This is a genomic window from Kutzneria sp. NPDC051319, assembly GCF_040682195.1.
Classification (GTDB): domain Bacteria; phylum Actinomycetota; class Actinomycetes; order Mycobacteriales; family Pseudonocardiaceae; genus Kutzneria.
Genome location: NZ_JBFBAM010000025.1, coordinates 57672 through 115342, shown reverse-complemented (window position 1 = coordinate 115342; position 57671 = coordinate 57672). Strand labels below are relative to the sequence as shown.

Here is a 57671-nt window from a genome sequence, read left to right as displayed (position 1 = left end):
GGGAACTCGGTGACCAGGCGGGGGTTCCTGGGTGGAACCGGCGCGTCGACGCTGGCCGCCGGCCTGGGCGGAACGCCCGCCGCTAACGCCGCCACCGTTACGGCTCCGGTCGACCTGCTGGGCCCATTCATCGGAGCAATCACCACGCGAGCCCCGGCTACTACGCCGTCGAGCTCGACCGCTACGCGGTGCGGGCCGAGCTGACAGCCGGTGCACCAGATGGCGTTCCTGTTCGCCCTGGCCGGCCGCCCCGACCTGACGCAGAAGTGGTCCCGGTACGTCTGCGAGCACGCCGACGCCACAGGATTGGCCGGTAACGACGGGGGTCTGCCCCAAACCGACATTCGGTGTGCCTGAGAGCGTGACTCGCGGGGGTTATCCGGGGGTGTTCAGGAGCTGGGTGATCTTGGTGTCGGCGGCGGTGGTGGCTTCGGGGATGGTGGCGCGGCCGTTGTAGACGGATTCGAGCATGTCCTGGATCACGTTGGCGTTGTCGACGGCCGACCAGCGGGTGGACAGCGGCGTGAACCAGCTTCTGCCGGCGGCGGTCAGCTCGACGGCGGTGACGCCGCTGACAAAAGTGGACAGGCCGGTGCTGTTCGGCACGAGGCCGCTCTGGCCGAGCAGGCCCTCGTACTGGGTGCCGGTCAGCAGCCGGATCCACTCGGCGGCCAGATCGGCCTGGCGACTGGCGGCGGGCACGACGAGGTTGGAGCCGCCGAGGAACACCGGCATCGGGCCGGTGGCCCCGGGTATGGGGAACACGCCGAGCTGCTCACCGAGCGTGGGGTACTTCTTGGCCACGGCGCTGGCCGTCACGCCCTGGTCGATGATCATCGCGGCGCGGCCGCTGCCGAGGGCGTCCACGTCGCTGGTCTCGTCCTTGTCGGCGGGCGCGCGGGAGACCTTCGCCACGAAGTCGGCCCAGGTGTGCAACCCGGCCTGAGACTTGGGCGACGACAGTGTGCCGGTCCATTTCCCGTTCTGCTGCGTGGCGATGGCGCCGCCGGCGTCGAGCACGAAGGGCAGGGCCGCGTACTGATAGCGACCGGGGAAGTACAGCGCGGAGAAATCCACGGCCTTGTTGGCGTTCATCAACTTCGCGGCGTCGGCCTCGAGCTGCGCCAGCGTGGTCGGCGGATCGCCGAGCCCGGCCTGCTGCCAGAGGTCCTTGCGGTAGATGACGACGCGGTCGCCGCCGTAGTAGGGCACGCCGTAGAGCCGGTCCTGGTAGCTGCCGGCGTCGCGCAGACCGGTCAGCCACGTGTCGGAGTTCTCGAAATCCTGCTTGGTGAGATCGGTGAGCTTGCCGGTGCTGGCGTAGGCCAGCACGTCGCTGTTGCCCATCTCCATCACGTCCGGCGGCGTCGCGGAGGCCATCCCGGCCTGCCAGCGCGCGTCCCGCCCGGGCCATTCCAGCGTGGTCAGCTTCACCTCGACGCCGGGGTGCAGCGTGTGGAACTGCTGGTCGAGCTCGGAGATGACGTTGTCGGGCGCGCTCTCCTTCATCAGCCAGACGTTCAGGGTGACGCCGGGCCCCGGCTGCGCGTTCGGCGGCGCCGCCCCGCACGCGGCGAGCAGCATCAGCGCCGTGCCGGTCAGGCCGAACGCGCGCACGTGTCTCATATGATCATCCCCCCGCCGGGACCGCGGTTGCGTGTGACGACAGTGAAGACGGTTTCGCACCGTGTCAATGCCTCCATTCGCGCAAGGCTGGGTATTGTCTACGGCGGTCTGCCGTTGTGGCCCCAGCAGCGTGGCGCGCGTGGCTGGTGACATGGTTCGGCAGGCGCAAGCGCATACGCGCGAACCCATGAACGAGGAGATGGCGTGACCGTCGATGGCCGGGTAGTCGCGGGCCGTTACCGCTTGGGCCGACGGATCGGCAGCGGCGCCATGGGCGTCGTGTGGCAGGCGCACGACGAGCTGCTGTACCGCACCGTTGCGGTCAAACAGCTGTTGCTGCAGCCGGGACAGAGCGAGGCGGACGCCGAGGAGGCGCGCCGCCGGGCCATGCGGGAGGGCCGGATCGCCGCGCGCCTTCAGCATCCCAACGCGGTCGCCGTGTTCGACGTCGTGGACGAGGGCGACGGCATGCCGTGGCTGGTGATGGAATACGTGCCGTCGCGCAGCCTGTCGCAGCTGCTGGAGGAACAGGGCACGCTGGCTCCGCAGGAGGCGGCCCGTATCGGCATGCACGTGGCCTCCGCGCTGGCCGCCGCGCACGCCGCCGGCATCGTGCACCGGGATGTCAAGCCGGGCAACGTGTTGCTGGGCGACGACGGCACGGTCAAGATCACCGACTTCGGCATCTCGCGGGCCCAGGGCGACTCCACGGTGACCGCCACCGGCATGCTCGCCGGCACCCCGGCCTATCTCGCGCCGGAGATCGCCAAGGGCCACGACCCGACACCGGCTTCGGACGTTTTCTCCCTCGGGGCAACGCTTTACGCCTCGGTGGAGGGCATTCCGCCGTTCGGCCTCAGCGACAACCCGTTGGCGCTGCTGCACAAGGTGGCGTCCGGGCAGATCGACCCGCCGCGGCAGGCGGGACCGCTCACGCAGCCGCTGCTGTCGCTGCTGTCCTCGGAGCCGACCGAGCGCGTGACGATGGTCCGCTGCCGGGATGCGCTGGGTGCGGTGGCCGCGGGCCAGCCCGCGCCGCCCATGCCGATGCCGCAGCAGATGCACATGCCGACGGTGGCCACCGCGCAGCGTCCGGCGCCGCCGATGGCGACGCGGATGGACCAGCGTCCGGTCGGCGGTCCCTCGCGGTCCACCTCGACCACCGCCATGCCGCCCGTTCGGCCGAAGGGGCCGCAGCAGTCGGGCGGCATGGGCCGCGGGCCGCTGATCGGCATCGCCGCGGCGATTGTCATCGCGGTGATAGTCGGCGTGATCGTGGTGACCAATCAGATGAAGGACAACACCGGGGGCGGGTCCGGCGGTGGCGGCGGCTCCCAGGCCGGCGGCAGCTCGCAGACCACGACCAACTCGCCCGCGGCGACGGCCATCTCGCGGCAGCCGGTCACCGCGTCGCCGGACGAGGGCGTGCAGCAGCAGGCGATCACCGAGTTCTACGCGCAGCTGCCCGGCAACGCCCAGAACGCGGCGGCGGCCTACCTCAGCCCGGACTTCATCGGCGGCGCCGACGCGTTCGTCAGCCAGATGAGCGGGCTGAAGTCGGTGACGCTGGACAACATCCGGCCCGGCGACTTCTTCTTCCAGGCCGACGAGCACCTCGTGGCCAAGGACGGCACGAAGACGGTGCAACCGGTGGGCATCGGGCTGAAGTGGGCCGGGAGCCAGCTCTACATCAACAAGGTGCAGAACCTGGGCGCCGCCAAGTCGGAGAGCTGATCCCGGCCCCCACAGCTCAGGCCGGCAGCACCGCTTCGACGGCCGCGACCAGCTCGGTGTCCTCGGGCTCGGTCCGCGGGCGGAACCGGCCGACCACCTTGCCGCCCGGCGCGACCAGGAACTTCTCGAAGTTCCACTGCACGTCGCCGGCCGCGCCCTCGGCGTCGGAGGTCTGGGTGAGCTCGGCGTAGAGCGGGTGCCGCTCGTCGCCGTTCACCTCGATCTTGGACATCATCGGGAACGTCACGCCGTACGTGGTGGAGCAGAAGCTCTGGATCTCCTCGGCGCTGCCCGGCTCCTGGCCCATGAACTGGTTGCAGGGCACGCCCACGACGCTGAAGCCGCGGTCGGCGTAGCGCTCGTGCAGCCGCTCCAGGCCGGCGTACTGCGGGGTCAGGCCGCAGCGGGAGGCCACGTTCACGACGAGTAGCGCCTTGTCACCGAGCGCTCCCAGGGTGGTCGCCTCGCCGTCGAGTGTGGTCAGCTGAAGATCCAGGATGCTCATGGTTCAAGCCTAGACGGGGGACGCGCGTGGCCGAGTTGCACGAGCTGTCGGCGCTGGAGCAGGCGGCCGCGGTCCGCTCACGGACGGTGAGCCCGGTCGAGCTGGTCGACCACCACCTGGACCGCATCTCACGCCTGGACGGCCTCCTGCACGCGTTCGTGACGCTCACCCCCGAACTGGCCCGTGAGCAGGCCGAGGAGGCCGAACAGGCGGTCATGGGCACGCCGGCCGAGGAGTTGCCGCCGCTGCACGGCGTGCCGACGGCGATCAAGGACCTGTCGATCACCCGGGACGCCCCGACCGCGTTCGGCTCGGGCGCGCTGGTGGGCTTCCGGTCGCCGCTGGACGCCGACGTCGTCACGGCGCTACGGCGGGCCGGCCTGATCAGCCTGGGCAAGACCGCGACCCCGGAGTTCGGGCTGACCGCCCACTCGGCGACCGATTTCGGCGCCGAGCCGCGGACGCCGTGGAACCTCGGGTACTCGGCCGGCGGCTCCAGCGGCGGGGCCGGCGCGGCCGTGGCCGGCGGGCTGGTGCCGATCGCGCAGGGCAGCGACGCCGGCGGTTCGATCCGCATCCCGGCCAGCGTGTGCGGGCTGGTCGGGTTGAAGTCGTCGTGGGGCCGGGAGTCGTCCGGGCCGACGCCGCCGGACCCCGCGCAGCTGGCCGTACGGGGCGTGCTGACCCGGACCGTGCGGGACACCGCCGCCGGCCTGGACGCCCTCGTTGCGTACAAATCGGGCGGGCTGGCGCCGCTGCCCCGGCCCGCCGGGTCGTACTTGGCCGAGGCCGACCGCGACCCCGGGCGGCTGCGGATCGGCCGGTTCACCGCCGCGCCCAACGGCGCCGCCGTGGATCCGGAGTGCGTGCGGGCCGTCGACGTGGCCACGGAGCTGCTGGTCGCCGCCGGGCATGTGGTCGAGGAGATCGAGACGCCCTCCGGGCCCGCGCTCACGGAGCTGTTCGTGAAGGTGTGGGCCCTCAAGGCCGCCGGGGCTCCCGTGCCGGCGGGCAAGGAGTCCCTGCTCCGGCCCGTGACGCGGATGTTGCGGGAACGCGGGGCCGGGATTTCCGGCGTGGAGGCGTTCGCGCTGCTCGCGGCGATGCAGGGGCAGGCGCGGGCGGTCATCGACCGGACCGCCGGGTACGACCTGGTGCTGTGTCCGACGCTGGCCCTGCCGCCACGGCCGGAGGGGTGGTTCACGGAGTCGGGGGACCCGGCCGAGGAGTTCGAGCGGACCATGCAGTTCGTGGCCTTCACGCCGTTGCAGAACGTGACGGGCCAGCCGGCGATGTCGCTGCCGGTGCACTGGACGCCGGAGGGCCTGCCGGTGGGGGTTCAGCTGGTGGGCCGGGTGGGGGACGAGGCGACGCTGATCTCGGTGGCGGCCCAGGTCGAGGCCGGCAGCGGCTGGCTGTCCCGGACGGCCGACCTGCCAGAGCACTGAACCCCCGCGAGTCCCGCTCTCCGGCACACCGAAATGCGGTTTCCGGCACACCGGCGAGTCCCGCTGTCGGACAGGAATGGTGCAGGTTCTGGCGTGCGCGAGTCCAGCGTTGGTGCCGGTTGCTGTGGGGCGCGAGTCCCCCGCCCGCCTAACGGGTGGTGACGGTGCGGGCTTCGGGGCGGCGGGGCCAGGGGCGGCCGGCCGGTGGGCGCTGGGAGGTGGGGCGGTTGGGGGTGCGCATGAGGGGGCTCAACTTCGGGCGTAGGAGGACGTGTCCCAGGCCTCGGTGAGGGCCTGGCTGAACAGCTCGGTGGGCTGGGCGCCGGAGACGCCGTAGCGCATGTCGAGCACGAAGAACGGCACGCCGTTGGCGCCGAGACGCGAAGCGGTGGCGGCGTCCTCCTCGACCTCGGCGGCGTAGCGGTCGGAGGACAGGACGGCCTCGACCTCGGCGGGGTCCAAGCCGACCTCGACGGCCAGTGCGGCCAGCGAAGAGGGGGAGAAGACGGAGCGGCGGTCGGTGAAGTGGGCCCGGAACAGGCGTTCGACCATGGCGTCCTGGAGACCCGCGGAAGCGGCCAGGTGCACGAGGCGATGGGCGTCGGCGGTGTTGCCGATGTGCAGACCGTCCATGTGGTACTCGAGCCCCTCGCCGGCGGCGGTGGCCTCCATCTTGGACTCCATGGCGGCGGCCTCGGCGACGTCCATGCCGTACTTGCGGGAGAGCATCTCGGTGGACAGCTCGGTCCGGCCGGCGGGGTAGGTCGGGTCGAGCTGGAAGGAGTGGTGCACGACCTCGATCTGGTCCCGGTGCTCGAAGCCGGCCAGGGCCTGCTCGAACCGACGCCGCCCGATGTAGCACCACGGGCAGATGATGTCGGACCAGACGTCGACGCGCACCACAACTCCTCCAGCTCACGAAACAGCGGGAAACTCCTACCCAGTGCGACGCAATCCGAGGGCGTTTTGTTCCAGGGCGGCCAGTTCGCCGATCACCCGGCGGCGGCCCTTGCGCCAGTCCCCGGCCGGATCGTCGCTGACGCGGGCCAGCGAGCGCAGTGGCAGCCGGGTCAGGGCTCGCAGGGCCAAGAGGTCCTCGCCACCGGCGAGGCGTTCGAGACTGCGGGCGGCGCCGGCGGAGCGGGCGTACCGGATGCGCAGCGGGAGCCAGATCAGCAGGGCGAACAGCACGGGGGCCAGCACGAGCGCGACGGGAACCCAGAAGGCCAGGCTCTCGGCGGTGTCGATCTCCCCGTTGCCGGCGTTGACCAGGGTCGAGCCGGCATTGGTGCCGGCGCCCAGCGCGTCGGCCAGCTGACCGCCGACCAGGGGAACCTTGCCGGCGCTGGCCGCGGCGTCGCGGAACGTGTCCCGCAGCCCGCTGCCGGCGTTGACGAGCCCGTCACCCGGGCCCCGTAATCGCCGGACGGTGTCGTGAACCTGGAACCCGAGCCAGATCCAGCCGCCGATCCACGCGAGCGCGACGACATCGGCGAGCACCTGACGCAGGAACCGGCCCGGCCGATCCGCGTACCACTTCACCTTTCCCTCCCGACAACATCGAGCAACATCAACTTGTGGGTGCGACGGAAGTCTGTTCCTCGGCCGTGGTGCTGGTGTTCTCGGGTGTGGTCGTGGTGGTCACGGGAGCGGGCGTGGTGGTCGCGGTCGTGGTCGTCGGCGCGGTGGAGGTGGTCTCGCCGGTGGCGGCAGGAGTCGTGGAGGTGGTGGTCGACCGCGTCGACCGAGTCGTGGCGCGCACGGGCGCGATCTGTTCCGGCGCATGGGAAGTCGTCGTCGCCGACGGGGGAGCGGCCGGCGACTGGCTGTGCTGGGCCGGCGGCGGCCCGGTGTGCAGCAGGAAGAACATCACGCCGGCCACGGCCGCCAGGCCGAAAGCGCCGACGGCCATCGGGGCCCGCCGCCGGTGTTGCGCGGCGGACGGCGCAGCGGACGGGATCGGCACGGAAGAAGGCTGCATCGGCACGGTCGTCTGCACGAGCGGTGATCCACTCAGCGCCATGAAGATCTCGTCGGAAGAGGGCCGTCCGGCGGGGTCCTTGTCCAGCAGCCGGGTCAGCAGCGGCGCCAGCCACCCGGCCTGCGTCGGCGCCGGCACCGGATCGGTGAGCACGGACGTCATGGTGGGCAGGGGATCGCCCCGGTCGAACGGCACGATTCCTTCTACAGCAGCGTAGAGCGTGACGCCGAGCGACCAGAAGTCCGACTCCGGCCCGCATTCCAGCCCCCGCAGCCGCTCGGGCGCCATGTAGGCGGGCGCGCCGACCAGGGTGCCGACGCCGGTCAGGGTGCTGTCGCCCTCGGCGCTGGCGATGCCGAAGTCGGCCAGGAAGGCGTGCCCGGCGGCGTCGAGCAACACGTTGCCGGGCTTGACGTCCCGGTGCAGCACCCCGCTGTCGTGGGCGGCCCGCAACGCCGACAACAGCTCAAGGCCGATCTCGGCGGCACGATCCGGCGAGAGCGGCCCGTCCAGCGTGATCACGTCGGCCAGGGTCCGGGAGTCCACGTGCTGCATGACGATCCACTGCCGGTCGTCGTGCTCGACGACGTCGTAGACCATCACCACGTTCGGGTGGACGATGCGGGCGGCGGCGCGGGCCTCCCGCAGCACCCGCTCGCCCTGGCCGGTGACCTCCTTGACCGCCACGTCCCGCCCGAGCAGCAGGTCCCGCGCCAGCCAGACGGTGCCCATTCCGCCCGCACCCAGCGTCCTGACCAGGTCGTATCTACCGGCCACTGGCGGCGAGGGCGTAGCTTCGCTAGGACTCACCCTGACCAGGTACCCGCGTTCACCGAGGGGCAATCGGGCCGTCATTGACTGCCTGTGCGGCCGATGCTTAAGTTCGGCTAACTAACTAAGCCAGATGGAGGTCGACGTGGCCGCGGACCCGACACCGGCGGACAGATTCAGCTTCGGTCTGTGGACGGTCGGCTGGCGCGCGAACGACCCGTTCGGCGAGCCGACGCGGCCGGCGCTGGATCCCGTCGAGTCGGTGCGCCGGCTGGCCAAGCTGGGCGCGTGGGGTGTCTCCTTCCACGACGACGACCTGATTCCGTTCGGCGCCGACGACGCCGTGCGCGAGGAGCGGGTGAGGCGTTTCCGCAAGGCGGTCGACGAGGCCGGCATGACCGTGCCGATGGCGACCACGAACCTGTTCACCCATCCGGTGTTCAAGGACGGCGGCTTCACGAGCAACGACCGCTCGGTGCGGCGTTTCGCGCTGCGCAAGGTGTTGCGCAACGTGGATCTGGCGGCGGAGCTCGGCGCGAGCACCTATGTGTTGTGGGGCGGGCGTGAAGGCTCGGAGACCGACGCCGCCAAGGACGTCCGTGCCGCGCTGGACCGCTACCGCGAGGCGATGAACGTGCTCACGCAGTACGTCGTCGACCAGGGCTACAACCTCAGGTTCGCCATCGAGCCCAAGCCGAACGAGCCGCGCGGGGACATCCTGCTGCCGACCATCGGCCACGCCCTGGGTTTCATCTCGACCCTCGATCGCGAGGAACTGGTCGGCGTGAATCCCGAGGTCGGCCACGAGCAGATGGCCGGGCTCAACTTCGTGCACGGCATCTCGCAGGCCCTGTGGCAGGACAAGCTGTTCCACATCGATCTCAACGGCCAGAAGGGCCCGCGGTTCGACCAGGACCTGATCTTCGGCCACGGTGATCTGCTGTCGGCGTTCTTCCTGGTGGACCTGTTGGAGCAGGCCGGATACGCCGGCCCGCGGCACTTCGACTACAAGCCGCTGCGCACCGAGGACATCGACGGCGTGTGGGCCAGCGCGGCCGCCAACATGCGGACCTATCTGCTGCTCAAGGAGCGTGCGGCGGCCTTCCGGGCCGATCCCGAGGTGGGGGAGGCGCTGCGCGCGGCCAAGGTCGACGAGATCCTGCTGCCGACGCTGTCCCGCCGCGAGTCGGTGGCCGACTTCCGGGCCGCCGAGGCGAACTTCGATCCGGACGCGGTAGGGGCCAGGGGGTACGGATTCGTGCGGCTCTCACAGCTCGCGCTGGAGCATCTGGTCGGCGCGCGGAGCACATGATCGGGTGTGCCGCCGACAACTGCCGACTTTTCCCATGGAATCCCCAGCTTCCGCTCCGTCAAGATCAATCTTGCGATTTTTTCACCAAGCAGGCATTCGGAACGGCGGGTATTGGCAAAAGGTGACACCCGTTTACTTCGAACAATTGGCCGGTGGAGCGCGACAACGCGGGCGGGCGATGCCCAGGGCCCGGGCACTGGGCCGTCCGCCGGTCCGGCCGATCGCCCGACCACACCGAACCGTGCTCCGAAGGGGGGCGGTTGCTCAACAAAACTTCATCGGCCGGCAATCATCGTGTTTACATCATCGACGGTGGTGTAGGAACCCCTGGGCCACTCACCCTAGGTGTCATCGGGGGGTGTCGCGTGGTCACGTCTGATCAAGGTCAGATCGTCGGCATTTTCGGGACCGTTAGGGCAGGGCTTCGGTATCCTTCACCGCCGGATGGCGGCTGTCCTGATAAGCAGTGGGTCGTCGCAGCCAGACGCGAGAGGGAAGGCGGTCTGCCCTGAACCCGGATCGGAGGCTCGTCTCCGCCGGCGCGGCACCGGATTCGTCCATACAGGACAAAAACGGCGCACCCGCGGTCGGTCGGGTCCTGCTGGGCAGGGCCGACGAGCTGGCACAGCTGGAAGCCAAGGCCGAGCTCGCCGTCGCCGGGCGCGGCCAGGCCGTGATCATGCGCGGGCCGTCGGGGATCGGCAAGACGCAGCTGCTGCGCACGGCCGAGCAGCGCTTCGCGGCCCGCGGCATGCGGGTGTTGCGCGCGGAATGCGCCGAGGTGAGCAGCGGCTCCGGTTATGCGGGCGTGCGTGCGCTGTTCGAGGGCATCGATCAGGACATGGTGACGGGCGCGGCCCGCTGGGCCCGCTCGGCGCTGACCCCGGCCGGCGACGGCGATGTGCCCAGCGGCGGATATGCCGTGCTGCACGGGCTTTACTGGCTCGTGGTCGGCCTGTCGAGCGAGCAGCCGCTGGCGCTGATCGTCGACGACGGCCACTGGTGCGACAACTCCACCCTGCGCTGGCTGGACTTCCTGCTGCGCCGCGCCGACAACCTGCGGCTGCTGGTGGTCGTCGCGCAGCGCACCGGCGTCGACGACGGCGAGCTGCTCAACCAGCTGGCCACGCACGAGTGCTGCACCGCCGTCGAGGTTCGCCCGCTGGGCACCGAGGATGTCGTCGACCTCATCGCCGCCGGCCTGGACGAGGTGCCGGCGCCCGCGTTCGCCGCGCGCTGCAACGACGTCAGCGGTGGAAACCCTTTGCTGCTGTACCGGCTGCTGGGTGAGCTTCGGCGCAACGGCGTGCAGCCGGACGCGCAGAGCGCCGGGCTGGTGCAGGAGATGGGCCAGGACGTGCTGACCGCCTCCGTGGTGTCCGCGCTGGGCAACCAGCCCGACTACGTCACCGAGGTCGCCCGCGCCGCCGCGCTCGTCGGCACCGCGCAGCCGCACCTGATCGCGGCGCTGTGCCGGGTGCCGGTCCGCTCCGTGATCACCGCTCTGCACCTGCTGGTCCGCTGCGACGTGCTCGACGAGGAGCGCAAGGCCTTCGTCCATGATCAGGTCCGAACCACCATCCTGGGCGGCATCTCCGAGGAGGAGCTGCACGCCACCCGGGCCCGGGCGGCGCGGCTGCTGAGCGACGAGGGCGAGCCGGCCGAGGTCGTCGCCGGCCACCTGCTGCTCACGCCGGTGGACGAGCCGTGGATGCCGTCGGTCCTGCGCGACGCCGCCACGAGCGCCAACCGGCGCGGCTCCGCCGAAGCGGCCATCGGCTACTTGCAGCGAGCGTTAGGATCCAAATGGTTGGACGTCGACACCAGGACCAGGCTCCAGATCGACCTGGCCGGCCTGCTCGCGCAGGTCGACCCGGCGAGCGCGCTGCCCGCGCTGCGCGAGGTGCTGGGCCGGCTGTCGGATCCCCGTGAACGCACGCCCGTCGCCGCACTGTTCGCCCGCGCCGCACAGCCGGTGTATTCCTCGCAGGAGGCGGTGGAACTGCTCGTCGAGGTGATCGACCAGCTGGACGCCGTGATCGGGCCCGATCCCGGTCCGGCGGACCAGGAGCTGCGCATGCTCGCCGAGGGCGCGCTGCTCATGTCGGCCACCGACGAGTGCTCCACGCTGCCGCTGGCCACCGCGCGGGCCCGCGCGCTGCCCGACCCGCCCGGCCACACCGGTGCGGAGATGCTGACCCTGTCGTTGATGGCGATGCTGTCGGCCTTCGAGGGCGGTTCCGTGGAAACGGTGCTGCGCCGCGCTCGTACGGTGATGGAGACACCGGACGTCTCGGTCGACGGCCTGACCCTGCTCGGCGCCTCGCTGGCCTTCGAGATGGCCGGCGACATCGACTCCGCGCTGGCCGGCCTGGAACGCACGTTGGCCGAGACCCGGCGGCGGGCCGAGCCGGTGATGCACGTGATGGCGCTGGGTTTCCGGGCCGTGATGCAGCGCAGGCGCGGGGAACTGGCCGAGGCCGTGGCCGACGCGCAGACCGCCGCCGACGTCGCCGGGCAGGAGCTGCCGGGCCTGCTGCTGACGCTGCCTCAGATCGCGCAGGCCGGCGTGTTCGCCGACCTCGGGCAGCCCGACCGGGCACTGGAGCTGCTGGGCGAGGTCGTCCGGCCGCGGTACGAGGAATTCGGCTGGGAGTGGTACAACTACGCGCTCGTCCGGGCCAAGGTCTCGCGCCAGCTCGGCGATCTCGAAGGGGCGCTGGAGATGTTGCGGCGCTGTGAACGCAGCATCGACGAGGCCGGCATCACCAACCCGATGTACGTGCTGTGGTGGCCCGAGGCCGTGGACATCCTGGTCGAGCTGGGTCGTCGCGACGAGGCCGCCGAGCTGGTCGAGCGGATGAGCGCCGGCGTGCAGCAGCGCTGGCCGATCCCCAAGGCCGCCGGTCTGGTCGCGCTCGTCACCGGTGTCGTGGCCGAGGACCCGCGCGACGCGGTGGCCCCGCTGACCGCGGCCGTGGAGCGGCTGGAGGCCTGCGGCGCGGTGCCGGACCGTATCCGCGCCGGGCACCGATTGGGGCAGGCACTCCTGCGGACGGGTGATGTGCGGCAGGCAAGGCAGGTGCTGCGCGCGACGATGGACGTCGCCACCCGAAGTGGGGAACGCGCCGAGCTGGCCGAGATCGGCAAACTGGTGGTGGAAGCGGGCGGCCGGGTGCGCAAGCACACCGACTCCCCGATGGACGCGTTGACCGGCAGCGAGCGGAGGGTGATCGCGATGGCGGCCGACGGGCTGAGCAACCGTGCCATCGCCGAGTCGCTGTTCGTGGCGCTGCGCACGGTGGAGGTCCACCTCACCAGCTCGTACCGCAAGCTCGGCGTCTCCGGTCGGGCCGAGCTGACCGCGATGCTCCGAGCCGAGCGGTAAACCGGCGGCCATGATGTCGCGCGCCCCGGCTTTTGTCGACACGCTCGCCGATCGCCAGATCGAGGTCGCCCTGCTGCGAGCGGTGTTGGCCGGGGCGGCCGACGGGCGGTCCGCGGTGGTCGCCGTGGAAGGCCCGCCCGGCATCGGCCGCACGGCCCTGGCGGCCTGCGCCGACACGCTGGCCGCCGATGTCGGCATGAAGGTCGTGCACGCCACCGGGTCGCCGAGCGAGGCCGACACGCCGCTGGGCGTGGTGGCGCAGCTGATGGCCCCGCTGCTGCCGCCCGACAGTCCACAGTGGAACCTCTTGCGTAACGGGGCCGGACCGGCGGCGCTGGGCCAGCTCATCCGGGAGTTCCTCGCCCCGGCGCGGCAGCGGCCGCTGCTGGCGATCGTGGACGACGCGCAGTGGGCCGACCCGGAGTCGTTGCGCTGGCTGCAAGGCGTTGCGCGGCGGATGACCGGCACCCGGCTGGTGCTGCTGCTGACCGTGCGCAGCGGGGCCGACCTGGCCGAGACCGCCATCACCGCCACCCACCAGCTGCGGCTGGCCCCGCTCGACGCGGCGGCCGTGCGTGCGGTGCTGGACCGCGAGTTTCCCGACGGCGTCAGCGAAAAATTCGCGGCGGTGGCGGCCGAGGCCACCCGCGGCAACCCGGCGGTGCTGCGGGCCGTGCTCGGACGCCTGAGCGCGCAACGGGTCCTGCCCGACGACAAGGCCGTTCCCCAGCTGCGCGAGGCCATCGCCGAGGCGACCAGCGACCTGGTGTCCCGCACCATCGACGGCCTGCCGGCCGAACTGGTGTTGCTGCTGCGGGCCATCGCCATCTGCAACGGCATCCTCGACTTCGACCTGGTGTGCACCGTCGGCGGCCTGCACTCCTGGTCCGCGCCGCGGGCCCGGGCCATGCTGCACAACGCCGGCCTGACCACGAGCGGCGGGCGGCCGCTGCTGGCGGCCTGGGTCTCGGCTGATCGGCTGCTGGCCGGAATGCCCGTGGCCCAACGTGAATCGATGCACGTCCATGCCGCGCGGCTCGGGCATCTCAGCGCCGCCGAGGACACTGGCGTGGCGGCGATCCTGTTGGGCACCAAGGCGATCGGCGAGTCGTGGGCGGTGGACGTGCTGCGCCGCGCCGCCGCCTGGCACAACCTGGCCGGCGACACCGTGGCCGCGACCAAGCTGCTGTCCCGGGCCACCCGGGAGACCGGGGATCCGGTGGCGCACGCCAAGGTTCTGCTGGAGCTGGGCGAGATCGAGCTGCTGGAGAGCACCGAGGCGGCCGACCGGCACCTGGGTCAGGTGATCGTCTCCGAGGGCGGGCCGGAGATCGGGCCGCTGCGAGTTCGGGCCGCCGACCTGCTCTTCGCCCGTGGCGCGGGAATGCTGGTGCGACGGCTCACCGCCACCGCCTACCGCAGTCATCGTCTGGACGAGGAATCCACCGACCAGCTCCTGGCGCTGCACTGGCTGGCCGAGGACGACGCCGCGATGCCGATCAGCCTGGACGGCCCGGCCACGCTGGTCGCGGAGCCGGAGAACCCGACCCAGGCCGGCGTCGCCGCCTGGCACCTGGCCACCGCCGGCCGCAACATCGAGTTGTGCAAGGTGTTGGCGCGCAAGGCAATCGCCTCCGACGGCCCGGTCGGCGCGCGGACCTGCGCGGCGTGGGCGCTGGCTGTGGCCGACGAGGTCGACGAGGCCGGCACAGCGCTGCGCACGCTGATCGGGAACCTGCGGCTGCCCACCGACCGCGCGCTGGCGGCGTACGCCTGGAGTTCCTACGCCGATCTGTTCGCCCGCAACTTCGACCTGGACGCCGCCGAGCGCGCCCTGGCCACCGCGCTGGAGCTGCTGCCGCTGGCCTGCTGGCACCCGCGCGTGTCGCCGAGCCTGGTCGCCGCGCAGGTGCTGCTGTCCCTGGCCCGGGGCGAATTCGAGACTGCGCAACGGATCGCGCGTGACCACCCGGCCCCGACCGGCCTGCCCGACGGCATGACCTGGCCGCACCTGCTCTACGCGCACGGCCAGCTCCGGCTGGCCGGCGGCGACCACGAGCAGGCCGCCGCCATGATGCTGGAGTGCGGCCGGCAGCTCCAGGCCAAGACCGCGGACAACCCGGCCCTGCTGTCGTGGCGGGGCCCGGCGGTGATCGCGTTGCGTGCGCTCGGACGGACCGAGCAGGCGGAGAACCTGTTGGCAGCCGAGTACCGGCTGGCCAAGACGTGGGGCGCGCCCAGCGTGGTGGCCCGCGTCGAGCAGCTGAGGAGGGACTGACCACCGTGCTGTGCGAACGGGAGACCGAGTTCGGCCTGGTCGCCGAGGCGTTGCAGGCGGCCGCCGACGGCCACGGCTCGCTGATGGTGATCACCGGCCCGCTCGGCATCGGCAAGACCGCGCTGCTCGGTGGTTTGCCCAGTCTCGCCGGCCTGCAGGGGGCGCGTGTGATGCGCGCCAACGGGGCCCTGCTGGAACAGGACTTCGCCTTCGGCCTCGTACGCCAGCTGCTGGAGCCGGTGCTGGCCGGCGTCGACCAGCGTCAGCGCGACGCCTGGCTGGACGGCGGGGCCGAACCGGCCCGCCTGGTGTTCGACGACCTCGACGGCCCGGACGAGACGCAGGAGTGGGAACACCTGCGGTGGGACGACGGCCGGCCCGACGGCGGCGTCCGGCACACCGTCCTGCACGGCCTGCTCATGCTGCTCACCAACATCAGCCTGCAACGGCCGGTGCTGCTGGTCGTCGACGATCTCCAGTGGGCCGACCAGCCTTCCCTGCGGTGGCTGGGGTATCTGGCCAAGCGCCTGGGCGGCGTCCGCGTGACCGTCGTCGTCACGGTGCGAGAAGGGGATCCGCTCTCGGAGCGGCCGCTGGTGCGGGCCGTGACCGACGGCGCCCGCCGCACGCTGCGCCCCGGGCCGCTGTCGCTGGCCAGCACCCGGCTGATGGTGGCCGAGGAGTTCGGCGAGCCCGGCGAGGAGGACTTCGTCCAGGCCTGCCACGAGGTCTCCGACGGCAACCCGATGTTCCTCATGTCGGTGCTGCTGGGCATGGCCGTCTCCGGCTACCGGCCGATCGCCGCCGACGCCCCGATCGCCCGCACCCTGCTGCCGTCGCAGCTGCGCGAGCGGCTCACCTCGTGCCTGAGCAGCCAGCCTGCCGGCATCCAGTCCTTCGTCAAGGCCATGGCCGTGCTGGGGGAGCAGGCCGACGCCGAGCTGCTGGGGCAGCTGTCCGAGCTGGACCCGATCGGCTGCGTGGAGGCGGCCCGGGTGCTGGACCGGATGGGCCTGCTGGCCTGCACCACGCCCGTGCCGAAGTTCCTGCACATGGCCGTGCAGGACGCCGTCGAGCAGCTCATGCGGGCCGACGACGCCGAGCGCCTGCACCGGCGGTCCGCGGCCCTGCTGCACGCCGGCGGCTACCCGGCCGAGCAGGTGGCCGCGCACCTGCTGGTGATCAGCGCGGATCAGGACGACTGGACCATTCTGGTGCTCCGGGCGGCCGCCGACACCGCGTTGTCACGTGGCGCTCCCGAAGTGGCCACTCGCTATTTGCGGCGCGCTTTGCTCGATTGTTCATCGGATGGACCCGATCGCGCCATGCTGCTCGTCGATCTGGCCACCGCGGAATGCTGGTTCGATCCGGCCGCCGCCGTCCGGCACATTTCCCAGGCCGTTCCCTTACTTAGTTCGACGCGTGAACGAGCGCTGGCCGTGGCGCGAATCGCGCCGCCTTTGCTCGGCGTCGCCTCCTCGCCCGTGCTGGACGTGATCGCGCAGGTCGCGGCCGAGCTGGGGGATCCGGACAGGCTGACCGGCACCGACCGTGAGCTGGCGCTGTCGCTGGAGGCCCGGTTCCGCTGCACCCAGGCCGACAATCCGGCCCGGCTGGCCATGGCCGTGGAAAGGCTGCGTGAGCTGGGCGAACATCCCTCGTTGGAGACCCGTGGCGAGCGCGAGCTGGCGGCCGTTCTCGTGCATTCCGGGACGCTGAGCGGGAGCCTGCCGGCGGCCGAGGCCGTGCCGCTGGCCCGCCGCATCGTCGAGCACGAGCCGGCGGTGGCGAGCCATTCGCACGCCGCCGTGCCGCTGGTGGTCACCACGCTGGTCGCCGGGGACGCCGACGACGTGGCCGGGCCGTGGCTGGACCTCGCCCTGAGCCAGGCCCGGCGGCAGAACGCCGTCGTGCCGCAGGCGATCATCACCACCCACCAGTCCATGATCCTCATGCGCGCCCGCCTGCTGGCCCAGGCCCGCGCCGCGGCCGCCGAGGGGCTCTCCCTGGCCGACGCCGACTGGCTGCGCACCGTCTCGGCGCCGACCAAGGCCCTGGCCATGGTGGCCATCGAGACCGACGCCGTCGACCTGGCCGAACGGCTGCTGGCCAAGTGCACCGAACGCGGCGAGGCGCTGCCCAGCCTGTGGCCGCTGCACATGGTCCGGGCCTGGCTCGCCGCCCGCGACGGGCGGCTCGGGCAGGCCCTCAACCACCTCTACGACCTGGGCCGGCGCACCGAGCGCATCGGCTGGCGCAACCCCGCCGTCGTGCCGTGGCGCAGCTGGGCCGCCGGCCTGCACCACCAGCTCGGGGAGCAGGGCGAGGCCGTCGAGCTCGTCCGCGCCGAGCACGAGATGGCCCGCGAGTGGGGTTCGGCCATGGCGATGGGCCGGGCGCTGCGGGTGTGGGGGGCCATCACCCCCGGCGACAAGGGCGAACAACTCCTGCGGGACTCGGTTACAACGTTGGAGAACAGCGCCCACCAACTCGAGCTGGCCCGCGCGCGGCACGCCCTCGGGGCTCGGCTGGGCGGCGCCGAGGGGGACGCGCACCTGAGGCACGCCGGTTCGGTCGAGTCCACCCCCTGGCTACCCGTACGGACCACTACTCCCACCCGTGCCACCACCCCGAGGACCGAGCTGACCAAGACCGAACGCAAGGTCGCGATGCTCGCCGCGGCCGGCCGAACCAACGGGGAAATAGCCGATGAGCTGGGCGTTTCCTCGCGGGCGGTGGAGAAGCACCTGACCAACTCGTACCGCAAGCTGGCCGTGCCCGGCCGCGCCGGGCTGGTGGCGGCCATGCACGGACATACCGACTGACAACGTTGTCAGACCGGGTGCGGGGGACCGAACCGCACCTACCGCACCCCTGCCACCCCACCGAACCAACAGAGAAGCACGACCACAGTGTTAGTGCCCACTAGAGCCCACGCCGTAGACGTCGTCGACTTGGCCTTCATACGATCGTTCCGTACTCGAAGAACGGCTTATCCGCCTCGTTGTCAACGCCAACACAACCGGGGGTCCTCGTGTCCGAGTCCTACAGTCGGCCACTGAGCGTGGTCACCGAACTCGCCGACCGGCGAATGGTTGCCGACCAGTCCGACGACCTTTTCCGATCGCTTTTCGAGCGTTCCGGAGTGTGCATCGCCGCTCTCGATCCGGCATATCGGGTCCTTGAGGCGAACGCCGACCTGTTCCACCTGCTCGACCGCTCCGCGCCCGAGGTGACCGGCCGCGAGTTCACCGATCTGCTGCACCCCGGCGTGCGGGCCGGGCTGCGCCGCCAGTTCGCCAAGCTGACCGAGGGCAAGCGCGGCCGCTTCACCGAGCACGTCGTCGCTATGCGCCCCGACGGCACCGTCGTCGCCGGCAACCTCACCGCCGTCGCCGTGCGGGCCAACAACCGGGTCGCCGCCTCGATCCTCATCCTCATCACGCCCAGCAACCCGGCCAAGTCGGGCCGCGTCGTCGTCGACCAGAGCAAGGTCCTGACCGACGTGGACGCGCGCATCCTCGAAGGTGTCGCCGCCGGCGTCTCCACCGTGCAGATGGCCTCGCAGCTCTACCTGAGCCGGCAGGGCGTCGAGTACCACGTGAGCGCCATGCTGCGGAAGCTCAAGGCCCCCAACCGTCCCGCGCTGGTCTCCAAGGCCTACGCGCTGGGCATCCTGTCCGTGGCCACCTGGCCGCCGCGCGTGCTGCCGGACTACGTGAAGTGATCGCGCCTCGCGACCACGACCTGTTCGCGGCCGCGACGAGTGCGTTCGACCGGCTCGACCCCGTGATCGGCTGCTACGGCCGGCCAGGGCGGGCGCTGGACGTGCGCATCGCCAACAGCCTGCCGCGGAGGCTTCAGGTGATGGAGATGCGGGACAAGCACTACCGTGACACGCTCACGGGACTGGGTGTCCCGGTGTGGGACTCCTACGACGAGGATGCGGTGCAGCTGCTGTGCACCGAGGACGACCGGCCCGTCGGCAGCCTTCGGCTGACCGCCAACACCGAGCACTCCGGCGATCTGCACGACGACTTCTCCGGTGTGCGGTCCGTGGTGGCGCCCGGGCGTTTCGCGGTCGTCGGGCGAGCTCTGGTGGTGCCGGAGCAACGGGCTCATGGGGTGTTGACGGCCGTGGTGCACGCGGCGTGCCGATGGTGGCTTCGGCACGGCGACAGCGCCCGGCTGGTGGTGACCTGCTTGTCGGCAACGGTGCCGGCCGCGGTTGCCTTCGGCGGGCGGGTGCTCACCGAGCCGCTGCCGCTGGGACCTTGCGGGGTTCCCGTGGTGCTGGTCGAGGTGGACGCCCGGCGGGCCGTGGACAACGGCTGCCGGTGGCTGGGTCAGCATGGGTGGTCGGTGGCGTGAAACGGGTTCTGACGCCGACCGGTCATCCCGCCTGGCTCGCGACCAGTTACGCCGACGTGCGCCTCGTGCTGTCCGACGCCCGTTTCGGCAAGGCGCCGCTGGCTTCCGGTGGCGAGACCACCCGGTCCGGGCGTTTGCTGCCCGGGCTGCTGTTCACCACCGATCCGCCCGTGCACACGTCTTTGCGCGACGAGCTCCTGGCCGCCATGCGCATGTGTCCCAGCCGGTTGCTGCGGGATTCCCTTGTGGGCGAGGCGGATTCCCTGCTTTCTGCGGTTTCCGGCGACCTGGTCGGCTCCTACGCCGCGCCGTTGGCCATGTGGGCCATCGGCTCCTGGCTCGGTGTTCCTGCTGAGGACTACTCGCGTTGTGCCGAGTGGTCGTCCATCGTGTTGTCGTTGAACAGGTTCCCGGGTTCGGTGGTCGAGGACGCCCAGTGCGCCTTGATCGGCTACCTGGAGGGCCTGGCCCGGCGTCGGGTGTCCGAGCCGCAGGCCGACCTGTTGACGGCATTGACCGTGACCGCCGCCGTGCCGGCCCCGCTGGCCGCGACCGTGTTGGCCACCGGCTACGAGACCCTGGTCGCCGGCATCGCCAACGCGGTGTTGACCTTGTTGACCGCCGGTCCCGGCTTCTCTTCGTGGCCCTCGTCCCGGGTGGAGGTCCGGCGCCTGGTCGACGAGCTGCTGCGGTTCTCTCCCCTCGGCGGCACCCTGCGTTCCCGCTGCGCCTTGGAGGATGTGCCGATCGGTTCCGTCGTCGTCGGCAAGGGCGAGGTCGTGCTGGCCGCCACCGGCCCCGCCAACCGCGACCCTGCTCGTTTCGTCGACGCCGAGCAGTTCTGCCCCGCCCGCCGCGACAACCGGCACATGGCCTTCGGCGTGGGCGAACGCTTCTGCGCCGGCTCCCAGTTGGCGGTCATGGTGCTGACCATTGCCTTGGAGCGCATAGCCTTCCGCTACCCCGGCGTGCGGTTGGCCGTCGACCCGTCGGACGTGGTGGTCTTGGAAGGCGCCGCCGAGCCTCGACCCGTCTCGCTCCCCGTCCACTGGCTCTGAACCCCCGCGAGTCCCGCTCTCCGTCACACCGAAATACGGTTTCGGGCAGATCCGCGAGTCCCGCTCTGGGGCAAGCATGTGTTGAGTTGATGGCTGCCTGAGCGCGGGACTCGCCGGTGCCGGGGGGAGTTGTCGGCTCTGCTCGGTCTCTCTGATCTGTCGGTTCCGTCAGGTCGGGTTATCGGCCCGGCTCCATCCCGCCCGGCGACTTCACTCCGCTCAGCGAGCTGTACCCCACCTACGGCCGCACGGCGAGGATCTGGTGGACGCTCATCTTGTCGTCGGCAAAGGCGAGGGCGTTGTCGGCCAGCTGGAGGCGCCAGATGCGGGCGCGGGTGGGGCCCGTGCGGGTGATGATGTCGTCCCAGTTGGCGTCGAGGGCGTGGCGCCAGGCGTCGATGGTGCGGACGTAGTGCTCCCGCATGGACATGACGTCCTCGATCTCCAGGCCGGCGTCGCGCAGCTGGGAGAGGGTGCGCTCGACGGGGCGGGTGGCCATGGCGGGGGTCATGTAGGAGCCGGTGAACATGCCGCCACCGGAGGTCTGCTGCATGAGCAACTGGCCGCCGGGGCGCAGGAGGCGGTGCAGGGTGGCGCAGTAGGCGGGATAGTCCTTGTCGCTGACGTGTTCGCCGGTCTCGATGGAGGCGACGGCGTCGAAAGGACCGTCGGTGATGTCGCGAGGGGCGATGCGCTGCACGGTGACGGAGGAGGACAGGCCCCGCTTGGCGGCGGCGGCGCGGACGAAGTCGCACTGAGTCGGGGAGACGGTGATGCCGGTGGCGGTGACGCCGTAGTGCTCGGCGGCGTGCAGCACAAGGGATCCCCAGCCGCAGCCGACGTCGAGCAGGCGCATCCCCTTGGTCAGCCCCAGCTTCTGGCACACGAGATCCAGCTTGTCCTGCTGGGCGTCGGACAGGTGGTACTCGGGACCGTCGGAAGTCCAGTAGCCGCAGGAACGAGCCAAGGTGTCGTCCAAAATGGACGCGGGGAAGTCCACCGTGGGGCGATCGGTCTCGACGGGCGTGCGCCGGCCGCCGACGCCGGTGCGGGCGATCAGGCCGATCAGCCGGGGCCAGTGGGCGGGACCGGGCGGACCCTGGGCGTGGACGTGGGCGACGAGTTCGCGGCAGTGCCGGAGCCCGGCGGCGAAGTCGCCGTCGATATCGAGGTGCCCGGTCACGTACGCCTCGACGAGCCCGGACCGCCCCGGCCGCAACAGCAGCTGCCGGACGGCGCGCGGCGACCGCAGCACGGCGACGGGCCCCTCGGGGGCGCCGGCGCGGCTGCCGTCCCACGCGCGCATCCCGATCGGGAAGCGCAGGCCGTAGACGGTCTCGATCGCCGCCACGACCTGCACGGCGACTCCCGGATTCGGCATCGGCTGCTCCTGGCTCGGGTGCGCGATAGTGGTCCTATCGCCGGACACCCTCGGAACGTGACGTGTAACCCTTTCGGCCTCAACCGCGCTAATCCCGATGTGCTGGCGGAGGGCGCCGGCCGTCGACGTCGACGGGAGCGAACAGATGAGTGGTGCGGGCAAGGGGATCCGAAGACTCGTCGCGGGGGGAACCGCGGTGGTTCTCGCGGGCCTGGGCTTGGCCGCACCGGCCGCGGCCGCCGGCGCGGGCGGCTACAACACCTATGTCACTGACAGCCGTCAGAACCAGGTGTACGTGATCGACACGGCCACCAACGCCATCACGGCGACCGTGCCCGTCGGCACGACCCCGCACGGCCTGGCGGTGCTGCCCGACGGCAGCCGCGTCTACGTCGCCGACCACGGCAGCGAAGCGGTCTCGGTGATCGATTCCGCCACCAACGCCGTGACCGCGACCATCCCGGTCGCGGGCGCCCCGAACTTCGTCACGAGCGCGCCGGACGGCAGGCACGTGTACGTCAGCAACGACGGCACCAACCAGCTCGACGTGATCGACACGGCCACCAACACGGTGTCCGCGACGGTCCAGGTCGGCTCGGTCGCCTCCGGCGTCGCGGTGATCACGCCGGACGGCAGGGCGGTCTACGTGGCCAGCACCAACGCCGGCACCGTCTACAAGATCGACACCGCAACCAACACGCAGTCCTCGACGATCGCCACGCCGCACCCGAGCGCGCTCGCCGTCTCCCCGGACGGCAGTGAGCTGGCCGTGGTCGACGAGACCGACAACACGCTGACCCGGTTCGCCACAGCGACCGGCGCGCAGTCCGGGGTCACGGCGATTCCCGGCAGCCCGCAGCAGTTGGTGTACGCCCAGGGCCTGCTGTACGTGACCGGCGCGGACGGCACGGTGGCGGTGCTCGACCACGGCACCGTCACGCACACGATCCCGGTGTCCACCCGGGTTCTCGGCGGCATCGCGGCGACGCCGGACGGCGCTTCCCTGTACGCGGGCAACTTCTTCGGCAACGGCGTCAGCGTGCTGAACACCGCCACCAACTCCGTCAGCACGGTGATCCCGACGCCGGACAGCAGCCAGCCGTACATGGTCGCCATCGGCAACCGCAGCGCCGACCTCGCCGTCAAGCTGACGGCCAACCCGGCCGGCCTGCTCGTGCACGAGGTGACGTTCACCGCGACCGTGACCAACAAGGGCCCGGGTTCGGCCAGCGCCGCGACGGTGAAGTTCAGCTACGCCAACGGTTTTGTCTCGCCATCGGCCCCCGGCTGCACCGTGAACGCCGGCGCCCGCACCGCGACGTGCCAGTTCGGCGCCCTCGCCAACGGCGCGTCGGTCAGCAAGTCGCTGCGGCTGACCGTCGGCCTGCTGACGATCTCCGGCTCGATGCCGGTGACCGCCACGCGGACCGCGAGCACGCCCACCGACGGCAACGCCGCCAACGACAGCTCGACCGTCACGTGCTCGGCGCTGACCTCGATCCTGGTCAGCTGCTAGGAAACGAGCGCGGCGATGCCGTGATCGATCAACGCGGTGGCCGCCGGGCTGATCGGACCATCCTCCCGCCACGCCAATGCCAACTGGCCCCGCAGGGCCGGGCTGGCCACGGCGATCGGGTGGAGTCCGGGCCCGGCGGCCATCGACGTCGGCAGGAAGGCGACGCCGAGGCCGCGCCGAGCCAGCTGCATGACCATGGTCGGATCGTTGGCCTCGAAGGAGATCCGCGGCGTGAATCCGGCCAGCGCGCACGCTTCGTCCACACAGGACCGAATGCCCGTCCCGGTCGGCATGCTGATCAGCTCACGGTCGCGGAACGCCTTGATCGGCAGTGATTCCTTGCCTTCAAAGGGATCCCCGTGGCCGACGACGGCGACCATCCGCTCGTCCACGAAGATCTTCAGCGCCACGCCCGGATAGGACGTGGACGAGCTCAGCGCGATCACCGCCAGGTCGAGCGCGCCCGCCCGGACCGCGTCCACCAGCCGGTCGGAGTTGTCCTGGGACAGGGTGATCTCGATGGCCGGGTGCGCCCGGTGGAAGCCGTCGATCATGTCGGCGATGGCCACCGCCGGACAGGACGTGATCGTGCCGATGGCGACTCGACCGCGTACCAAGCCGTTCAGTTCATCGACCACCTGCTTCGACCCGGCGACGGCGCCCAGCGCCGCCCGGGCGAAGGGCAGCACCGCCGCGCCCGCCTCGGTCAGCGTCACCGTGCGGCCCGTGCGGTCCAGCAGCGGCAGGCCCAGCTCCCGTTCCAGCTGCTTGATCTGCGCGCTCACGCCCGGCTGCGCCACGTGCAGACGCTCCGCCGCCCGGGTGAAGTTGCTGTCCTCGGCCACCGCGACGAAGTACTCCAGCTGGCGAAGTTCCATAACCACTGATTCTAGTAGCCAGCTCAACTAGTTCTTGGACTTCTCGCTTGGGGTCGCGCAGGCTTGAGTCATGACAACCACAGCCAGGACCCCCGAGGACATCTCCCGCCTGTTCGTCGAGCTGGCCAACGCCGGCGACGTCGACGGCATGGCCAACCTGTACGAGGAGGACGCCGTGCTCGCCTTCCCGCCCGGCTCCCAGACCGTCGGCCGCGCCGGCATCCGTGAGCTCATGGTCCAGCTCGTCGCCCGTGGCGGCGCCTTCACCGTCGAGGAGGCCCTGCCCACCATCTATCAGGGCGACGACCTGGCACTCACCTCCACCGTGCCCTCCGACAACACCGGCGGCCGCGTCCAGCTCGTCCGCCGCCAGGCCGACGGCTCCTGGCTGCGCGTCATCGACCGCCCCGAAACCCGCCCCTCCTGACCCCGCTCCACTCACATGCGCTTCCTCTGTGGCGCCAGGGCGCAAGTGGGAAGCGCATGTGGCGGAAAGGGGGTCAGCCGCCGAACGGGAAGCGGCCGGTGACCTGCCAGGTGTCCTCGTACCGCAGGACCCAGAGCTGATCGAGCCTCGCCGGCACGGGCGCGGCCAAGGCGGCGATGGTTGCGGCATCCGCATCGGAGACGCCCATTGCCAGCGTCAGATGAGCCTCCGGCGACGGCCCGAAGCGGCCGCCGTACGGCAAGACCGCCGGCCAGTGCCGGCGCACCTGAGCGGTGAGCGGCGCCAGCGCGGAAGAGGTCAGCGCTACGAAACCCGGTTCTCGTACCACCCGGTCCAGCACGACGTCCATCGGCGCCAGCTCGCCCGCAACCTCGGCCAGCTTTTCCGGGGTGGCCGAGGTGAAGGGGTAGAGCATGGTCACGTGGCCGGTGTCGCCCGGCCGCACCACGTCCGGGAACCGGGCGGCGACGTGGGCCAGCAGGGGAGCGGCGGTGGGCACGGGGATGATCAGGGCGGACTGACCGGGCTGGGGCACCGGCCCAGTATCCGCCGCACGGAGTGAACTACCCCCTGGTGGCGTCCATCTCCCGCGCCAGCACCTTGGCCGCCTTGGTCAGCAGCGGCACGACCTCGTCCACCGCGATCATGCCCATCCGGGTCTCGGGCCCGCTGATGGAGATCGCCGCGTTGGACGGCGAGCCCGGCACGGCCACGGCCAGGCATCGCACGCCGATCTCCTGCTCGCCGTCGTCCACGGCGTAGCCCTGGTCGCGGATGACCGACAGCTCGGTGCGCATCGCGTCCACGGTGGTGATCGACCGCTCGGTCTGCGGGTTCATCTTGGCGCGGGCGAGCACTTGATCGACCGCGTCCTCCGGCAGCTGGGCCAGGATGGCCTTGCCCACGGCCGTGCAGTGGACGTCGACCCGCCGCCCGACCTCGGTGAACATCCGCATGGAGTGCCGCGACGGGGCCTGCGCCACGTAGACGACCTGGTCGCCGTCGAGCACGGCCATGTTGGACGTCTCGCCCGTGACCTCGGTGAGCTCGGCCAGGTAGGGCCGCGCCCAGGCGCCGAGGGTGCGGCTGGCGGTCTCGCCGAGGCGGATGAGCCGCGGACCCAGGGCGTACCGGCGGGACGGCTGCTGACGCACGTAACCGCCGCCGACCAAGGTGCGCATGATCCGGTGGATCGTCGGCAGCGGCAGCCCCGAGCTGGCCGCGAGCTGGCTGAGCGCGACCTCGCCGCCGGCCTCGGCCATCAGCTCCAGCAGCTCGAAGGTGCGTTCGACCGACTGCACCCCACCGTTGTTCGTCATGCGATCAGGGTCTCCCTGTACTTGGCTGGACCCCAAGGGTAGCGTGGCTGCCGACGGTTCTGGAAGAAAAACTCCACGATGAGGAAAACAGTGCCTGAGATCCTGACCCCGGAGGCGGTGGATTTCATCACCGACCTCAACCGGACGTTCGCCCCGCGTCGCGACGAGCTCATCGCCGCGCGCGCCGCCAAGCGTGGCCGGAAGCTGGACTTCCTGCCCGAGACCGCGCACATCCGTGACGCGCAGTGGCAGGTGGCCGAGGCTCCGCCCGCGCTGCGGGACCGGCGGGTGGAGATCACCGGGCCGACCGAGCGCAAGATGGCGATCAACGCGCTGAACTCCGGGGCCAAGGTGTGGCTGGCCGACCTGGAGGACGCCAACACCCCGCACTGGCACAACGTGGTCTCCGGTCAGGAGAACCTGTACGACGCCGTGCGCGGCACCATCGTGCACACCTCACCCGAGGGCAAGCACTACGCGCTGCGCTCCGACGTCCGGCCCGCGACCATCGTCATGCGCCCCAGGGGCTGGCACCTCGACGAGCGTCACATCGACGTCGACGGCCGTCCCGCGGTCGGCGCCCTGGTCGACTTCGGCCTGTACTTCTTCCACAACGTCCGCGAGCTGCTGGCCCGGGGCAGCGGGCCGTACTTCTACCTGCCGAAGATGGAGAGCCACCTCGAAGCCCGGCTGTGGAACGACGTCTTCACCCACGCACAGTCCGCTTTGGACGTTCCCCACGGCACCATCCGGGCCACCGTGCTGATCGAGACCGTGCCGGCCGCGTTCGAGATGGAGGAGATCCTCTACGAGCTGCGCGACCACGCCTCGGGCCTCAACGCCGGCCGCTGGGACTACCTGTTCAGCCTGATCAAGACGTTCCGTGACGCCGGCGAGGAGTTCGTGCTGCCGGACCGCAACACCGTCACCATGACCGCGCCGTTCATGCGGGCCTACACCGAGCTTCTCGTGCGCACCTGCCACAAGCGCGGCGCTTTCGCCATGGGCGGCATGGCCGCGTTCATCCCCAACCGGCGCGATCCCGACGTCACCGCGGCCGCGTTGGAGAAGGTTCGTGCCGACAAGACCCGCGAGGCCGACGACGGGTTCGACGGCTCCTGGGTGGCGCACCCCGGCCTGGTTTCCGTGTGCCAGGAGGTTTTCGACGAGGTGCTGGGCAAGCGCCCCAACCAGTTGGACAAGCTGCGGCCCGAGGTTCGGGTCACCGCCGACCAGTTGCTGGACGTCAAGTCCACGCCCGGCGAGGCCACCTTCGCCGGCGTTCGGTCCGCTGTGGACGTCGGCGTGCGGTACATCCAGTCCTGGCTTTCCGGCAACGGCGCGGCGGCCATCCACAACCTGATGGAGGACGCCGCCACCGCCGAGATCTCCCGATCCCAGCTGTGGCAGTGGGTTCACAACGGCACCGTGCTGTCCGACGGCCAGGTCGTCACCGCCGACCTCGTGCGCCAGGTCCTGTCCGAGGTCAAGGCCGAGCTGTCCGGCGACCACCTGGACGAGGCGGCCGAGCTGTTCGAGCAGGTCGCCCTGGACGACGACTTCGTGGACTTCCTGACACTGCCGGCCTACGCCAAGATCGACTGATGGACCTCGACAAGCTGGTGTCCGAACTGGACAGCCAACTGTCCGATGTGGATGCCTTGCGGGACAAGCTGTTCCCGGGCGCGACCGGCGTCCGCCAGCCCGTGCACACCGTGTACGTGCCGGCGGACCAGGTCCTGCCCGATCTCGCCCGGTCGTGGGGTGAGCGCGCCCTGGCCAGCCTGGACGCGTTCGCCCCCGTTGCCGGCGCCCTCACCGAAGCCGCCGGCATGGACGCCGTCGGTCTCTACGACCGCGTCCGGGCCAAGCTGTCGACCGAGCCCATCGAGGATCTGCGCATCGATTTCGAGGACGGCTACGGCGCCCCGGACGATGCCACCGAGGACCGTCATGTCATTGAGGCGGCCGCAGTCCTGGCGGCCGCCGCCACCCCGTTCTCCGGCGTCCGCATCAAGGGCTTCGAGCCTGCCGTCCGCCGCCGCGGCGTCCGCACGCTGTCCCTGCTGCTCGACAACCTGAATCCCTTGCCGCCCAACTTCGTCGTCACCCTGCCCAAGGTGACGTCCGTCGAGCAGGTCGAGTCCATGGTCTGGCTCTGCACGCAGTTGGAGCGCTTTCCCGGCGAGCTCCGATTCGAGCTCCAGATCGAGACCACCCAGGCCGTGCTCGGCCCGGACGGCGCCGCCACCGTGGCCCGGATAATCCACGCCTCCGACGGCCGCTGCACCGCTTTGCATTACGGCACTTACGACTACAGCGCCGCTTGCGGCGTCACCGCCGCCCATCAGTCCATGGCCCACCCCGTGGCCGACCATGCCAAGAACATCATGCTGTTGGCCGCCGCAGGCACCGGCGTCACCGTCTCCGACGGCTCCACCAACATCCTGCCGGTCGGCGACTCCGACGCCGTACACGCCGGTTGGCGCCTGCACACCCGCCTGGTGACGCGGTCCCTGGAGCACGCCCTGTACCAGGGCTGGGACCTGCATCCGCACCAGCTCCCGACTCGCTACCTGGCGACCTTCTCTTTCTACCGCAACGCTTTCCCTCAGGCCGCCACTCGGCTCAACGCCTACCTGGCCAAGACCGCCGGCACGTTCCTCGACGAGCCCGCCACCGCTCAGGCCATGAGTGCCGCGCTCGTGCGGGGTATCGACTGCGGCGCCTTGGATGCCGCCGAGGTCGAGGCGGCCGTGGGCGCTCCTCGGTCTGTGCTGGACGGCTTCGCCCGGCGAAGGGTCGGTTAGGTCGACGCGCCTTTGAGCAGCCAGTCGAACTCGCCGCGGCGAGCGAGGTCGTCGACCATCTGTGCGGCGGCCTCCTCGGTCACTTCCGGCAGCACAATGAGGTTATGGGCGTAGAAGGTCACGGGCCGGGGCTTTTCCCGGGCCGCGTCGAACTGGTCGACGTCGTTCCAGCCCACGGCGACGGCGATCCCCTCCAGGTCGTAGAAGGTCACGGGGAAGCGCAGCTCGCCGTAGACCAGCCAGGCGTCCAGCGTGTCGATGTCGGTCCGATCGGTGGCGGCCGCCACGTCGAGTGACCAGGTCGATTGGGGCGGGTCGACGGCGAGGTCCAGCAGCCAGTCGATGTGCTTGTCCCGGGCCAGCCATTCGACGGCGCCATGGGCTGCCGCTCGTGTCACCTCGGGCACGAGGATGAAATTCGGCTCGTAGAACGGCGGCGGGTAGCTTGCGTCCTGGACGGTCCGATAGGGGTCGTAGAGGCTCGTGGGGAACCGGCGGCCCCCGTTTTCGAGGAACACATGCCACAGTGCGCCTCGCTTCGCGATCAGGTCCCAGTCCCTGTCGTCCACGGTGTCACGCGTGGTCAGTGTCCATTTCCCCCTCATGCAGTCAGTGTGGCGGGGCGGTCAACCGGTTTGACCCGACGCTACGGGCGGTGGCGCACCAGCAAGACCGGCCGGGTCCGGACGTGCCATCTCAACCGGAGCGGCTGAGCGTGCTGGACGACTGGCTGGCGGAGCAGCGCTGGACGGAGCGCACGGCCCAGTTGGCCGAGCAGCAGGGCCACGCCGACGGACTTGGACGAGGCGTTAATCCAACGGGCGTCGGAATGGCTGGATGAACGCGTTGCCGAAATGCATCGTGTCGACCAATCAGACCTGGCCGCCGGTAACCGTCCTGAATGGACCGGGAGGAGTGGCCGGGGCGAATACCGGGGCGTTCAGGAAGTGGCCCGCCCCAGATAGGTCAGCACCCCGGCATCGGGCACGTCGATGACGTGGAACCCGAGCCGGTCGTAGAACTTTCGCGCCCCCACGTTCGCAGTCACCATCCCCAGGTGCACCGCCGGCACGCCCCGCGCGGCCAATGCTGCCAGGAAACGGGCCATCAACTGCCGCCCGAGGCCCTTGCCCTGGTACTCCGGCAGCAGGTCGATGTGCAGATGCGCCGGGTATTCGGCCAGCTCGGGAATGATCATGCGCTCCGGCCGGTGAAGCAGCCCCAGCATCTGATCCGTGGGCGTCTCCGACGACGTCGGCGCCGGATACCGATCGATCACCGCCGGCAGCCATTCGGAGCGCCACCGCCGCACCAACTCCTCCGTGGAGGCGGTCCCGACCACGTACCCCACGGCGCGGGACCCGTCGTCGACGACAAACGCCAGCGACGGGTCCAGCGCCACGTACGGCGCCAGGAAGATCGTCGGCATCAGGTCCTGGTCGGGATACAGGTGCCGGGCGTCGCCGCCCGCGTCGGCGGTGCGGACGCAGACGTCGTACAGCGCGGGCAGGTCGGCCGGCTCAGCTAAACGGATCACCGCTGCATTGTGCCCAATCCGGCCTCCCGGGCCAGCACGATCGCCTCGGCCCGGGACGCGGTCTGCAGCTTGGTGAAGATGGCCGACAGGTGGTTGCTGACGGTCTTCGGCGACAGCCGCAGCTGCCGGGCGATCAACTGGTTGGACAGCCCGGCGGCGACGAGGTCGAGCACCTCGCGCTCCCGTCCGGTCAGCCCGGGGAAGGGCGTCGTGGCCACGCTCAGGGGCCGGCCGACCAGGCCCAGCAGCCGGTCGGCGGCCAGCCGGCCGAAGATCATCTCGCCGGCGGCGACGCCCGCGACGGCCCGCACGATCTCCTCGCGGCCGGCCTCTTTGTGCAGGTAGCCGCGCACCCCGCTGCGCAGGGCGGCCCGCAGCGAGTCATCGTCGTCGGACGAGGTCAGCGCCAGCACGGCGACGTCTCGCGCGGACCGCCTCAGCTCGGTCAGCACGGTGTCGCTGTCGGCGAGATCGAGCACCAGCACGTCGGGGCGGTGCACCAGCACCTCCCGCACGGCATCGCGCGCGCACGACGCCTCGCCGACGACGTCGAAGTCGCCGCACAGCACCCGTAGGCCCAGTCTCACCACCGGTTCGCCGCTGGCCACGACGACCGTCACCCCGTCGGTGACGGTCCGCCGCGCCGGCAGCGTGAGGACGGCCCCCGCGGCCGCCGCGTTGCTCATCGCCATAGTCCTGACCCCCAAGGTCCTCAGCCGACGTTGACGCTAGGGCAGGGCGTTCATATCCCGTTCAAATCCCGGCTCGTGACCATTCCGTGACGCCATGGCGGCAATTCCGGAATGGGGCCAAGACTGGCCTTTTCCTAGGGGGTCTGCTGTTAGGTTGACACGGTCGTCAGGCGTGCTGACGTTGTTGAGCAGGCTGTCGCGGCGAGGACGGGCAGGCGGTGCGATTAACCCCGGTTTTCCCTAGTTGACGTCGGTCCATCGCCATTCTACGGTCGGGCTTGACGCGTTCGATGAGGGTTTCTTTGCGAGCAGTGCGAACGTGGGGTGAGTGCACTATGGAGCTTGTCGATCGGTCTGGCGAATGGGAACTTCTCAAGGACGCCTTCGCCGCCTGCGGCGAAGGCCGGGGCCAGCTGGTCCTGGTCGGCGGCCGTTTCGCCAGCGGCAAGACCGAACTGCTGCACGCCTTCGGCGACCACGTGGTCGACTCCCGCGCCCTGCTGCTCAGCGCCACCGGGGCCCGCTCGGAGGGCGCGCTCCAACGAGGCGTGCTGGGCCAGCTTTTCCACAGCGACACCCTGCCGCCGTCGGTGATCGCGCGCGCCGTCAGCCTGATCCTGCCGGCGGCCGACCCGGGCCAGTTCGGCGGCCCGTCGATGCGCCCGTCGGACGCCCGCGTGGCGCAGGAGCTGTGCACCATTGTGTCCACGCTGGCCAAGGACCGCCCGGTGGTGATGCTCGTCGACGACGTGCAGTACGCCGACGACGCCTCGCTGCAGGCCCTGCTCTACCTGATCCGCCGGATGCGGACGATCCCGGTGCTGATGGTGCTGAGCGAATGCGCGCAGCCCTGGACGCCGCGGCCCTGGTTCCACGGCGAGCTGGCCGGCTGCCCGCACCGTGAGCTAACGCTTCAGCCGTTATCGGCCCACGGCGTGGCCGAGCTGGTGCAGCTGCGGCTCGGCCCCGGCGCGCTTGAGCTGGCCGACGGCATCCACGCGGTCAGCGGCGGCGTGCCGCTGCTGGTGAAGGCGTTGATCGAGGACCAGCCGCACGGCGTCGGCCAGCCGTACGTCGGCGCCGCGTTCGGCCGGGCGATCCTGGCCTGCCTGCACCGCTGCGAGCCGAGTTTCCTGGAAGTGGCCCGTGGCATGGCGATCCTGGGCGACCAGGCCACGCCGGCGATGGTGGGCCCGCTGATCGGCATGGACGGCGGCTTGGTCGAGCAGCACCTGGACGGCATGGCCCGCTCGGGCCAGTTCAGCCCGGCGGAGCTCAAGCGGCCGGCCGTGCACGCCGCGCTGCTGGACAGCCTGAGCCCGGCCGAACGCGTGACGATGCACCGGGACGCGGCGGAACTCCTTTACTGGAACGGGGCATCGCCGATCACGGTGGCCCGGCACGTGCTCGGTGCCGACGACGCGAGCGCCCAGTGGGCGATCCGGATCCTGCGCGACGCGGCGGACCAGTCGCTGGTCGACGACGACGTGGACACCGCGATCCGTTGCCTGAGCCTGGCTTTGCGGGCCAGCATCGACGCCAAGGAGCGCATCCTCATCACCGCGGCGCTGGCGAGGGCGGAGTGGCGGGTCAACCCGCTGGCCGCCTCGCGCCGGCTCGCCCCCCTGCACGACTCCCTGGTCGACGGCACGCTGACCGGCCGCGATCTCGTCACGTTCATCAGATACCTGCTGTGGCAGGGAAAGCTGGACGACGCGACCGCGCAGCTGGGCCCCGTGCTGGAGTCGCTGACGGAGGCCGACGCCCAGATCGCGGCGGAACTCGGCCTGGCCTACCAGTTCGTCTACGGCACGGCCCCGGTGGCGCTGCCGCAGGAGGCCACCAACAACCCGTGGACGCGGGCCCGGGTCACGCTGACGTCGATGATGCAGCACGGCGGCGGCGAGGAACTGGTCAACAACGCGCTGCACGTGCTGGCCAGCTGCGCGCTCGGCGATTCCACGCTGGAGATGCTGGCGACGGCGCTGTCGGTGCTGATGGGCGCGGACCGGGTGGACGAGGCGGCGGCGGCCAACGACCGCCTGCTCGCGGACGCCGAGCGGCGCAATGCCCCGATGTGGCAAGCGGTTCTGGCCAGCATGCGGGCACACATCGCGCTGCGCCAAGGGGATCCGATCCGGGCCGACGAGCTGGCGGCCTCCGCGCTTGAGCTGATGAGCCCGCAGAACTGGGGCGTGCTCATCGGATATCCGTTGTCCACCTTGATGTTGGCCAACACCGCGATGGGCCGGCACGAGCAGGCGGCGGCGCTGGCCCAGCTGATCGTGCCGGAGGCCATGTTCAAGACGATCTTCGGCCCGCGCTACCTGAACGCCCGCGGCCACCACTACCTGGCCACCGGCCGGCTGCTGGCCGCGTTCAGCGACTTCGAGGAGTGCGGCGAGCTGGTGGCCGGCCTCGGGCTGGACATGCCGGTGATCTCCATGTGGCGCGGCGATCTGGCCGAGGTGCAGGTGTTGCTGGGCCGGCCGTGGACGGCCAAGGAACTGGTCACCGCCCAGCTGGAGTGGGCCGGTGGCGTGACCGGTCGGGTCCGGGGTGTGTCGCTGCGGGTGTTGGCGGCCACCAGCGATCCGGCGGAACGGCCGCGGCTGCTGTACGCCGCGCTGGACCACCTGCAGGCCAGCGGGGACCGGCTGGAGCTGGCCCGCTGCCTGGTCGACCTGGCCCAGGCGCACCACGAGCTGGGCGAACTGGAACTGGCGCGGTCCGCCGCGCTGCGGGCGAGTCAGGAGGCGAGGTCGTGTCACGCCGCACCACTGCTGGACCGGTTGTCCCGGTGGAGCGTCGACGTCGCGGAGACACCGAGCGCGGCGCCGGACGAGGGCGACGACGCCGTCGGCTCGGTGCTGAGCGCGGCCGAGCTGCGGGTCGCCGCCCTGGCGACCCTGGGGCACACCAACCGCGAGATCGGTCGCCGCCTCTACATCACGCCCAGCACCGTCGAACAGCACCTGACCAAGGTGTACCGGAAGCTCAACGTGGGTGGCCGCAAGGACCTCCCGGCGGGCCTGTCCCTGCACGTGGCGTCGACCGCGACGACCGCATGACGCAACTACTCGACAACTGTCTAGGACATTTGTATAGGACAGGTGGTAGAATGAGCGCATGGGACATCGAGAAGACCTGCTGGCCGGCGCCAAGCGCTGCCTCGTCGAGAAGGGTTACGCCAGAACGACTGCGCGTGACATCGTGGCCGCCTCCGGCGCCAATCTGGCGTCGATCGGCTACCACTACGGGTCCAAAGAGGCCCTGCTGAACCAGGCACTCATCCAGTCGGTTCGGGAGTGGGGTGAACAGCTTGCGAAGACTCTGATCGAGGCCGAGGTGGCCCACCTGGGCCCGCGCGAACGGTACGAGGCGATCTGGGGACGCATCGTCGAGATGTTCGGTGCCAACAAGCAGTTGTGGACCGCGCAGTTCGAGGTGCTGGCGCAGATCGAGCACGCCGAGGACGTTCGCCAGGTGCTGACCGCCGGCAACGCCGAGGGTTGGCCGGGACTGGGCATGCTCTTCAACAACATCGACCCCGAGGTGGACGGGCGGCAGGCGTCGCTGGTCGGCGCGTTCAACCAGGCGCTGCTGACCGGGATCATGGCCCAGTGGCTGATCGATCCCACCACCGCGTTGAACGGTGACGACATCACCGAGGCGCTGGGCATCATCGCGCAGAGCTTCTCGGCGAAGGACGCGACCGTCACGGTCGGCAGTGCCAGCAACTGATGTTCGGTTGACCCGGGCGCCGCGACCCCGTCAGCGGGGTCGCGTCCGGACTGGCCCTGTTCGTCCGCGGAGTCGAGCAGGGCATGCACGTTCTCGAGCCGCCGCCGCGTGATGATCCGCCGGCCCTCGATCTGAGAATCCTCAGCTTCTTTCCCGACGCCGCAAGGCGTTGACGTCGCACGCCCATGGTCCGCCGCGTAGCTGCCACGCGCGGCGGAGCGCTGGAGCCTGGCCTTCTTCACCTCGTCCTCCCTCGGGGAGGGCCCTCGACTTGTGCCTCGGGTGGGTCACTCACGGTGCTGTGACGATCACCTAGGGGCCCTCGGTGCGGTGTCATCGGGGACAAAACAGCAGGTAGAAGTACATTTAAACGTACGTCCTAGACGTATGAATCAAACGTATGTATAGTTCAGCCCAACGCAGATCCGAAGTGCCGATCCCACATCAGGAGTCTGAAGTGACAACCACGCAGCTCACCACGGGAACCACGGTCCAGCTCGACCAGGTCCGCAAGGTCTATGGCAAGGGGGACAACGAGGTCGTCGCGCTCGGCGGCGTCACCATCGGCTTCCGCCAGGGCACGTTCACCGCCGTGATGGGGCCCTCGGGCTCCGGCAAGTCCACGCTGCTGCACTGCGCGGCCGGCCTGGACACCCCGACCTCCGGCTCGGTCACGCTGGCCGGTCAGAAGATCGACGGCCTGTCCGAGGCGAAGCTGACCATGCTGCGCCGCGACCGCATCGGCTTCATCTTCCAGTCCTTCAACCTGCTGCCGGCGCTGACCGTCTACCAGAACGTCACGCTGCCGCTGCAGCTGGCCGGCCGCAAGCCGATCAAGGCCGAGGTCAACCGGATCATCGAGCAGGTCGGCCTGGCCGAGCGCAAGCACCACCGCCCGGCTCAGCTCTCCGGCGGCCAGCAGCAGCGCGTCGCCATCGCCCGCGCCCTGGTCACCGGCCCCGCGGTGATCTTCGCCGACGAGCCGACCGGCGCCCTGGACACCCGCACCGCCCGCGACGTCCTGACCCTGCTGGGCCGCAGCGTCCGCACCACCGGCCAGACCATCGTCATGGTCACGCACGACCCGGTGGCCGCCTCGCACGCCGACAGCGTGGTCTTCCTGGCCGACGGCCAGCTGGCCGGCGAGCTGCACCAGCCCACCCCGGAGTCGGTGGCCGAGCGCATGACCCAGCTCGGCAACTTCGTCGCCGCCCGCCGCAACACCGTCCCCGCCGGGAGCAAGTGATGTTCACCCTTGCCATGCGCTCGCTGCGGTACCGCTGGGGCGGTTTCGTCGCGACCTTCATCGCCATGTTCTTCTGCGCCGGCCTGCTGATGGCCGCCGGCGGCCTGGTCCAGACCTCCGCGCAGCACGCCGTGCCGCCGCAGCGGCTGGCCGCCGCCCCGATCATCGTGGCCGGCAACTCCAACTACAACCTGCCCGGCGGGGCCACCCCGTACACGCTGGCCGAGCAGATCCGGGTCAGCCAGTCCGTGGTCGACGCCGTGAGCAAGACGCCGGGCGTCGAGAAGGCCATCACCGACGTCGCCTTCCCGGCGGTCGTGCTCTCCGGCGGCAAGCCCGTCACGTCGAGCGGACAGCTGTTCAAGGGCCACGGTTCCCGGGTCGAGACCGACACGACCTCCCTCGGCCACGGCTGGTCCTCGGCCGAGCTCGCGCCGTACGCGCTGACCTCCGGTAGCCAGCCGACCAAGGCCGGCCAGGTCGTCATCGACTCGGAGTCCGCCGCGGTGGCGGGTGTCCAAGTAGGACAGACGGTCGACGTTCTTGTGCACGGGGCGACGCAGAGCTTCACCGTCAGCGGCATCGCCGCGGCCGCCGGCCCGGTCTCGCAGGCGGCGATCTTCTTCAGCGACCCCGACACGCAGAAGTACAACACCGAGCCCGGCACCGTGAACGCGATCGGCGTCATCCCGGCCGCCGGCCAGGACGTCACCGCGCTCAGCGCCAAGCTGACCACCGTCGCCGGCGCGAGCGCCATCGTGCTCACCGGCGACCAGCGGGGCTACGCGGAGTTCCCGGACACCCTCAAGGTCACCGACCTCACGGTCACCTCCGCGGTGTTCACGCTGCTGGCGATCATGGCCGGCCTGTTCGGCGCCTCCTCCACGCTCGCGCTGGCCTACCAGCAGCGCGGCCGGGAAATGGCTCTGCTGCGGGCCATCGGCACCACGCCCAAGCAGCTGCGCCGCATGATCCGCGGTGAGACGATCACGCTGTCGCTGATCGCCTCGATCGTGGCCATCGTGCCGTCGTACTTCGCCAGCGAGTGGCTGTACAACAAGATCGTGTCCAGCGGCATCGCGCCGGACGGCATCGTGTTCCACCTCGGCCCGGTCCCGATCGTCGCGGCCATGGTGATCGCGCTGCTGACCAGCATCGGCGCCGCCCGCATCGCCGGCCGCCGGGCCGCCGTCACCAAGCCGACCGCCGCGCTGCAGGAGGCGGAGAGCCAGCCGGTGCGTCTCGGCTGGGGCCGGGTCATCCTGGCCTGGGTGTTCATCGCCATCGCCGCCCTGATGTCCTTCGTCACGCTCACCGCCGTCACCGGCCCGCTGACCGCAACCCCGGCGGCGCTGATCTCGATCTGCCTGGCCGTCGGCCTCGGCCTGCTCGGGCCGGCCATCGCCAAGCTGATGACCGCGATCATCGGCCCGCTGCTGCGGCCGTTCGCCGGCCTGGCCGGCTACCTGGGCTCGCTCAACGCCCGCCAGCGCGCCACCAGGATGGCGGCGGTGATCACCCCGGTGATGCTGCTGACCGCCATCGCCACCGCCAACCTGTACCTGGTCACCACCGAGCAGGACGTCAGCACCGCCGCCTACACCGACGACCTGCACGCCGACCTCGTGCTCCAGTCCGGGGCCACCGGCTTCACCCCGGACGTGCTGGCCAAAGTCCGGCAACTGCCCAATGTGGACGCTGCCTCGGAGTTCGTGGCCAGCACCGGTTTCATCGAGAAGCCCGTCGACCCGTTGGGCGGCAAGGACCTCGACGGCTGGCCGATCCAGGGCGTGACGGCCGACGCCGCGTCGAAGATCGGTGTCTCCTCCACCACCACCGGCGATCTCAACAACCTGACCGGCAACACCGTTGCCCTGACCGACAACTACGCGAAGAAGCTCGGCGCCAAGCTGGGTGACTCCATCACCCTGCGGCTGGGCGACCGCGGCACGGCCGACGTCAAGCTGGTGGCCACCTTCCCGACCAAGCCCAGCTTCGACAAGATCCTGCTGCCGGCCGACCTGCTCGCCGCGCACACCCTGCCCGGCCTGCCCATCCAGATCCTGGTTCGCGCCACCCCCGGCGCGAGCGTGGACCAGCTCCGCACCGCACTCGCGGGCCTGTCCACCACACTGCCCGGCAGCACCATCTCCGACCGCAGCACCCTGGCCACCGCCTACGCCGGCCACCTCCAGTCACAGGCCCTGGTCAGCTACCTGATCGTCGCGATGATCGCCGGCTACACCACCATCACCATCGTCAACAACCTGGCCCTGTCCACCACCCGCCGCCGCAAGGAGTTCGGCCTGCAGCGGCTGACCGGCTCCACCCGCGGCCAGATCATGGCCATGATGGGCTACGAGGGCGCGCTGATCGCCGTGATCGGCATCGTCCTCGGTGTCATCGTCACCCCGTCCACGCTGATTCCCTTCAGCCTCGGGCGAACCGGCAGCCCGATCCCGACCGGTCCACTGTGGATGTTCTTCGCGGTGGTCGCCTACGCCGCCGTGGTCGCGCTGCTGGCCACGCTGGTGCCCACCTGGTTCCGACTGCGCGGCCGGCCCCTGGACGCCGCCGTTCCCGAGTGATTTCCCCAGTTGTACGAGCCTCCGGCCACTCCTGCCTCGCAGGGGTGGCCGGAGGTCGTTGTGCGGTGAGGGAATAGGGGCCGGCGAAGTCATGACCGACCCATCGGAGCGACTGCTGTGATCGAACTCCCTGACGCGGAAGGCAACCTGATTGCCTTCGAGCCCAAGAAGACGCCTTCCCCCTTTGCTCCCGGCGGCCCCGCGCTGCGCAGCCGCACGCTGTTCTCGGCCGCCCACGTCGTGGCCGACCCGACCGCGCCCAACGCGCAGTACGGCCCGGCCACGCTGGACTGGGACGCCACCATGGCCTTCCGCCGGCACCTGTGGTCGCACGGCCTGGCCGTGACCGAGGCGCAGGACACCTCGCAGCGCGGCATGGGCCTGGACTGGCCGCTGGCCAGCGAGCTGATCACCCGGTCCGGCGCGGAGGCCAAGGCCGTCGGCGGCCGGCTGTCCGCGGCCATCTGGACCGACCAGCTCGACCCGACCGCCGCGCACTCCGTCGCCGATGTGCTGGCGGCGTACGAGCAGCAGATGGAGGTCGCCGAGCAGGCCGGCGCCGAAATCGTGATCCTGGCCAGCCGGCAGCTCGCCGCGGCCGCGACCGGCCCGGACGACTACGCCCAGGTCTACCGCCACCTGATCAAGCAGGCCAGCAAGCCCGTTGTGCTGCACTGGGTTCGCGAGATGATGGACCCGGGCCTGGCCGGCTACTGGGGTAGTGCCGACCCCGACACGGCGCTGGAGAACTTCCTCGTCGTGGTGGCCGAGAACTCCGACAAGATCGACGGCGTGAAGGTGCTGCCGCAGGCGCTCGACCGCGAGATCGACATGCGCCGTCGGCTGCCCGAGGGCGTCAAGTGCTACACCGGCGACGACATGAGCTACCCCACGCTGATCGCCGGCGACGGCACCCACCACAGCCACGCGCTGCTGGGCATTCTCGACCCGCTGGCGCCGCTGGCCGCCGCGGCCGTGCGCAAGCTGGACGACGGCGACACCGCCGCCTTCACCGAGCTGCTCGGCCCGACCGTGCAGATGTCCTTCCACCTCTTCGAGGGCACCGGCATGGACATCCGCTTCTACAAGACGGGCTTCACCTTCCTGGCCTGGCTCTCCGGCCACCAGGACCACTTCAGGATGATCTGGAGCGAGCAGAACGACCGCTCGCCGGCCCACCTGGCCAAGGCCTACCAGCTGGCCGACGCCTTCGACCTGTTCCCGGACCCGGACCTGGCCGAGCAGCGCATGCGCCAGTACCTGGCCGACGCGGGGGTAACGGCATGAGCAACTCGCACGCCGTTGTTCTCGGCGGCGGCATGGCCGGCATGCTGGCCGCCGCCGCGCTGGTCGGGCACGCCGACGCGATCACCGTCGTCGAGGGCGACACGTTCCCCGAGACCCCGTTGCCCCGCAAGGGACTTCCGCAGGGCTACCACTCGCACATGTTCATGGGCGGCGGCGCGCAGGCCATGGACCAGCTGCTGCCCGGCACCAGCAAGCTGCTGCAGGCGGCCGGCGCGCACCGCCGCGAGCTGCCCGGCGGCTCGCTCACGCTGTCGTCGGTCGGCTGGCACCGCCGTGGCCCGAGCCCGGCCTATTCCATCGTGTGCAGCCGCGAGCTGATGGACCACATCGTCCGCCAGCAGACGCTGCGCAACACCCAGATCAGCGTGCTGGAGGGCACCCAGGTCAAGGGCCTGGTCGGCGACGCGTCCCGGATCACCGGCGTGCGCATCCAGCGCGGCGACGCCCCGTCCGAGACCATCGACGCCGACTTCGTCGTGGACGCAACGGGTCGCCGGTCGCAGTCGCCGAAGTTCCTTGCCGCGCTTGGCCTTCCGGCCGTCGACGAGGAGACCGTCGACTCGGGGCTGTCGTACTCCACGCTGCTGTTCCGGGCGCCGGCGGGCGGCTCGGAGATCCCGGTGATCCTGATCCAGCCGCAGGCCGGCACCGGCCAGCCGGGCGCCGGGGCGACGCTGTTCCCCATCGAGAACGGCCTGTGGATCTGCACCATGACCGGCACCCGCGGCGGTGAGCCGCCGGCCGACGAGGAGGGCTTCTTCAAGTTCGCCGAGTCGCAGCGGCACCCGATCATCGCCGAGATGATCTCCGGCATGAGCCCGCTGGGCGAGGTCAAGCCGTACCGCGGCACGGCCAACCGCCGCCGCTTCTACGACAAGTTGCCGGTGCCGGAAGGCTTTGTCGTCATCGGCGACGCCGCCACCGCGCTGAACCCGGTGTACGCGCACGGCATGTCCGTCGCGGCGCTGGGCGCCGTGGCCCTGCGCGGCGCGCTGGAGGCCAACGGCGGCATCAAGCCGGGCACCTCCCGCAACGCCCAGACCGCCATCGCCCGGGCCGCCGACTTCGCGTGGTCCACGGCGAGCGGCCAGGACCGAGGATTCCCCGGCACCAAGGCGAATCGTGACGTCAAGGTCAGCAAGGGACAGGCCAAGTTCGCCGACCGCATGTCCCGCACGGCCCTGAGCGACCCGGTCGTCGGCAACGCGGTGTACGAGGTCTACACGTTGGCCGCGCCGCCGTCGCGCGGAGCAACGCTGCCGGTGCTGCTGTCCACCCTGCGTGGACCGCGCAAGCCGGACCTCACCGCCGAGCAGGCGATCGCGCAGTTCCCGGAACTGGCGGACCTCCGCCGCACCAGGATTAGCAGTTGACCTAGTGAAACCGCACCCGATGCCGGCGACAATTGGCACCGGGTGCGGTTTCCTCTTGTGGGACAAGGGGCGGTTACCGCTGATGTTCTCCGATCGAACAGATGAGGTGGCGTGAGGTGTCCAACGAGGAGAAGCTTCTCGACTACCTCAAGCGGGCGACGTCCGATCTGCGGGATACCCGCAAGCGCCTGGCCGACGCCGAGCGGCGCGAGCAGGAGCCGATCGCGATCATCAGCATGGGGTGCCGCTACCCCGGCGGTGTGGGGTCGCCCGAGGACCTGTGGCAGTTGGTCCTCGACGGGGTGGACACCGTGCGACCCCTGCCCACGGACCGGTTCTGGGACCTGGACGGGATCTACGACCCGACCCCCGGCGCCGCCGGCAAGATCTACTCCAACGAGGGCTCCTTCCTCGACGACGCGGCCGGGTTCGACGCGGAGCTGTTCCGCATCAGCCCGCGCGAGGCGGCGGAGATGGACCCGCAGCAGCGGCTGCTGCTGGAGACCGCGTGGGAGACGCTGGAGCGGGCCGGCATCGATCCCTTGTCCCTGAAGGGAAGTCGCACCGGCGTGTTCGCCGGCGTGATGTACCACGACTACGGCGCCGGCACGAGCGACGGCAGCCTGGTCTCGGGCCGTGTGGCCTACACACTGGGTCTTGAGGGCCCGGCCATCACTGTGGACACCGCTTGTTCGTCCTCGTTGGTGGCACTGCACACCGCGATCCGAGCGCTGCGGGCCGGCGACTGCCCGCTTGCCCTGGCCGGCGGCGTGACCGTGATGGCCACGCCGGAGACGTTCGTGGAGTTCTCGCGCCAGCGCGGGCTTTCGCCCACCGGTCGCTGCCGCGCGTTCGCGGACGGCTCCGACGGCGTGGGCTGGGGCGAGGGCTCCGGCATGCTGCTGCTGGCGCGGCTGTCCGACGCCCAGCGGCTCGGCTACCCGATTCTGGCTGTCGTGCGGGGAAGCGCGGTCAACCAGGACGGCGCGTCGAACGGCATCAGCGCACCCAACGGGCCGTCGCAGCGGCGGGTCATCCGCCAGGCGCTGGCCTCCGCCGGCCTCGGAACGTCCGATGTGGACGTCGTCGAGGCGCACGGCACCGGCACGACCCTGGGCGATCCCATCGAGGCCCAGGCGTTGCTGGCCACCTATGGCCAGGATCGCTCCGAGCCGCTGTGGCTCGGGTCGATCAAGTCCAACATGGGGCACACGCAGGCGGCCGCCGGCGTCGCCGGGATCATCAAGATGGTTATGGCGATCCGGCACGGTGTGCTGCCGAAGACTCTGCACGTGGACTCGCCGAGTTCGCACGTCGACTGGACTGCGGGCTCGGTTGAGCTGTTGACGGAGTCCCGGGCGTGGCCCGCGGTGGAGCGCCCGCGCCGTGCGGGCGTCTCCTCCTTCGGTATCAGCGGCACCAACGCGCACGTGATCATCGAGCAGGCGCCTTCGGTCGAGGTCGTCGAGCGTTCGGTGGTCGCACGTCCGGTGCCGTGGCTGATCTCCGGCAAGACCCCGGACGCCTTGTCGGAGCAGGTTTCTCGACTGTCTGCTGTGGAGGGTGTCGAGCCGCTGGACGTCGCGTACACCTTGGCCACCGGCCGGGCCGCGATGGAGCAGCGGGCCGTGGTCGTCGGCTCGTCGTTGGACGAGCTGGTGGCGGGGCTTTCCGGCGTGGCCGGGGTGACGGCCGGCGCCGGAAAGACCGCATTCCTGTTCACCGGGCAGGGCGCTCAGCAGTTGGGTATGGGCCGTGAGCTGCACGAGCGGTTCCCGGTGTTCGCGGAGGCGTGGGACGCGGCGGGCGGTTCCGCCGCTGCCTGGGGTTCCGATCAGGAGGTGTTGAACCAGACCGGAAATGCCCAGCCCGCGCTGTTCGCGTTCGAGGTGGCGCTATACCGGTTGCTGGAGTCGTGGGGTGTGCGGCCGGACTTCGTGGCCGGCCATTCCGTGGGTGAGATCGCGGCGGCGCATGTCGCCGGGGTGCTGTCGCTGGAAGATGCCCGCGCGCTGGTGTCCGCGCGGGGGCGGTTGATGCAGGCGTTGCCGGTCGGCGGCGCGATGGTCGCGTTGCAGGCGGCCGAGGACGAGGTCGTGCTGCGGCCAGGCGTGGACATCGCCGCGGTCAACGGCCCGCAGTCGGTGGTGATCTCCGGCCTCGAAGAGGCCGTGCTGGAGGTCAAGGCGGAGTTCGAGGCGTTGGGGCGCAAGACGTCCCGGTTGAAGGTGTCGCATGCGTTCCACTCGGCGCTGATGGAGCCGATGCTGGACGAGTTCCGTGCGGTGGTCGAGGGTTTGACGTTCACCGAGCCGACGCTGGCCGTGGTGGCCACTTCGGCCGGTGGTGGTGCGTGGTCTTCGGCGGAGTACTGGGTGGGGCATGTCCGCGAGGCGGTGCGGTTCGCGGACGCGATGGTGGAGCTTTCGACGCAGGGTGTGACGCGGTTCGTGGAGGTCGGCCCGGATGCGGTGCTGACGGGGATGGCCGCCAATTCGGTCGAGGATGCCGCTTTTGTTGCCACGCAACGACGTGGGCGCGGTCAGGAGCGAGAGCTGGTCGCCGGCGTCGCGCAGGCGTGGGCTCTGGGTGTGTCGGTGGACTGGGAGGCGTTCTTCGCCGGTCGTGACGCGCAGCGCGCCGACCTGCCGACGTATGCCTTCCAGCACCAGCGTTTCTGGATCAACTCGGTGTGGACGCAGGGGTCGGACCTGGGCTCGGCCGGCCTGGCGGCGGCCGAGCACCCGTTGCTGGGCGCGGTGGTCGCCGCGCCCGAGGGCGACGGTGTGGTGCTGACCGGCCGGCTGTCCACGCAGACCCAGGCGTGGTTGGCCGATCACGACGTGCTGGGCACGGTGTTGTTGCCCGGCACGGCCTTTGTGGAGCTGGCGATCCAGGCCGGCGACCACGTCGGCTGTGACGTGGTGGAGGAGCTGACCCTGGAGGCGCCGCTGGTGCTGCCCGAGCGGGGCGGCGTGGCGATCCAGGTGGTGGTGGGCGCGGCCGGTGACGATGGCGCGCGCCCGGTGAGCGTGTACTCGCGCGTCGAAGACTCGGAGCAGCCGTGGATCCGGCATGCGCTGGGTGTGTTGGCCGTGGGTGCGCAGGTCCCGGTTGTGGAGCTGGCCGAATGGCCGCCGGCCGGCGCGAGTCGCGTCGACATCGACGGTGCGTACGACCAGCTCCTCGGCCGCGGTTACGCCTACGGGCCGGTGTTCCAGGGCCTGAAGGCGGTGTGGCGGCGCGGCGAGGAGATGTTCGCCGAGGTGGCGCTGCCGGAAGGCGCCGGGGCGGAGCGGTTCGGGCTGCACCCGGCGCTGCTCGACTCGGCCATGCACGGCGAGCTGTTGGGCGACGGCGAGACGCACTTGCCGTTCGCGTGGAGCGGTGTCACGCTGCACGCCTCCGGGGCGTCGGCGTTGCGGGTTCGGATGGCTCCGGCGGGCAACGACCAGCACTCTCTCACCGTCGCCGACCTGACCGGCCAGCCCGTGCTGACGGTGGCGTCGCTGGCCTCCCGGCCGGTCACGCCCGCGCAGCTGTCCTCCGCGGAACCTCTGTTCCAGCTTGTTTGGCAGCCGGCAACCACGGGATCCCTTGTGGATTCCGATCTGGCCGTCGAGCGCGTCGCTTCGGCTGAGGGCGACGTGCTCGACGGCGTTCGCTCGGTCGCTTCCGTTGTCCTGGAGCGGATCCGGGCGGCGCTGTCCGAGGACACCCGGATCGCCTTCGTCACTCGCGGCGCGGTATCGGTCAGCGGCGAGGACGTCGACCTGACCGTGGCCCCGGTGTGGGGTCTCGTGCGGGCCGCACAGGCGGAGAACCCCGGCCGTTTTGTCTTGGTGGACACCGATTCCGACGACGTGTCCGCGGCCTTGGTGCTCGGTGAGCACGAGGTTGCGGTCCGCGGCGGTGCGGTGTTCGTCCCTCGACTGGCCCGCGTGACCACCGACACCGCCGGCCATGGGGCTGCCGACGGCACGGTCCTGGTCACCGGTGGCACCGGCGGCCTCGGTGCGCTGTTCGCCCGGCACCTGGTGACGGAGCGAGGCTTCCGCAGCCTGGTGCTGACGAGTCGTCGCGGCATCGAGGCCCTTGGCGCAGCCGAACTAGTGTCCGAACTGGAGGGTCACGGTGCCACCGTGACCGTCGCCGCCTGCGATGTGTCCGATCGGGACGCCCTGGCTTTCCTGCTGGAGGGCATCACCGACCTGAAGGGCGTGGTGCACGCGGCCGGCATCGCGGAGAACGGTCTCGTCGAGGCCGTCACCGCCGAGGAGCTGGACGCGGTGCTGCGGCCGAAGGCCGATGCGGCCTGGCACCTGCACGAGCTGACCCGTGGCCTCGACCTGTTCGTGCTGATCTCCTCGGCCGGCGGGCTTCTGCTCGCGGCCGGGCAGGCCAGCTACGCCGCGGCCAACGTGTTCTTGGATGCTTTGGCCCAGCACCGCCGTTCACGCGGCCTGCCGGCCACGTCGCTCGCTTATGGACTGTGGGCCGTCGACGCCGGTCTCGGCGCGGAGCTCGGCGACGTCGACCTGGAGCGCATGCGCAAGTCCGGCCTGCCCGGGCTGTCCGCTGCCGAGGGCCTTCGGCTCTTCGATGCCGCACTTGACTCCGGCGAGACCAACCTCGTGCCGGTGAAGCTGGATCTCGGCACGCTCCGTACCCGCGAGGTGCCGCATGTGCTGCGTGGCCTGGTTCGCGTGCCGCAGCGGCAGGCGGCTCGTGCCGGCTCGATCACCGGAAACTCCTTGGCGGATCGGCTTTCCGGCCTCGGCGATGAGGAACGCGACGCCCTGCTGCTGGACCTGGTGCGTCGTCACGTCGCCGCCGTGCTCGGGCATGCCTCCACAGACGCGATCGAGCCCGACCGGGCTTTCCAGGAGCTGGGCTTCGATTCCCTCGCCTCCGTGGAACTTCGTAACTTGCTCGGCGCCGAGACCGGGCTGCGGCTGCCGGCGACGCTCGTGTTCGACTACCCGACTTCCCGCGCGGTCGCCGGGTACCTGCGCGAGAAGGTCGGCGGCACCGGCACTTCCGTCGCCGCGGTCCGTACGGTGGCGGCGCTCGACGACGACCCGATCGTCATTGTCGGCATGGCCTGCCACTACCCAGGCGGCGTGAACTCGCCCGAGGACCTGTGGCGGCTGGTCGCCGACGGCTCCGACACCGTCGGCCCGTTCCCGACCAACCGGGGCTGGGACCTGGCCAACCTGTACGACCCGGAACCGGGCAAGCCCAACAAGTCCTACACGCGCGACGGCGGTTTCCTCTACGACGCCGCCGAGTTCGACGCCGACTTCTTCGGCATCAGCCCGCGTGAGGCCGTGCTGATGGATCCGCAGCAGCGCCTGCTGCTGGAGACCGCGTGGGAGACCTTCGAGCGGGCCGGCATCGATCCCCGGGCGTTGAAGGGCTCGTCCACCGGTGTGTTCGCCGGCATGATGTACCACGACTACACCCTGAACAGCGCTTCTGGCTCCATCGCCTCCGGTCGCGTCTCCTACAGCTTCGGCTTCGAGGGGCCGTCCGTCACCATCGACACGGCCTGCTCGTCCTCGCTGGTCGCGTTGCACCTGGCCATCCAGGCTTTGAGGTCCGGCGAATGTTCTCTGGCCTTGGCCGGCGGCGTCGCCGTCATGGCCACCCCCGAGGCGCTGGTCGACTTCTCCGAGCAGCGCGGCCTTTCCGTGGACGGCCGCTGCAAGTCCTTTGCCGGCGCGGCGGATGGCACCGGCTGGTCCGAGGGCGTCGGCCTGATCCTGGTCGAGCGCAAGTCCGACGCCGAGCGCCTCGGGCACCCCATCATCGCCGTTGTTCGCGGCACCGCCATCAACCAGGACGGCGCCTCCAACGGCCTCACCGCTCCCAATGGTCCCGCCCAGCAACGGGTCATCCGTCAGGCCCTGGCCAACGCCGGCCTCGACACGTCCGATGTGGACTCCGTCGAGGCCCACGGCACCGGCACCAAGCTCGGCGACCCCATCGAGGCCCAGGCCCTGCTCGCCACCTACGGCCAGGACCGCTCCGAGCCCCTCTGGCTCGGTTCGATCAAGTCCAACCTCGGCCACACCCAGGCCGCCGCCGGTGTCGCCGGCATCATCAAGATGGTCATGGCCATGCGCCACGGCGTGCTGCCACAGACCCTGCACGTCGACGAGCCCACCCCCCACGTCGACTGGTCCGCCGGCAACGTCCAGCTCCTCACCGAGCCCCGCCCTTGGCCGTCGGTGGACCGCCCGCGCCGGGCCGCCATCTCTTCCTTCGGCCTCAGCGGCACCAACGCCCACGTCATCATCGAGCAGGCGGTATCGGACGAGCCGGCCCCGGCCGTCTCTTCGCGCATCCTGCCCTTCCTGGTGTCCGGCAAGACCCCCGCCGCCCTGACCGCCCAGATCACCCAGGTCTCGGCGGTGTCCGGCCCCGCCCAGGACGTCGCCTTCACCCTGGCCACCAGCCGCGTCGCCTTCGACCACAGGGCCTTCGCCCTGGACGCCGACACCTTCACGAGCGCTGCGGTCATCCCAGGCAAGACGGCCTTCCTGTTCACGGGTCAGGGTTCGCAGCGGATCGGCATGGGCCGTGAGCTGTATGAGCGCTTCCCGGTGTTCGCGGCGGCGTGGGATGAGGTGGCCGGGAAGCTGGACGGGCAGCTTCAGGCCGTGATCTGGGCCGCTGACCAGGACCTTCTCAATCAGACCGGGTTCGCCCAGCCCGCCCTCTTTGCCTTCGAAGTTGCACTGTACCGTTTAGTTCAGTCCTGGGGTCTCAAGCCCGACTTCGTGGCCGGTCACTCGGTCGGCGAGATCGCCGCCGCGCACATCGCCGGTGTCCTCTCCCTCGATGACGCGGCCAAGCTGGTCAGTGCCCGTGGTCGCCTGATGCAGGCCCTGCCGACCGGCGGCGCGATGGTGGCTCTGCAGGCGACCGAGGACGAGATCACGCTTCGCGACGGCATGGGTATCGCGGCGATCAACGGCCCGCAGTCGGTGGTGATCTCGGGTGTTGAAGAGGCCGTGCTGGCCATTCAGGCGGAGTGCGAGGCGCGCGGCCGGAAGACCACCCGGCTCAAGGTGTCGCATGCGTTCCACTCGCCGTTGATGGTGCCGATGCTCGACGAGTTCCGGGCCGTTGTCGTTGGCCTGGAGTTCGCCGAGCCGAAGGTCCCGGTGGTGACCACGTCGGCCGGCGGGGGCGACTGGACGCAGCCGGAGTACTGGGTCAACCACGTGCGTGAGGCCGTGCGGTTCGCGGACGCCATCACGACGCTGCACGAGCAGGGCGTGACCAAGTTTGTGGAGGTCGGCCCGGATGGCGTGCTGGCCGGTATGGGTGCCACCTGCCTCGATGACGGAGCATTCATTGCCACTCAGCGGCGGGAGCGGCCGCAGGAACGTGAACTGGTCAGTGCAGTGGCGCAGGCCTGGGCCAACGGGGTCACGGTTGACTGGACGAAGTTCTTCGACGGCACCGGCGCCCGCCGCACGGACCTCCCGACCTACGCCTTCCAACGCCAGACGTTCTGGCTGACCTCGAACCGGGACAGCGGGGACGTCACCTCGGTGGGGCAGACCGCGGTGGAACACCCGCTGCTCGGCGCGGCGGTGGCCTCGGCGGAGACGGACGGAGTGGTGCTGACCGGCCGCCTGTCGGTGGAAACCCAGCCCTGGCTGGGCGATCACGACGTTCTCGGCGCGCTTCTGCTGCCGGGCACGGCCTTCGTCGAACTGGCGCTGCAGGCCGGCCACCACGTCAGCTGCGACGTGGTGCAGGAGCTGACGCTCGAAGCCCCGCTGATCCTGCCGGAGCGCGGCGGCGTGGCGGTGCAGGTGGTGGTCGACGGGGCCCGCAACGTCAGCATCTACTCCCGCGTCGACGACCTGACCTGGACGCGGCACGCCACCGGCGTGGTCGGCACCGGCGGCGACACCACCGAGGACCTGGCCGAATGGCCGCCACCGGGCGAGGAAGTCGACCTCGACGGCGCGTACGAGAACCTGGCCGACCAGGGATACGTGTACGGGCCGATGTTCCAGGGCCTCAAGGCGGCCTGGCGCGACGGCGACGACACGTACGCCGAGGTCGCGCTGCCCGAGGGCGCCGAGGCCGAGCGCTACGGCCTGCACCCGGCGTTGCTCGACTCCGCCCTGCACGCCCAGCTCGTCACCGGCGAGGAAGGCGGCGAGACGCAGTTGCCGTTCGCGTGGAACGGCGTCACCCTGCACCGCACCGGCGCCGCCGAGCTGCGCGTCCGGATCCGCAAGACCGGCGACGACTCGGCGTCGGTGCTGGTCACGGACCTGCTCGGGGACCCGATCCTGTTCGTGGAATCCCTGGTCTCGCGGGCGGTTTCGGTCGAGCAACTCAGCGTCGACCGCCAGCACGACTCGCTGTTCCACGTCGTGTGGACGCCGATGCCCGTCGCCGGCAACGAAGAAGCGCTCCACGAAGACGTGCCGGCCGGCAAGAACGCCCTCGCCCACGTCCTCGGACGCGTGCAGGAGTGGCTGGCCGATGAGTCCAATGCGGACAACCGGCTGGTCTTCGTCACCCGCAATGCCGTCGACACCAACGACATCGACCTCGACGTGGCCCCGGTCTGGGGCCTCGTACGGTCGGCGATCGCCGAGAATCCGGGCCGCTTCGGCCTGATCGACACCGACGGCGACGACGTGGCCGCCGCCATCGCCCTTGGCGAGCCGGAAGTCTCGGTGCGGGGCGGGGAACTACGGGTGCCGCGCCTGGCCCGGGTCGCCGAAGTCAACGGCAGCACCGACTTCGGCGACACCGTGCTGATCACCGGCGGCCTCAGCGGCCTCGGCGCGCTGTTCGCCAAGCACCTTGCGTCCCAAGGCGTCTCGAACCTCGTGCTGACCAGCCGCCGCGGCGCGGACGCCCCCGGCGCCACCGAGTTGGTCCAGGAACTGGAAACCCTCGGCGCTCGGGTCACCGTCGCCGCGTGCGATGTGGCCGACCGCGACGCGGTTGCCCGGCTGCTCAAGGGAATTCAGCAGCTCACCGGCGTCGTGCACGCGGCTGGAGTCCTGGACGACGGCGTGGTGTCCGCGCTGGACGCCAAGCGGATCGAGCGCGTGTGGGCCCCGAAGGCAGAAGCCGCGCGGCACCTGCACGAACTCACCAGCGACCTCAAGGCCTTTGTGCTGTTCTCGTCGGTCGCGGGCACCTTCGGCGGCACCGCCCAGGCGAACTATGCCGCTGCCAACGTGTTCCTGGACGCGCTGGCCCTGCATCGGCGGGCCAACGGGCAGCCGGCGGTGTCGCTGGCTTGGGGGCCGTGGGCGCAGGTGGGCGGCATGGCCGACCTGCTGACGGCCGCCGACCTTCAGCGCCTGGAGCGGGCCGGCATGCCGGTGTTGCTGCCGGAGGAGGGCCTTGCCCTGTTCGACAGCGCGCTCAAGGCCGATCTCGCCACGGTGGTGCCGTTCCGGCTCGACCTGAGCACGCTGCGCGCGCAGGCCGCGGTGCAGCCGCCGATCCTGCACGGCCTCGTCCGCGTCCCGTCGAAGCGGACCGCCGGCGGCGGCTCGTCGCTGGAGCGCCGACTGGCCGGCCTCGACGCCGGCGAGCGCGAGCGGCTGCTGGTTGCCTTGGTGCGTAAGCATGTCGCCGAAGTTCTCGGCCACGCGACCGTTGACGCGATCGACCCGGATCGGGCGTTCAACGAGCTGGGCTTCGACTCGCTGTCCGCGGTCGAGCTCCGCAACCAGCTCGGCGGCGAGACCGGCCTGCGCCTGCCGGCCACGCTGGTGTTCGACTACCCGACGACCCGCGCGGTCGCTGGCTACCTGGTGGCCAGCTTCGCCGGCGCGGCCACGACCGTGAAGACCCGGGCCAAGTCCACTTCGGACGAACCGATCGCCATCGTCGGCATGGCCTGCCGCTACCCCGGCGGCGTCACGTCGCCGGACGACCTGTGGCAGCTGGTGTTCAACGGCGTCGACGCGGTCACCGACTTCCCGGCCGACCGTGGCTGGGACACCGAGCGGATCTACGACCCGAGCGGCGAGCGCCCCGGCAGCACCTACACCAAGCGCGGCGCCTTCCTGCACGACGCCGCCCTGTTCGACCCCGGCTTCTTCGGCATCAGCCCGAACGAGGCGCTGGAGATGGACCCGCAGCAGCGGCTGCTGCTGGAGACCGCGTGGGAGACGTTCGAGAGCGCCGGCATCGACCCGGGACCGTTGCGCGGCAGCGACACCGGCGTTTTCGCCGGCATGATGTACCACGACTACAAGGTCAACAACAACACGGGATCCATTGCCTCGGGCCGGGTTTCCTACACCTTCGGCTTCGAGGGGCCAGCCGTCACCATCGACACGGCGTGCTCGTCCTCGCTGGTCGCGCTGCACTGGGCGATCCAGGCGCTGCGGTCGGGGGAGTGCTCGCTGGCGTTGGCCGGCGGTGTCGCGGTGATGGCGACGCCGGAGACGTTCGTCGAGTTCAGCAAGCAGCGCGGGCTGTCCCCGGACGGCCGCTGCAAGTCCTTCGCCGGGGCCACCGACGGCACCGGTTGGGGTGAGGGCGTCGGCCTGATCCTGGTCGAGCGGCTGTCCGATGCTCAGCGCAACGGGCACAACGTTTTGGCCGTGGTCAAGGGTTCGGCCATCAATCAGGACGGTGCCTCCAACGGCCTGACCGCACCCAACGGCCCCGCGCAGCAGCGCGTGATCCAGCAGGCCCTGGCCAACGCCGGCCTGTCGGCGGCCGACGTTGACGCCGTCGAGGCGCACGGCACCGGCACCACCCTGGGCGATCCCATTGAGGCGCAAGCACTTCTGGCCACCTATGGTCAGGACCGCACCGAGCCGCTGTGGCTGGGGTCGATCAAGTCCAACATGGGCCACACCCAGTCGGCGGCGGGCGTCGCCGGCATCATCAAGATGATCATGGCTATGCGGCGTGGGGTGCTGCCACGGACGCTGCACGTCGACGTGCCGACCCCGCACGTGGACTGGTCCGCCGGCAACATCGAGCTGCTGACCGAGGCTCGCCCGTGGCCGTCGGTCGACCGCCCTCGCCGGGCTGGCATCTCGTCGTTCGGCATCAGCGGCACCAACGCCCACGTCATCATCGAGCAGGCCGAGCCGGAGATCGCCGAGCGGACCGTCGAGTCGCGCCCGGTCCCGGTGCTCGTCTCCGCCAAGACCGCCGACGGCCTGATCTCCCAACTCGCGCGTCTGTCTGATGTGGATGGTGAGCCCCTGGACGTCGCTTACTCGCTGGCTACGCTCCGGGCCCCGCTGGAGCACCGCGCCGCTTTCGTCGCGGAGGACCGCGAGGGCTTGGCCCGCGGCCTGGCTTCGGCCAACCGTGTGGTTGCCGGCAAGGGCCTGACGGCGTTCCTGTTCACCGGTCAGGGTTCGCAGCGGATCGGCATGGGCCGGGAGCTGTACGAGCGGTTCCCGGTGTTCGCGGAGGCTTGGGATGCGGCGACAGATCCCCAGGTTGCCACCGTCATCTGGGGCGAGGACCAGGAGGCCCTCAATCAGACCGGCCACGCTCAGCCCGCGCTGTTCGCCTTCGAAGTTGCACTGTACCGTTTAGTTCAGTCTTGGGGCCTCAAGCCCGACTTCGTGGCCGGTCACTCCGTGGGTGAGATCGCCGCCGCCCACGTGGCCGGTGTGCTGTCGTTGGAGGACGCCCGGAAGCTGGTCAGTGCCCGTGGTCGTCTGATGCAGGCCCTGCCGACCGGCGGCGCGATGGTGGCGATCCAGGCCACTGAGGACGAGATCACCCTGCGCGAGGGCATGGGTATCGCGGCGATCAACGGCCCGCAGTCCGTCGTGATCTCCGGCGACGAAGAGGCCGTGCTGGCCATCCAAGCCGAGTTCGAGGCCAGGGGCCGCAAGACCACACGCCTGAAGGTGTCGCATGCGTTCCACTCGCCGCTGATGGAGCCGATGCTCGACGAGTTCCGGACGGTCGTCGATGGCCTGACCTTCGCCGAGCCGAAGATCCCGCCGGTGATCACCTCGGCTGGCGGCGGCACGTGGACGGAGCCGGAGTACTGGGTCAACCACGTGCGTGCGGCGGTTCGGTTCACGGATGCCGTCGCGGAGCTCACCAGCCAGGGCGTCACGAAGTTCGTGGAGATCGGACCGGACGGCGTGCTGGCCGGCATGGGCGCCAACTGCGCCGAGGATGCTGTGTTCCTCGCGACCCAGCGGCGGGAGAAGCCACAAGAGCGGGAGTTGGTGGCGAGCCTGGCCCAGGCCTGGGCCAACGGGGTCACGGTCGACTGGACGAAGTTCTTCGCCGGCCGCGAGGCCCGCCGCGTCGAGCTGCCGACCTATGCCTTCCAGCACCAGCATTTCTGGGTCAACTCGGTCATTGCCGACGGCGCGGACGTCAACTCGGCCGGCCTGGACGCCATCGACCACCCGCTGCTCGGCGCGGCCGTCCCGGCCGCCGAAGGCGACGGCGTGGTGCTGACCGGCCGCATCTCGACGGAAACCCAGCCCTGGCTGGCCGACCACGACGTGCTCGGCAGCATCCTGTTCCCCGGCGCCGGCTTCGTCGAACTGGCGCTCCAGGCAGCAGCCCGGGTCGACGCCGACCTGATCGAGGAGCTCACCCTCGAAGCCCCGCTGGTGCTGCCCGAGACCGGCGACGTGACGATCCAGGTCGTCGCCACGAGCAACAAAGTCAGCATCTACTCCCGCGGCGAAGACGGGTGGATTCGCCACGCCACGGGTGTCCTGGCCAACGGCGCCCCGGCTGGCGAGACCTTCGACCGGCCCAGCGGCGGCACACCGATCGACATCGACCTGCTGCCCCTCGGCTTCGGCTACGGCCCGGCCTTCCAGGGCATCCAAGCGGTCAAGGTCGGCGACGAGATCTACGCCGAAGTCACGCTGCCCGAGGCTGACGAGCGCTTCGCGCTGCACCCGGCGCTGCTCGAAACGGCACTCCAGCCGACGATCACCGACGCCGTGATCCCGTCCACCTATCGCGGAATCGCCCTGCACCGCACGGGAACCGGCACGATTCGGGCCCGCATCGCCGCCGGGGCCATCACCCTGGCCGACGACAACGGCCCGGTGGCGACCATCGCCGCGGTCGAAACCCGGCCGATCACCGCCGACCAGCTCGCCGCGACCGGTGACGATCTGTACCGCGTCGACTGGGTAGCCGCGCCGAACGGCCGCCCCACCGACGAGACGTGGTCGGACGAGCTGCCGCTGGCCGGCTGGGCGGAGTGGCTGCCGACCCTCGACGCCCCGGACGTCGTGCACGTCCAGTGCCCGCCCGACGGCTCGCCGGCCGAGGCCAAGGCCGCGGCCCGGCAACTCCTCGGCCTGATCCGGGAATTCGACGGAAAACTGGTCCTCACCGGCCAGAACGGAGCGCTGTGGGGCCTGGTCCGCTCGGCCCAGGAGGAGAACCCCGGCCGGTTCGTGCTGCTCGACACCGACGGCAGCGTTGACGCCAAGAAGGCCGTCGACACCGGCGAACCCGAGCTGCGCGTCCGCGACGGCAAGATCCTCATCCCGAGGCTGACCGCCGCCCAGCCGGGCGCCGAACGCCCGATCGGCAAGACCGTGCTGATCACCGGCGGCAAGCACGGCATCGGCAAGGCCATCGCCGACCACCTCGCCGCCAAGGGCGTGAAGGTCCTGCACAAGGCGGGCAAGCAGAAGATCGACACCGTCATCCACGCCGAGTCGCTGAACGACAACGCGTTGCTGGCCGACATGACCGACGACCAGCTCGACCGCGTCCTCGACCAGACGATCGACGGCGCCTGGAACCACCGCGACGCCAACCTGATCCTCGTCTCCTCGGCGACGAGCCTGCTGCTGGGCACCGGCCAGGCCAACTTCGCCGCCGCCACCGGCTACCTCAACTCGTTGGCCGCGCACCACAACGGCGTGGCCATCGCCTTCGGCGCGCTGGACAACGGCGACGAGGCCTACGCGGAACGCATGCGCCGCACGGGAACCCCGGTGCTCACCGCCGACGAGATCGGCCCCCTGTTCGACCGGGCCCTGACCGTCGACGACACGCTGGTCGTGCCGCTGAAGCTGGACAAGGCGGCGCTGCGGGCCCGACCCGAGGGTCTGCCGACGCTGCTGCGCGGCCTGGTTCGGGTCCCGGCCCGGCAGTCGCAGCACAGTGACACTTCGTTGCGTGAACGGCTGGCCGAGCTGCCCGAGGCCGACCGCGAGCGGCTGCTGCTCGACCTGGTCGGCAAGCACGTGGCGGCGGTGCTCGGCCACGGCTCGTCCACCTCGATCGAGCCGGACCGGGCGTTCAAGGAGCTGGGCTTCGACTCGCTGACCGCCGTCGAGCTGCGCAAGCAACTCGGCCTTGCCACCGGCCTCCAGCTGCCGGCCACGCTCGTCTTCGACTACCCGACCTCCCAGGACGTCGCCGACCACCTGCGGGAGCTGCTGCAGCCCGGCGAGTTCGACCCGGCCCAGCAGCTGATCGCCGAGATCGGCCGGTTGGAGGCCACGCTGTCGGCCACCGAGGTGAACGGGTCCCGGCCCAAGGTCACCGCCCGGCTGGAGGCCCTGCTGCGCAAGTGGCGCGACAACGAGGAAATCGCCAATGCCTCGGAGGGGAGTCTGGACGAGGCCACCGACGACGAGCTGTTCGCGGCCCTGGACAACGAACTCGGCATTTCCTGACCACGGAGATTGGCTGACTTGATGAGCACCGACGACAAGCTCCGCGACTACCTCAAGCGGGCCACCTCGGAACTGCAGCAGGTGCGCCGCCAGCTCCGCGAGGCCGAGGCCAGGCAGCACGAGCCGATCGCCATCGTGGCCATGAGCTGCCGTTATCCCGGGGACGTCACCACGCCGGAGGGCCTATGGGAGCTGGTCGCCTCCGGCGGCGACGGCATCAGCATGCTGCCCACCAACCGTGGTTGGGACGTCGAGGGCCTGTACGACCCGGAGCCGGGCACGCCGGGCAAGACGTATTCGCGCGAGGGCGGCTTCCTGCACGACGCCGGCCAGTTCGACGCCGACTTCTTCCGGATCAGCCCGCGCGAGGCCAAGGAGACCGACCCCCAGCAGCGGCTGCTGCTGGAGCTGGTGTGGGAGGCACTTGAACGTGCCGGTATAGATCCGACCACGCTGAAAGGCAGCCGCACCGGCGTGTTCGCCGGCGTCGCCTACCACGACTACTGGCCCGGCGGCGGCGTCGGCAGCCTGGCCAGCGTCGTCTCCGGCCGTGTCGCCTACACGCTGGGCCTGGAGGGGCCGGCGGTCACTGTCGACACCGCGTGCTCGTCGTCGCTGGTCGCGCTGCACTGGGCGATGCAGGCCCTGCGCAACGGGGAATGCGAGCTGGCGCTGGCCGGCGGCGTGACCGTCATGTCCACACCGGACTCCTTCGTCGGCTTCAGCGAGCAGCGCGGCCTGGCCGCCGACGGCCGCTGCAAGTCCTTCGCCGCCGCGGCCGACGGCACCGGCTGGGGCGAAGGCATCGGCATGTTGTTGGTGGAGAGGCTTTCCGACGCCCAGCGCAACGGTCACCCGATCCTCGCGGTCGTCCGGGGGAGCGCGGTCAACCAGGACGGCGCCTCCAACGGCCTGTCCGCGCCCAACGGCCCGTCGCAGCGGCGGGTGATCGAGGCGGCGCTGGCCGCCGCGCAGCTTTCCGCCGCCCAGGTCGACGTCGTCGAGGCGCACGGCACCGGCACCACGCTGGGCGACCCGATCGAGGCGCAGGCTTTGCTGGCCACGTACGGGAAAGACCGCGAGCGGCCGCTCTGGCTCGGCTCGATCAAGTCCAACATCGGCCACGCCCAGGCGGCGGCCGGCGTGTCCGGCATCATCAAGATGGTCATGGCGATGCGGCACGGCGTCATGCCGAAGCTGCTGCACCTGGACGAGCCGACGCCGCAGGTGGACTGGACCGCCGGCAACATCGAGCTGCTGGCCGAGACCAAGCCCTGGCCGGAGACCGGCGAGCCGCGCCGGGCCGGCATCTCGTCGTTCGGCCTCAGTGGCACCAACGCGCACGTGATCATCGAAGAGGCGCCGGTGGCCGAGGTGCCGGCGCGGACCGTCGAACGTCGGGTGGTGCCGTGGCTGATCTCCGGCCGCACCGCGCAGGCGTTGGCGGACCAAGCTTCGCGTCTGTCCGATGTGGAGGTTGCCGAGCCGGTCGACGCGGCGTTTTCGCTGGCCACCGGGCGTACCGCGTTCGACCAGCGGGCCGCGGTCATCGGCGTCGAGCAGGACGACTTCATCCGCGGTCTCAAGTCCATCGCCGACGGCACACCGGGCGCGGGAGTGGTGACCGGCGCCGCCCTGGCCGGCAAGACTGCCTTTCTGTTCACCGGGCAGGGGTCGCAGCGGATCGGCATGGGCCGCGAGC

The 57671-nt window shown here is 70.7% G+C and carries 35 protein-coding genes (1 of these 35 only partly in view); 23 read left to right on the top strand and 12 right to left on the bottom strand.

All coding sequences use genetic code 11. From position 1 onward, the window contains the following. Window positions 1-9 precede the first annotated feature (9 nt). Together AB0M73_RS24665 and AB0M73_RS24660 are read left to right on the top strand one after the other, a co-directional pair. Window positions 10-204: a twin-arginine translocation signal domain-containing protein gene (locus AB0M73_RS24665; protein WP_363894504.1), complete on the top strand. Its 195-nt coding sequence runs from the start codon at window positions 10-12 to the stop codon at window positions 202-204. 6 nt (window positions 205-210) lie between these two features. Next, window positions 211-357, top strand: coding sequence for a hypothetical protein (locus AB0M73_RS24660; protein ID WP_363894501.1), 147 nt, complete (start codon window positions 211-213; stop codon window positions 355-357). Window positions 358-375: 18 nt separating this feature from the next. Here AB0M73_RS24660 and AB0M73_RS24655 read toward each other — a convergent pair whose 3' ends face one another. Continuing rightward, on the bottom strand, window positions 376-1626 hold the full coding sequence (locus tag AB0M73_RS24655) for an extracellular solute-binding protein (RefSeq protein WP_363894498.1): 1251 nt from the start codon (window positions 1624-1626) through the stop codon (window positions 376-378). A gap of 204 nt (window positions 1627-1830) precedes the next feature. Between AB0M73_RS24655 and AB0M73_RS24650 the strand changes: the two genes are divergently transcribed. Then, window positions 1831-3360 (top strand): serine/threonine-protein kinase, encoded by a 1530-nt coding sequence (locus AB0M73_RS24650; protein WP_363894495.1) that lies wholly within the window; start codon window positions 1831-1833, stop codon window positions 3358-3360. A gap of 16 nt (window positions 3361-3376) precedes the next feature. Here the strand turns inward: AB0M73_RS24650 and AB0M73_RS24645 are convergent, their stop codons facing one another. Continuing rightward, window positions 3377-3865 carry a glutathione peroxidase gene (locus AB0M73_RS24645; protein ID WP_363894492.1) on the bottom strand — a complete coding sequence of 163 codons (489 nt, stop codon included), beginning with the start codon at window positions 3863-3865 and terminating at the stop codon, window positions 3377-3379. Between the two features lie 26 nt (window positions 3866-3891). Here AB0M73_RS24645 and AB0M73_RS24640 point away from each other — a divergent pair, with 26 nt between their 5' ends. Beyond that, entirely contained in the window at window positions 3892-5313 is a 1422-nt protein-coding gene (locus AB0M73_RS24640) for an amidase (RefSeq protein WP_363894489.1), read from the top strand. 249 nt (window positions 5314-5562) lie between these two features. Here the strand turns inward: AB0M73_RS24640 and AB0M73_RS24635 are convergent, their stop codons facing one another. From AB0M73_RS24635 to AB0M73_RS24625, 3 genes are read right to left on the bottom strand one after another with little or no spacing between them, the layout of a single operon-like run. Further along, window positions 5563-6213 (bottom strand): DsbA family oxidoreductase, encoded by a 651-nt coding sequence (locus AB0M73_RS24635; protein WP_363894486.1) that lies wholly within the window; start codon window positions 6211-6213, stop codon window positions 5563-5565. A 36-nt stretch (window positions 6214-6249) separates the two neighbouring features. After that, the gene (locus AB0M73_RS24630) at window positions 6250-6855 is read right to left on the bottom strand and encodes a hypothetical protein (RefSeq protein ID WP_363894483.1); all 606 of its coding nucleotides are present in this window, start codon (window positions 6853-6855) and stop codon (window positions 6250-6252) included. A gap of 28 nt (window positions 6856-6883) precedes the next feature. After that, window positions 6884-8149 (bottom strand): protein kinase, encoded by a 1266-nt coding sequence (locus tag AB0M73_RS24625; RefSeq protein ID WP_363894480.1) that lies wholly within the window; start codon window positions 8147-8149, stop codon window positions 6884-6886. A gap of 49 nt (window positions 8150-8198) precedes the next feature. On the opposite strand from AB0M73_RS24625, the gene xylA reads away from it, so the two are divergent. From xylA to AB0M73_RS24590, 7 genes are all read left to right on the top strand, one after another. Next, window positions 8199-9377, top strand: coding sequence for a xylose isomerase (gene xylA / locus AB0M73_RS24620; protein WP_363894477.1), 1179 nt, complete (start codon window positions 8199-8201; stop codon window positions 9375-9377). Between the two features lie 466 nt (window positions 9378-9843). Beyond that, window positions 9844-12765 (top strand): AAA family ATPase, encoded by a 2922-nt coding sequence (locus AB0M73_RS24615; protein WP_363894474.1) that lies wholly within the window; start codon window positions 9844-9846, stop codon window positions 12763-12765. Between the two features lie 10 nt (window positions 12766-12775). Next, a complete protein-coding gene (locus AB0M73_RS24610) occupies window positions 12776-15043 on the top strand; it encodes an AAA family ATPase (protein ID WP_363894471.1) in 2268 nt (755 codons plus the stop codon). Window positions 15044-15048: 5 nt separating this feature from the next. After that, a complete protein-coding gene (locus tag AB0M73_RS24605; protein ID WP_363894468.1) occupies window positions 15049-17868 on the top strand; it encodes an AAA family ATPase in 2820 nt (939 codons plus the stop codon). 209 nt (window positions 17869-18077) lie between these two features. After that, a complete protein-coding gene (locus tag AB0M73_RS24600; protein WP_232241209.1) occupies window positions 18078-18770 on the top strand; it encodes a LuxR C-terminal-related transcriptional regulator in 693 nt (230 codons plus the stop codon). Then, window positions 18767-19414 carry a hypothetical protein gene (locus AB0M73_RS24595; protein WP_363894465.1) on the top strand — a complete coding sequence of 216 codons (648 nt, stop codon included), beginning with the start codon at window positions 18767-18769 and terminating at the stop codon, window positions 19412-19414. Before AB0M73_RS24600 ends, AB0M73_RS24595 begins: the two co-directional genes overlap by 4 nt. Then, window positions 19411-20472 carry a cytochrome P450 gene (locus AB0M73_RS24590; RefSeq protein ID WP_363894462.1) on the top strand — a complete coding sequence of 354 codons (1062 nt, stop codon included), beginning with the start codon at window positions 19411-19413 and terminating at the stop codon, window positions 20470-20472. Before AB0M73_RS24595 ends, AB0M73_RS24590 begins: the two co-directional genes overlap by 4 nt. Before the next feature lie 238 nt (window positions 20473-20710). Here the strand turns inward: AB0M73_RS24590 and AB0M73_RS24585 are convergent, their stop codons facing one another. Beyond that, entirely contained in the window at window positions 20711-21853 is a 1143-nt protein-coding gene (locus AB0M73_RS24585; protein WP_363894459.1) for a class I SAM-dependent methyltransferase, read from the bottom strand. Between the two features lie 196 nt (window positions 21854-22049). On the opposite strand from AB0M73_RS24585, the gene AB0M73_RS24580 reads away from it, so the two are divergent. Continuing rightward, window positions 22050-23369: a beta-propeller fold lactonase family protein gene (locus AB0M73_RS24580; protein ID WP_363894456.1), complete on the top strand. Its 1320-nt coding sequence runs from the start codon at window positions 22050-22052 to the stop codon at window positions 23367-23369. On the opposite strand, the gene AB0M73_RS24575 is transcribed toward AB0M73_RS24580, so the two are convergent. Continuing rightward, a complete protein-coding gene (locus AB0M73_RS24575) occupies window positions 23366-24247 on the bottom strand; it encodes a LysR substrate-binding domain-containing protein (RefSeq protein ID WP_363894453.1) in 882 nt (293 codons plus the stop codon). The genes AB0M73_RS24580 and AB0M73_RS24575 overlap by 4 nt on opposite strands. A 70-nt stretch (window positions 24248-24317) precedes the next feature. On the opposite strand from AB0M73_RS24575, the gene AB0M73_RS24570 reads away from it, so the two are divergent. Next, the gene (locus AB0M73_RS24570; RefSeq protein WP_363894451.1) at window positions 24318-24674 is read left to right on the top strand and encodes a nuclear transport factor 2 family protein; all 357 of its coding nucleotides are present in this window, start codon (window positions 24318-24320) and stop codon (window positions 24672-24674) included. A gap of 73 nt (window positions 24675-24747) precedes the next feature. On the opposite strand, the gene AB0M73_RS24565 is transcribed toward AB0M73_RS24570, so the two are convergent. Continuing rightward, complete coding sequence (locus AB0M73_RS24565; RefSeq protein ID WP_363894448.1) at window positions 24748-25230, bottom strand: 2'-5' RNA ligase family protein; 483 nt, start codon at window positions 25228-25230, stop codon at window positions 24748-24750. Window positions 25231-25258: 28 nt separating this feature from the next. Continuing rightward, complete coding sequence (locus AB0M73_RS24560; protein ID WP_043724397.1) at window positions 25259-26014, bottom strand: IclR family transcriptional regulator; 756 nt, start codon at window positions 26012-26014, stop codon at window positions 25259-25261. 90 nt (window positions 26015-26104) lie between these two features. Here AB0M73_RS24560 and aceB point away from each other — a divergent pair, with 90 nt between their 5' ends. Beyond that, window positions 26105-27619: a malate synthase A gene (gene aceB / locus AB0M73_RS24555; protein WP_363894444.1), complete on the top strand. Its 1515-nt coding sequence runs from the start codon at window positions 26105-26107 to the stop codon at window positions 27617-27619. Beyond that, window positions 27619-28824 carry an aldolase gene (locus AB0M73_RS24550; protein ID WP_363894441.1) on the top strand — a complete coding sequence of 402 codons (1206 nt, stop codon included), beginning with the start codon at window positions 27619-27621 and terminating at the stop codon, window positions 28822-28824. The genes aceB and AB0M73_RS24550 overlap by 1 nt, the downstream gene beginning before the upstream one ends. Here the strand turns inward: AB0M73_RS24550 and AB0M73_RS24545 are convergent. The 3 genes from AB0M73_RS24545 to AB0M73_RS24535 form a co-directional block, all read right to left on the bottom strand. Beyond that, entirely contained in the window at window positions 28821-29429 is a 609-nt protein-coding gene (locus AB0M73_RS24545; protein WP_363894438.1) for a hypothetical protein, read from the bottom strand. The genes AB0M73_RS24550 and AB0M73_RS24545 overlap by 4 nt on opposite strands. A gap of 335 nt (window positions 29430-29764) precedes the next feature. Continuing rightward, window positions 29765-30361, bottom strand: a complete 597-nt coding sequence (locus AB0M73_RS24540; RefSeq protein WP_363894435.1) for a GNAT family N-acetyltransferase — start codon at window positions 30359-30361, stop codon at window positions 29765-29767. Then, on the bottom strand, window positions 30358-31047 hold the full coding sequence (locus AB0M73_RS24535) for a response regulator transcription factor (protein WP_363894432.1): 690 nt from the start codon (window positions 31045-31047) through the stop codon (window positions 30358-30360). Before AB0M73_RS24535 ends, AB0M73_RS24540 begins: the two co-directional genes overlap by 4 nt. A gap of 341 nt (window positions 31048-31388) precedes the next feature. On the opposite strand from AB0M73_RS24535, the gene AB0M73_RS24530 reads away from it, so the two are divergent. From AB0M73_RS24530 to AB0M73_RS24495, 8 genes are all read left to right on the top strand, one after another. Beyond that, window positions 31389-34124, top strand: a complete 2736-nt coding sequence (locus tag AB0M73_RS24530; RefSeq protein WP_363894430.1) for an AAA family ATPase — start codon at window positions 31389-31391, stop codon at window positions 34122-34124. Between the two features lie 58 nt (window positions 34125-34182). Next, window positions 34183-34797 carry a helix-turn-helix domain-containing protein gene (locus tag AB0M73_RS24525; protein WP_363894427.1) on the top strand — a complete coding sequence of 205 codons (615 nt, stop codon included), beginning with the start codon at window positions 34183-34185 and terminating at the stop codon, window positions 34795-34797. 457 nt (window positions 34798-35254) lie between these two features. After that, on the top strand, window positions 35255-36043 hold the full coding sequence (locus AB0M73_RS24520; protein ID WP_363894424.1) for an ABC transporter ATP-binding protein: 789 nt from the start codon (window positions 35255-35257) through the stop codon (window positions 36041-36043). Further along, window positions 36043-38631 (top strand): FtsX-like permease family protein, encoded by a 2589-nt coding sequence (locus AB0M73_RS24515; RefSeq protein WP_363894421.1) that lies wholly within the window; start codon window positions 36043-36045, stop codon window positions 38629-38631. The genes AB0M73_RS24520 and AB0M73_RS24515 overlap by 1 nt, the downstream gene beginning before the upstream one ends. 117 nt (window positions 38632-38748) lie before the next feature. Then, the gene (locus AB0M73_RS24510) at window positions 38749-39918 is read left to right on the top strand and encodes a DUF993 family protein (RefSeq protein ID WP_363894418.1); all 1170 of its coding nucleotides are present in this window, start codon (window positions 38749-38751) and stop codon (window positions 39916-39918) included. After that, complete coding sequence (locus AB0M73_RS24505) at window positions 39915-41312, top strand: FAD-dependent monooxygenase (RefSeq protein ID WP_363894415.1); 1398 nt, start codon at window positions 39915-39917, stop codon at window positions 41310-41312. Before AB0M73_RS24510 ends, AB0M73_RS24505 begins: the two co-directional genes overlap by 4 nt. 101 nt (window positions 41313-41413) lie before the next feature. Then, window positions 41414-55969: an SDR family NAD(P)-dependent oxidoreductase gene (locus AB0M73_RS24500; protein ID WP_363894412.1), complete on the top strand. Its 14556-nt coding sequence runs from the start codon at window positions 41414-41416 to the stop codon at window positions 55967-55969. 21 nt (window positions 55970-55990) lie between these two features. Further along, window positions 55991-57671 carry the beginning of a type I polyketide synthase gene (locus AB0M73_RS24495; RefSeq protein WP_363894409.1) on the top strand. 3023 nt of this gene lie beyond the right edge of the window, so only the first 1681 of its 4704 coding nucleotides appear in the window; its start codon is at window positions 55991-55993; the stop codon falls past the right edge of the window.

What these genes read in the sequence shown, in the direction of transcription:
- AB0M73_RS24655 (WP_363894498.1), bottom strand. Translation starts at nt 1,626, where the DNA reads ATGAGACACGTGCGCGCGTTCGGCCTGACCGGCACGGCGCTGATGCTG.
- AB0M73_RS24645 (WP_363894492.1), bottom strand. Translation starts at nt 3,865, where the DNA reads ATGAGCATCCTGGATCTTCAGCTGACCACACTCGACGGCGAGGCGACC.
- AB0M73_RS24625 (WP_363894480.1), bottom strand. Translation starts at nt 8,149, where the DNA reads ATGACGGCCCGATTGCCCCTCGGTGAACGCGGGTACCTGGTCAGGGTG.
- xylA (WP_363894477.1), top strand. Translation starts at nt 8,199, where the DNA reads ATGGAGGTCGACGTGGCCGCGGACCCGACACCGGCGGACAGATTCAGC.
- AB0M73_RS24610 (WP_363894471.1), top strand. Translation starts at nt 12,776, where the DNA reads ATGATGTCGCGCGCCCCGGCTTTTGTCGACACGCTCGCCGATCGCCAG.
- AB0M73_RS24585 (WP_363894459.1), bottom strand. Translation starts at nt 21,853, where the DNA reads ATGCCGAATCCGGGAGTCGCCGTGCAGGTCGTGGCGGCGATCGAGACC.
- AB0M73_RS24575 (WP_363894453.1), bottom strand. Translation starts at nt 24,247, where the DNA reads ATGGAACTTCGCCAGCTGGAGTACTTCGTCGCGGTGGCCGAGGACAGC.
- AB0M73_RS24570 (WP_363894451.1), top strand. Translation starts at nt 24,318, where the DNA reads ATGACAACCACAGCCAGGACCCCCGAGGACATCTCCCGCCTGTTCGTC.
- AB0M73_RS24560 (WP_043724397.1), bottom strand. Translation starts at nt 26,014, where the DNA reads ATGACGAACAACGGTGGGGTGCAGTCGGTCGAACGCACCTTCGAGCTG.
- AB0M73_RS24550 (WP_363894441.1), top strand. Translation starts at nt 27,619, where the DNA reads ATGGACCTCGACAAGCTGGTGTCCGAACTGGACAGCCAACTGTCCGAT.
- AB0M73_RS24545 (WP_363894438.1), bottom strand. Translation starts at nt 29,429, where the DNA reads ATGAGGGGGAAATGGACACTGACCACGCGTGACACCGTGGACGACAGG.
- AB0M73_RS24535 (WP_363894432.1), bottom strand. Translation starts at nt 31,047, where the DNA reads ATGAGCAACGCGGCGGCCGCGGGGGCCGTCCTCACGCTGCCGGCGCGG.
- AB0M73_RS24530 (WP_363894430.1), top strand. Translation starts at nt 31,389, where the DNA reads ATGGAGCTTGTCGATCGGTCTGGCGAATGGGAACTTCTCAAGGACGCC.
- AB0M73_RS24525 (WP_363894427.1), top strand. Translation starts at nt 34,183, where the DNA reads ATGGGACATCGAGAAGACCTGCTGGCCGGCGCCAAGCGCTGCCTCGTC.
- AB0M73_RS24515 (WP_363894421.1), top strand. Translation starts at nt 36,043, where the DNA reads ATGTTCACCCTTGCCATGCGCTCGCTGCGGTACCGCTGGGGCGGTTTC.
- AB0M73_RS24505 (WP_363894415.1), top strand. Translation starts at nt 39,915, where the DNA reads ATGAGCAACTCGCACGCCGTTGTTCTCGGCGGCGGCATGGCCGGCATG.
- AB0M73_RS24500 (WP_363894412.1), top strand. Translation starts at nt 41,414, where the DNA reads ATGAGGTGGCGTGAGGTGTCCAACGAGGAGAAGCTTCTCGACTACCTC.